Origin of the sequence: Halorubrum salsamenti (assembly GCF_007671685.1) — an archaeon.
GTDB classification, from domain to species: domain Archaea; phylum Halobacteriota; class Halobacteria; order Halobacteriales; family Haloferacaceae; genus Halorubrum; species Halorubrum salsamenti.
Genome location: NZ_VCNL01000004.1, coordinates 329,808 through 386,147 on the forward strand (window position 1 = coordinate 329,808; position 56,340 = coordinate 386,147).

General features: G+C 65.9%; 54 protein-coding genes and 1 other RNA gene (1 of these 55 cut by a window edge). 30 read left to right on the plus strand and 25 right to left on the minus strand.

Annotation, left to right across the window (positions count from 1 at the left end):
• Positions 1–534: 534 nt before the first annotated feature.
• Positions 535–963: a hypothetical protein gene (locus FGL94_RS12990; RefSeq protein ID WP_144925955.1), complete on the minus strand. Its 429-nt coding sequence runs from the start codon at positions 961–963 to the stop codon at positions 535–537.
• A gap of 512 nt (positions 964–1,475) precedes the next feature.
• Between FGL94_RS12990 and FGL94_RS12995 the strand changes: the two genes are divergently transcribed.
• The gene (locus tag FGL94_RS12995; RefSeq protein ID WP_144925958.1) at positions 1,476–2,018 is read left to right on the plus strand and encodes a hypothetical protein; all 543 of its coding nucleotides are present in this window, start codon (positions 1,476–1,478) and stop codon (positions 2,016–2,018) included.
• A 95-nt stretch (positions 2,019–2,113) separates the two neighbouring features.
• Here FGL94_RS12995 and FGL94_RS13000 read toward each other — a convergent pair whose 3' ends face one another.
• Complete coding sequence (locus tag FGL94_RS13000; RefSeq protein ID WP_144925961.1) at positions 2,114–2,476, minus strand: hypothetical protein; 363 nt, start codon at positions 2,474–2,476, stop codon at positions 2,114–2,116.
• A 931-nt stretch (positions 2,477–3,407) separates the two neighbouring features.
• On the opposite strand from FGL94_RS13000, the gene FGL94_RS13005 reads away from it, so the two are divergent.
• A complete protein-coding gene (locus FGL94_RS13005; protein WP_206664922.1) occupies positions 3,408–3,650 on the plus strand; it encodes a hypothetical protein in 243 nt (80 codons plus the stop codon).
• 192 nt (positions 3,651–3,842) lie between these two features.
• On the opposite strand, the gene FGL94_RS13010 is transcribed toward FGL94_RS13005, so the two are convergent.
• Positions 3,843–4,082, minus strand: coding sequence for a hypothetical protein (locus FGL94_RS13010; RefSeq protein WP_144925967.1), 240 nt, complete (start codon positions 4,080–4,082; stop codon positions 3,843–3,845).
• 390 nt (positions 4,083–4,472) lie between these two features.
• Here FGL94_RS13010 and FGL94_RS13015 point away from each other — a divergent pair, with 390 nt between their 5' ends.
• The 3 genes from FGL94_RS13015 to FGL94_RS18380 all read left to right on the plus strand — a co-directional run bounded on the left by FGL94_RS13015 (position 4,473) and on the right by FGL94_RS18380 (position 5,516).
• Positions 4,473–5,096 carry a hypothetical protein gene (locus FGL94_RS13015; RefSeq protein ID WP_144925970.1) on the plus strand — a complete coding sequence of 208 codons (624 nt, stop codon included), beginning with the start codon at positions 4,473–4,475 and terminating at the stop codon, positions 5,094–5,096.
• A 107-nt stretch (positions 5,097–5,203) separates the two neighbouring features.
• Positions 5,204–5,365 carry a hypothetical protein gene (locus FGL94_RS18375; RefSeq protein WP_186313410.1) on the plus strand — a complete coding sequence of 54 codons (162 nt, stop codon included), beginning with the start codon at positions 5,204–5,206 and terminating at the stop codon, positions 5,363–5,365.
• The gene (locus FGL94_RS18380) at positions 5,358–5,516 is read left to right on the plus strand and encodes a hypothetical protein (RefSeq protein WP_186313411.1); all 159 of its coding nucleotides are present in this window, start codon (positions 5,358–5,360) and stop codon (positions 5,514–5,516) included. Before FGL94_RS18375 ends, FGL94_RS18380 begins: the two co-directional genes overlap by 8 nt.
• 1,386 nt (positions 5,517–6,902) lie before the next feature.
• On the opposite strand, the gene FGL94_RS13020 is transcribed toward FGL94_RS18380, so the two are convergent.
• Positions 6,903–7,808 carry a hypothetical protein gene (locus FGL94_RS13020; protein WP_144925973.1) on the minus strand — a complete coding sequence of 302 codons (906 nt, stop codon included), beginning with the start codon at positions 7,806–7,808 and terminating at the stop codon, positions 6,903–6,905.
• Positions 7,809–8,099: 291 nt separating this feature from the next.
• Between FGL94_RS13020 and FGL94_RS13025 the strand changes: the two genes are divergently transcribed.
• Positions 8,100–8,411, plus strand: coding sequence for a hypothetical protein (locus FGL94_RS13025; RefSeq protein WP_241659174.1), 312 nt, complete (start codon positions 8,100–8,102; stop codon positions 8,409–8,411).
• Between the two features lie 73 nt (positions 8,412–8,484).
• The gene (locus FGL94_RS13030) at positions 8,485–9,183 is read left to right on the plus strand and encodes a hypothetical protein (protein ID WP_144925979.1); all 699 of its coding nucleotides are present in this window, start codon (positions 8,485–8,487) and stop codon (positions 9,181–9,183) included.
• A gap of 135 nt (positions 9,184–9,318) precedes the next feature.
• Here FGL94_RS13030 and FGL94_RS13035 read toward each other — a convergent pair whose 3' ends face one another.
• Positions 9,319–10,371, minus strand: coding sequence for a tyrosine-type recombinase/integrase (locus FGL94_RS13035; protein WP_144925982.1), 1,053 nt, complete (start codon positions 10,369–10,371; stop codon positions 9,319–9,321).
• Here FGL94_RS13035 and FGL94_RS13040 point away from each other — a divergent pair.
• From FGL94_RS13040 to FGL94_RS13050, 3 genes are all read left to right on the plus strand, one after another.
• A complete protein-coding gene (locus FGL94_RS13040; RefSeq protein WP_394348597.1) occupies positions 10,370–11,842 on the plus strand; it encodes a Y-family DNA polymerase in 1,473 nt (490 codons plus the stop codon). The genes FGL94_RS13035 and FGL94_RS13040 overlap by 2 nt on opposite strands.
• A gap of 81 nt (positions 11,843–11,923) precedes the next feature.
• Positions 11,924–12,469, plus strand: a complete 546-nt coding sequence (locus tag FGL94_RS13045) for an NUDIX hydrolase (RefSeq protein ID WP_144925985.1) — start codon at positions 11,924–11,926, stop codon at positions 12,467–12,469.
• A gap of 90 nt (positions 12,470–12,559) precedes the next feature.
• Positions 12,560–13,495 carry a CPBP family intramembrane glutamic endopeptidase gene (locus FGL94_RS13050; protein ID WP_144925988.1) on the plus strand — a complete coding sequence of 312 codons (936 nt, stop codon included), beginning with the start codon at positions 12,560–12,562 and terminating at the stop codon, positions 13,493–13,495.
• Positions 13,496–13,699: 204 nt separating this feature from the next.
• On the opposite strand, the gene rnpB is transcribed toward FGL94_RS13050, so the two are convergent.
• Positions 13,700–14,012: RNase P RNA component (gene rnpB, locus FGL94_RS13055), an RNA gene on the minus strand.
• Between the two features lie 163 nt (positions 14,013–14,175).
• Between rnpB and FGL94_RS13060 the strand changes: the two genes are divergently transcribed.
• Positions 14,176–14,778, plus strand: a complete 603-nt coding sequence (locus FGL94_RS13060; RefSeq protein ID WP_144925991.1) for a TIGR00296 family protein — start codon at positions 14,176–14,178, stop codon at positions 14,776–14,778.
• Between the two features lie 31 nt (positions 14,779–14,809).
• Here the strand turns inward: FGL94_RS13060 and FGL94_RS13065 are convergent, their stop codons facing one another.
• Both FGL94_RS13065 and FGL94_RS13070 read right to left on the minus strand, forming a co-directional pair.
• Positions 14,810–15,970, minus strand: coding sequence for a nicotinate phosphoribosyltransferase (locus FGL94_RS13065; protein WP_144925994.1), 1,161 nt, complete (start codon positions 15,968–15,970; stop codon positions 14,810–14,812).
• A 98-nt stretch (positions 15,971–16,068) separates the two neighbouring features.
• Positions 16,069–17,838 (minus strand): Hvo_1808 family surface protein, encoded by a 1,770-nt coding sequence (locus tag FGL94_RS13070; protein WP_144925997.1) that lies wholly within the window; start codon positions 17,836–17,838, stop codon positions 16,069–16,071.
• 109 nt (positions 17,839–17,947) lie between these two features.
• On the opposite strand from FGL94_RS13070, the gene FGL94_RS13075 reads away from it, so the two are divergent.
• The 5 genes from FGL94_RS13075 to FGL94_RS13090 all read left to right on the plus strand — a co-directional run bounded on the left by FGL94_RS13075 (position 17,948) and on the right by FGL94_RS13090 (position 21,185).
• Positions 17,948–18,526, plus strand: a complete 579-nt coding sequence (locus FGL94_RS13075; RefSeq protein ID WP_144926000.1) for a cysteine hydrolase family protein — start codon at positions 17,948–17,950, stop codon at positions 18,524–18,526.
• A gap of 453 nt (positions 18,527–18,979) precedes the next feature.
• The gene (locus tag FGL94_RS13080; RefSeq protein WP_144926003.1) at positions 18,980–19,567 is read left to right on the plus strand and encodes a hypothetical protein; all 588 of its coding nucleotides are present in this window, start codon (positions 18,980–18,982) and stop codon (positions 19,565–19,567) included.
• Positions 19,568–19,625: 58 nt separating this feature from the next.
• Positions 19,626–19,790, plus strand: coding sequence for an HVO_2523 family zinc finger protein (locus tag FGL94_RS18385; RefSeq protein WP_186313412.1), 165 nt, complete (start codon positions 19,626–19,628; stop codon positions 19,788–19,790).
• A 208-nt stretch (positions 19,791–19,998) separates the two neighbouring features.
• Positions 19,999–20,964, plus strand: coding sequence for a phytoene/squalene synthase family protein (locus FGL94_RS13085; RefSeq protein WP_144926006.1), 966 nt, complete (start codon positions 19,999–20,001; stop codon positions 20,962–20,964).
• Between the two features lie 11 nt (positions 20,965–20,975).
• Entirely contained in the window at positions 20,976–21,185 is a 210-nt protein-coding gene (locus FGL94_RS13090) for a hypothetical protein (RefSeq protein ID WP_144926009.1), read from the plus strand.
• A gap of 83 nt (positions 21,186–21,268) precedes the next feature.
• Here the strand turns inward: FGL94_RS13090 and hemL are convergent, their stop codons facing one another.
• From hemL to FGL94_RS13115, 5 genes are all read right to left on the minus strand, one after another.
• Positions 21,269–22,606, minus strand: a complete 1,338-nt coding sequence (gene hemL / locus FGL94_RS13095; protein ID WP_144926012.1) for a glutamate-1-semialdehyde 2,1-aminomutase — start codon at positions 22,604–22,606, stop codon at positions 21,269–21,271.
• Positions 22,607–22,776: 170 nt separating this feature from the next.
• A complete protein-coding gene (locus FGL94_RS13100; RefSeq protein ID WP_144926015.1) occupies positions 22,777–24,456 on the minus strand; it encodes an ammonium transporter in 1,680 nt (559 codons plus the stop codon).
• A gap of 529 nt (positions 24,457–24,985) precedes the next feature.
• Positions 24,986–26,017, minus strand: coding sequence for a DNA repair and recombination protein RadA (gene radA, locus FGL94_RS13105; RefSeq protein WP_144926018.1), 1,032 nt, complete (start codon positions 26,015–26,017; stop codon positions 24,986–24,988).
• Between the two features lie 194 nt (positions 26,018–26,211).
• Positions 26,212–26,712, minus strand: coding sequence for an ACT domain-containing protein (locus FGL94_RS13110; protein WP_144926021.1), 501 nt, complete (start codon positions 26,710–26,712; stop codon positions 26,212–26,214).
• 53 nt (positions 26,713–26,765) lie between these two features.
• Positions 26,766–27,236 (minus strand): histidine kinase, encoded by a 471-nt coding sequence (locus FGL94_RS13115; protein WP_144926024.1) that lies wholly within the window; start codon positions 27,234–27,236, stop codon positions 26,766–26,768.
• Positions 27,237–27,410: 174 nt separating this feature from the next.
• Between FGL94_RS13115 and FGL94_RS13120 the strand changes: the two genes are divergently transcribed.
• Positions 27,411–29,636 carry an ATP-dependent DNA helicase gene (locus FGL94_RS13120; RefSeq protein ID WP_144926027.1) on the plus strand — a complete coding sequence of 742 codons (2,226 nt, stop codon included), beginning with the start codon at positions 27,411–27,413 and terminating at the stop codon, positions 29,634–29,636.
• 45 nt (positions 29,637–29,681) lie between these two features.
• Here FGL94_RS13120 and FGL94_RS13125 read toward each other — a convergent pair whose 3' ends face one another.
• Together FGL94_RS13125 and FGL94_RS13130 are read right to left on the minus strand one after the other, a co-directional pair.
• Positions 29,682–30,041: a DUF7473 family protein gene (locus FGL94_RS13125; RefSeq protein WP_144926030.1), complete on the minus strand. Its 360-nt coding sequence runs from the start codon at positions 30,039–30,041 to the stop codon at positions 29,682–29,684.
• 73 nt (positions 30,042–30,114) lie between these two features.
• Complete coding sequence (locus FGL94_RS13130; RefSeq protein WP_144926033.1) at positions 30,115–30,672, minus strand: TATA-box-binding protein; 558 nt, start codon at positions 30,670–30,672, stop codon at positions 30,115–30,117.
• Positions 30,673–30,759: 87 nt separating this feature from the next.
• Here FGL94_RS13130 and FGL94_RS13135 point away from each other — a divergent pair, with 87 nt between their 5' ends.
• The 3 genes from FGL94_RS13135 (at position 30,760) to rpiA (ending at position 33,898) form a co-directional block, all read left to right on the plus strand.
• Positions 30,760–31,830 carry a THUMP domain-containing protein gene (locus FGL94_RS13135; protein WP_144926036.1) on the plus strand — a complete coding sequence of 357 codons (1,071 nt, stop codon included), beginning with the start codon at positions 30,760–30,762 and terminating at the stop codon, positions 31,828–31,830.
• Positions 31,831–31,997: 167 nt separating this feature from the next.
• Entirely contained in the window at positions 31,998–33,125 is a 1,128-nt protein-coding gene (locus tag FGL94_RS13140; protein ID WP_144926039.1) for an ORC1-type DNA replication protein, read from the plus strand.
• Between the two features lie 38 nt (positions 33,126–33,163).
• On the plus strand, positions 33,164–33,898 hold the full coding sequence (gene rpiA / locus FGL94_RS13145; RefSeq protein WP_144926042.1) for a ribose-5-phosphate isomerase RpiA: 735 nt from the start codon (positions 33,164–33,166) through the stop codon (positions 33,896–33,898).
• A gap of 79 nt (positions 33,899–33,977) precedes the next feature.
• Here the strand turns inward: rpiA and FGL94_RS13150 are convergent, their stop codons facing one another.
• Entirely contained in the window at positions 33,978–34,145 is a 168-nt protein-coding gene (locus tag FGL94_RS13150) for a DUF1931 family protein (RefSeq protein WP_004047560.1), read from the minus strand.
• Between the two features lie 187 nt (positions 34,146–34,332).
• On the opposite strand from FGL94_RS13150, the gene larB reads away from it, so the two are divergent.
• The gene (larB, locus tag FGL94_RS13155) at positions 34,333–35,118 is read left to right on the plus strand and encodes a nickel pincer cofactor biosynthesis protein LarB (RefSeq protein ID WP_144926045.1); all 786 of its coding nucleotides are present in this window, start codon (positions 34,333–34,335) and stop codon (positions 35,116–35,118) included.
• Between the two features lie 68 nt (positions 35,119–35,186).
• Positions 35,187–35,435 carry a GIY-YIG nuclease family protein gene (locus FGL94_RS13160; protein WP_144926048.1) on the plus strand — a complete coding sequence of 83 codons (249 nt, stop codon included), beginning with the start codon at positions 35,187–35,189 and terminating at the stop codon, positions 35,433–35,435.
• A 36-nt stretch (positions 35,436–35,471) separates the two neighbouring features.
• On the opposite strand, the gene hisG is transcribed toward FGL94_RS13160, so the two are convergent.
• A complete protein-coding gene (hisG, locus tag FGL94_RS13165; RefSeq protein ID WP_144926051.1) occupies positions 35,472–36,362 on the minus strand; it encodes an ATP phosphoribosyltransferase in 891 nt (296 codons plus the stop codon).
• A gap of 356 nt (positions 36,363–36,718) precedes the next feature.
• Positions 36,719–37,129 (minus strand): hypothetical protein, encoded by a 411-nt coding sequence (locus FGL94_RS13170; protein WP_144926054.1) that lies wholly within the window; start codon positions 37,127–37,129, stop codon positions 36,719–36,721.
• Positions 37,130–37,250: 121 nt separating this feature from the next.
• On the opposite strand from FGL94_RS13170, the gene uvrB reads away from it, so the two are divergent.
• The 3 genes from uvrB to FGL94_RS13185 all read left to right on the plus strand — a co-directional run bounded on the left by uvrB (position 37,251) and on the right by FGL94_RS13185 (position 40,612).
• Positions 37,251–39,305, plus strand: a complete 2,055-nt coding sequence (uvrB, locus tag FGL94_RS13175; protein ID WP_144926057.1) for an excinuclease ABC subunit UvrB — start codon at positions 37,251–37,253, stop codon at positions 39,303–39,305.
• 107 nt (positions 39,306–39,412) lie between these two features.
• Positions 39,413–39,943, plus strand: coding sequence for a hypothetical protein (locus FGL94_RS13180; RefSeq protein WP_144926060.1), 531 nt, complete (start codon positions 39,413–39,415; stop codon positions 39,941–39,943).
• A gap of 69 nt (positions 39,944–40,012) precedes the next feature.
• Entirely contained in the window at positions 40,013–40,612 is a 600-nt protein-coding gene (locus FGL94_RS13185) for a hypothetical protein (protein WP_144926063.1), read from the plus strand.
• A gap of 41 nt (positions 40,613–40,653) precedes the next feature.
• On the opposite strand, the gene FGL94_RS13190 is transcribed toward FGL94_RS13185, so the two are convergent.
• On the minus strand, positions 40,654–41,883 hold the full coding sequence (locus FGL94_RS13190; RefSeq protein ID WP_144926066.1) for an SPFH domain-containing protein: 1,230 nt from the start codon (positions 41,881–41,883) through the stop codon (positions 40,654–40,656).
• A gap of 144 nt (positions 41,884–42,027) precedes the next feature.
• Here FGL94_RS13190 and FGL94_RS13195 point away from each other — a divergent pair, with 144 nt between their 5' ends.
• Positions 42,028–43,332, plus strand: a complete 1,305-nt coding sequence (locus tag FGL94_RS13195; protein ID WP_144926069.1) for an O-acetylhomoserine aminocarboxypropyltransferase/cysteine synthase family protein — start codon at positions 42,028–42,030, stop codon at positions 43,330–43,332.
• Positions 43,333–43,366: 34 nt separating this feature from the next.
• Here FGL94_RS13195 and FGL94_RS13200 read toward each other — a convergent pair whose 3' ends face one another.
• The gene (locus tag FGL94_RS13200) at positions 43,367–44,197 is read right to left on the minus strand and encodes an ABC transporter permease (RefSeq protein ID WP_144926072.1); all 831 of its coding nucleotides are present in this window, start codon (positions 44,195–44,197) and stop codon (positions 43,367–43,369) included.
• The gene (locus FGL94_RS13205) at positions 44,194–45,234 is read right to left on the minus strand and encodes an ABC transporter ATP-binding protein (protein ID WP_144926075.1); all 1,041 of its coding nucleotides are present in this window, start codon (positions 45,232–45,234) and stop codon (positions 44,194–44,196) included. Before FGL94_RS13205 ends, FGL94_RS13200 begins: the two co-directional genes overlap by 4 nt.
• Positions 45,235–45,478: 244 nt before the next feature.
• On the opposite strand from FGL94_RS13205, the gene FGL94_RS13210 reads away from it, so the two are divergent.
• On the plus strand, positions 45,479–46,894 hold the full coding sequence (locus tag FGL94_RS13210) for a GntP family permease (RefSeq protein ID WP_144926077.1): 1,416 nt from the start codon (positions 45,479–45,481) through the stop codon (positions 46,892–46,894).
• A gap of 54 nt (positions 46,895–46,948) precedes the next feature.
• Here FGL94_RS13210 and ligA read toward each other — a convergent pair whose 3' ends face one another.
• Both ligA and FGL94_RS13220 read right to left on the minus strand, forming a co-directional pair.
• Positions 46,949–49,114: an NAD-dependent DNA ligase LigA gene (gene ligA / locus FGL94_RS13215; RefSeq protein WP_144926080.1), complete on the minus strand. Its 2,166-nt coding sequence runs from the start codon at positions 49,112–49,114 to the stop codon at positions 46,949–46,951.
• A gap of 288 nt (positions 49,115–49,402) precedes the next feature.
• Positions 49,403–50,578, minus strand: coding sequence for a metal-dependent hydrolase family protein (locus FGL94_RS13220; protein WP_186313413.1), 1,176 nt, complete (start codon positions 50,576–50,578; stop codon positions 49,403–49,405).
• Between the two features lie 111 nt (positions 50,579–50,689).
• Between FGL94_RS13220 and FGL94_RS13225 the strand changes: the two genes are divergently transcribed.
• On the plus strand, positions 50,690–52,402 hold the full coding sequence (locus FGL94_RS13225) for an HVO_2922 family protein (RefSeq protein WP_144926083.1): 1,713 nt from the start codon (positions 50,690–50,692) through the stop codon (positions 52,400–52,402).
• 45 nt (positions 52,403–52,447) lie between these two features.
• Here FGL94_RS13225 and FGL94_RS13230 read toward each other — a convergent pair whose 3' ends face one another.
• Positions 52,448–52,720 carry a glutaredoxin family protein gene (locus FGL94_RS13230; RefSeq protein WP_144926086.1) on the minus strand — a complete coding sequence of 91 codons (273 nt, stop codon included), beginning with the start codon at positions 52,718–52,720 and terminating at the stop codon, positions 52,448–52,450.
• 445 nt (positions 52,721–53,165) lie between these two features.
• Entirely contained in the window at positions 53,166–54,080 is a 915-nt protein-coding gene (gene mdh, locus FGL94_RS13235) for a malate dehydrogenase (protein WP_144926088.1), read from the minus strand.
• 130 nt (positions 54,081–54,210) lie between these two features.
• Here mdh and FGL94_RS13240 point away from each other — a divergent pair, with 130 nt between their 5' ends.
• Both FGL94_RS13240 and FGL94_RS13245 read left to right on the plus strand, forming a co-directional pair.
• Positions 54,211–54,804 (plus strand): DUF7474 family protein, encoded by a 594-nt coding sequence (locus FGL94_RS13240; RefSeq protein WP_144926091.1) that lies wholly within the window; start codon positions 54,211–54,213, stop codon positions 54,802–54,804.
• A 143-nt stretch (positions 54,805–54,947) separates the two neighbouring features.
• On the plus strand, positions 54,948–56,340 hold the 5' portion of the coding sequence (locus FGL94_RS13245; RefSeq protein ID WP_144926094.1) for a sensor histidine kinase. It continues 476 nt past the right edge of the window; 1,393 of the gene's 1,869 nt are visible here — the first part of the coding sequence; the start codon lies at positions 54,948–54,950; the stop codon falls past the right edge of the window.

Consider the following 56,340-nt stretch of genomic DNA (forward strand, 5'->3'; position numbering starts at 1 on the left):
AGCAGATTGTAGGGACGAAGTCCCGAAGAAGTGGTGTGTCGGAGACCACCCGACTTGGGACAAGTCGCAACCCCGTGACACAGGGCTTCGTGACAACGCTATACTATCCGTTTTAACGAATAATATCCGTACCTACGGGATCTTCCGTGAGTGTAACTCGGGGGGATCTTGTGGTAATAACTCTCGGGTATGAAATGCTAGCGTGAGGTGGTATCGCGGGTGAGTATACTGTCGCTACATGAGACACACATCAAGAATATTATGAAGATACACGATTTATTTTTCGAAATATAGGTTACGAGAAAGTGAGGGGAGTTACGTCATGCGATTTTGGGTAGGCTGTCGTAGTACCATTGTACGAGATCACTGAGTTTATGCCAAGTTATGAAATTACAACCACAGCAGAGCGGGCATCTGGTGCCCCGCACTACACTCTCACTATCTGCGAGCGATTGAGGAAAGAATAGAGCCGTCTAAGCGACAGTTGTTATGTCCGTTCCGCGGGTAACTGTAACAAATCAGCGTCTGTGAGTATCATCGGCGACCGCTTACAATATCGGATACGTATTGTGAGATTGTACTGTTTGTTAGATCCATCTCTTGAGCTATCTGCTCAATTGACTGATCGTGAATGGCGAACAGATAAGCAGCGATGTATGGTTTCCCGTGAGCACCAATGTTCACAGGCACATATCCTCGGTCTGCTTCATCATCTCGACAACCTGTTTCCGAGGTGATCGCGGCCCATGCTAATGCTCTCCGACGCGTTCGGTCAGCTGGGACCAGTTCCTCATTTGTGAATACATAGTGATTTTTTGGAGTATCAACCCAGTAGCGAACCTTCTGTGGGGCCTCCTCCGAAGATCCAGTCTCATTATCAGGCGCTCTCTGTCCAGGAGCCGATTCTGAGCGGTACACCGAAACATAATCACCATAGTTCGCTATCTGTGTTTCGTCAGTCATAGAGAACTGACCCAGCTTTTGTGGGATACATATACCGCAGGTTGGCTGGCATCTGTGAACGTTATATACACATCACGCCAAGGAAATATACATTTTGTCTAATACATTTTGTATATGTTAGCCGATGGTGACCCAGCAGTCATGCACCTGATATTTAATTTGAAGCCCGAATAGCCGATGTTTTTTCACTTAGAATATCAGAACCCATAATATCCAAACTAATTATTATTGTAATATTCTCTTTGGGGGTGGCACCCCGATGCTTTTTATGTTGGAAGGCATCGGTTAAGTTGCGAACGAGGGGTAGAAGGCTCGTCTCGGCAGTAGAGGCGACTTACACACTCGGTAGAGGTATCTCTCTCGTTCGTTGAATGAGATGGGTGCGGCCTGTGGAAAGCAAGCACCCATCAAGCACCCACGGCCACCGTGGTGAACGCCGCAGGCTCAAGTAGCCGTATATCGGCGATCATCCTGAGTCCTTCGGTGAAACGGTGGGTCCAAGAGAGACATCCATGAGCAACGAGCACACCGATAAGACGACCGAATCGCCGAAGACGGAACCCGCACCAACACCGCTTATCTCGGCGGCAGATGTACCGATCGCCGATCGTCCGACAGTACACATTCCTGAAGAACGAGTGTACCCACTAACGGAACACGCAAGACGGATCGCCGATACGTGGTCGGGAACGACAGATGACCACCTCACAGGTCTGCTTGGGGAGGACGGGGTCGCAAAGCGTCTCGGTATCGGCGATCGGCTTGACGTGGAGGTCTACACTGACGGAGGGGACGGCGGAGTCGACTTACGCTACCGTGGGGCGACGATCGACGTGAAGACCGTGGGGCGTCGTCGATCGGATCCCGATCTCACCGTCGACGGCTACAGTCCGTTGGACGCTGACTACTACGCGCTTGCGTCCCGTGTCGGTGAGACAGACATCCGCCTCATCGGATACGCCCCACGGGATTTTGTCGCCAACGCACCCACGTTTAGATACGAGGATCGGCCATACCATCTCGTGGAACAAGAGTACCTGTTCCCGTTCCTGTGAGAACGTCCGAATGGGAACGACGGGTCGATATTCGCGGACAGGATCTTCCGTCGCCGTCGGCGAAGAAATAGACGGTCCGCGGGGTAGTTTCCCCGTTACGCTAATTCTGCGGTCACGTTGACCGACTCTACCTTGTGGGTATCGGCGTCCCCCTTCACCGTGGCTCGAATACACGCATCACCGTGATCCTCGATATCAAGAGGCTTTGTCACGGTAAAGACGATTTTCCCGTTAACTATCTCGGGGTGGAACGGATCGGGATCGAACAAGAGACTGTGTAAGACCGCCCCCGCGGGACGGATGAGTCCGTGGGTGTTGACTGAAACACGTTCGTCGTCGACGGTGAGACTGCGGACGTTACGGGCAACAGTACGGACGGCGTCGTCGGACGGGATCGGGATCGTCGACAGCTCTGCGTCCGTCGGCATACTCACGTCGTTCCAGTTGCGTTCGTTCATTGACCCACCCCACTTGTGTCCGCCGCGTACGGGGCGACGACGGCGATCTCGTCGGCAAGTGGATTGGTTCCGTCGTCGACGACGGCGTCTCTACATCGCTCTCAGCATGGTTGTCGTCGATCTGTGCGTCGTCTGCTTCGTCGTGAGGCTTAACGCCTCGTGTGTTGTTGATATATGTAGAAACGAGTGCTACCCACTCGTACCACCCCGAATCGGCGGATGACGCAGATACGCTAACTCCCAGAAGCTCTGTTGAAACCCTCCGCAGGTGACACACTGTCTTGGTTGCGATCAATACAGGAGGTAGAAATATCATCCTGGGATTTGATTTGTTGAGGGAATGGCTAAGAACAGAATCAAAGAGAGACTACAGGAAGTACAAGAAGGAGACTACTTGCTGTGGAATGGAAGGACCAGCCCTCAACCCGTTACAAGCGTCAATGATGACACGTTTGTCGTGGAAGGAAGACAGGGAGGGAGGTATCGATTCTATACCTCTGGGGTTCCAAGGTTGACCAATCTAAACAGTAGAAACGACTTTGACGTTGACGAGGTGACCGTCCTCCGATCTCTATCCTCAATCAATAAGTAAGCACTTTTCAGCGATCAGCTGTGTCGGCTGATAATATATCTGAATAGTAGGATTTCAACAGAGCCCTCCCAGAAAGTGGGCACCCAAACAGAGAGGTTCCTAACACTACCCGACTCCCCACGGGGTCAATTAGCGAGAGATCCGCAGTGTGAAAACGGGGTGGAGGTCCTCCCCAATCACGGATTTTTCGTCACCCTTCTAGGCCATTATAGGGACTTCCTGCGGACAAGAATCACTCGGTGCATCCTGCACAGAACGACTCGGTCCGCTGAGATACCACTATCTGATTATCTCTCGTTGAACCCAATAGTTACCACCGATTCAGTAAAGAATGGATATGTGAGTCAACCTACGGATTGGACGGTTTTTCGGGACATGCTAATCGGAACAACAGCAGGTATGATCTCATACGCAGGTATGAGTGGAGGGATCGTCTCTGGATTTGGTACATCATTTTTATACTATATTTTCGTCATAGTGTCCCTCCGTATTTTGCGAAAAATTCTCGATTGGGGTGATAACGAGGAAATCGACGATGAGGAAGAAGAACGGCCACATCAAGAAATAAAATACGCCTCTTAATGAAATATTGATAGTGGCTTCCTTCTAAAATGTCATTTACAACGTTCCGCGGGCGACACTGTCGGTCTCAATGTCCGTCGTCCCCTCGAAGATCGATACACAGTCCACTGTGAAAGACGTACAGACAGGTGAGGAGCCGTCGGACAACGATCCGATAGACGACTATGAGATGGGATACGGAACGGCCCCTGATCACCCTGTCAGTACATCGTCGTCGACAGAGACGATCAATAGGTCACTGAGTACGTAGAACAGGAACAATCCGACGACGAGGGCGTTTATCACTCCCCCTACGAGAAGCAGACCACCGCCGCCTGTTGGGGAGCTTATCATCAGGAGAATCACCCACCACAGCAGCGAGAATACCATTGAGCCAATAGTCCATACGAGACCGTAGCCGAGCCACGGGACGTGCTCCGCTTCTGAATCCATATCTGTCGTTTTCCAATCCGATTTCAAAAATGTATTTGAGTCAATAATATCGACGAGAAGGACGCAGTGGTAATATGTGGTTGTGACTCACTAGCACAGACATGAGAGACAAGCCGAGTCTTGATCTGGACGCAGAGACACGCGCAGAACGGTTGCGAGAAACAGATTATCCAGCCGCGGATCTCTGTGATGTACTCATTCAGTTAGACGAAGCGTCAGAGAGCGACTCAACACACGGTGACGAAGATAACTGACGAGTAGTTCTGATATCGACCTCTCGAAGTGTCAGAACGCCCCTAATCACTTCCTGCTGTACGGACGCTATGCTCAAAGATTGGTCTGAACACTTATCAACACAAAATAAATGACCAATCGTGCTCGAATGGCGATATGGCCGTTGATAGCATTGTAGGTGCAGTGATCTTTGTTATTGAGGAATTGGGAGTATTCGCTATTGGTGCGACAGTGGTTGGTTGGGTCGCGAAAAACGCCATATCACAGTATTTCGATAAAGAGCTGACCAAATACCAATCGGAGATCGATAAGGAATTACAGCGATATCAGACGGAGCTTGAGAAAGATAAACTACAATTCTCTGAGTTACACACTGAAAGGGCGCAAATCACAGCAGAGCTGTACGAGCGATTTGTTATTTTTGAAGAAGACATGAAGAAAGCAACTGATATTGTGGGGATGAAAAGTGATCCACCAAGAGATGAATTAGTTAAGGAAGCGGCTGAATCTGGAACCGAATTCATCAAATTCTATAAGAAAAATAAAATCTACTTCCCGCCAGATGTCTGTAAAACCGTAGAAGAATTACAGGAAGAAATGAGTAGCATATTCGCCGAATTTAGGATATTCAAGCCCTATGAAAGCGGTCGTCATCAACCTAAGGATCTGGACAGATGGACTGAGATATGGGAGAAGGTGTCTAAAGAAGAAGTCCCAGAACTAAAACAAGACCTAGAAAATCAATTCAGAACCCTTCTTGGAGTGGATACAGACAACTGAGTGTCATTCTGTTCCATATCCTTCGCTCGTATCTACCACTTGTCTGTGGCAACATTACCACTGAGTGGGGGCATAACTGATAACTGATTGACGCTCTCGATACGGGTATGGAAGACAAGGCCAGTTACGAATTGACGGACGAACAACGAGCCGCCGCCGAAGGATTGAGTGAGTCAGATAATCCACTCGCACCAATCGCTGAGATGCTTGTTCAACTCGATGACAATGCATCGTCAAGTGAGTCAACCCACGGTGACGACGATGACTGATAAAGTTGTACGGATCGTGTTCAGGGCCGACAGCGATCTCGATGCAAGTGGTATCGAATGGATTGTCAGACGGGAGCTCAGTTCGATTGCCGTGGAGGAAACCCTAGGCGTGTCAGTCGAACCAATTGATGACGAATACTCCAATGACTGACTATGGGTATAACCCCCATCCCGACGATACGCCGATCTTACGACTTCTCCCGAACAAGCACTAGTGGCATACCTCTCAGTAATATAATCTGGTGATAGCCCGACAGATCAAAACATATCAGATCAACGTAAACAATAAGAATACGTATATATCGGCCTATTCGTCTCTCTCCCACCGCCGTCGAGCTTCCCCCTTCGTCGTCACGACTCCGAGATCCTGACAGGCTTCATAAGCGGCTTGCTCGCTATCATCAAAATGCATCTCGCAACCATGTAGTATGTCTAAAAGTACTAATTTTATGCCGTGGTTCCTGATCGACTCTCTCAGTACGAGATATTCCGATGGTACGAAATTCTCCGACGACACAGTTATTCCCACTATCGACATCCCTCCCACGACAATCCTGTAGGGGATCTCCCTACAGCAGTATGCGGTGAAGGAGGGACCGCAGTACCCCCGAAGGAGGGTTACGTTACGAACGTAGTGAGTAACTAACCCGACTGAGTGGGGTACAAGGGACCGACTGAACCCATCTGCTAAACACCACTCTTTCTCCAAATCGGATCTTCTAGTAAGTGCGCCCCTCCTTGTGAACAACCCACACACAGGGCGGATTGTTCTGTGGCTTTCAGGGTGACCCCTCATGTAGTCGCTAGTCCTATTCAGGCAACTGTTACTGCCTTTCCACCAGATCTTAATCGGTTCAAAGTGTTTTCCATCATTCCGAATCAGAAACCCCACAGAATGGCCGTTACACCATTCTGAGTGAGTCTGCGAGATAACTGGCTTAGTCGACCGTCTCACAGATGTTCCCAATTCAGACTGATTTTCCCGTCGTTCCCTTCGGGGTGAGATCGATGTGAGTAGTCAGATATGGAACGTTACTGCCAACTTGAGGATACTCAGAAGGTAGCGGAATGAGATACATCCTCTCAGGGATCGAGTCTATATAAAATGTGTCTCACGGCTATCTTAACGTCCTCGACGACAGCTCGATTGAGACGGCTTCCGTCGTTGTGTTCTTGTGGTCGGCTTGAATCACACATTTCGACTCGAAATACAGGTGTATCACGGGGTGAGAGTAAGCGCCTTCGGCGAATCTGCGTTGAGACAGGCGCGCCCGCTCGCGCTGTTTCCCGGGATCACGGGTTTCCTCTGTCATCCGATGCTGTCGATGACCGAACTATCCCTATCCCGCAGGAGATTCTGATAGGGGGGTCAGACTAGGGGGCATTACCGTACTAGGGGGAAAGTTGAACCAATGGGGCGCGTATGCGTGGCTGATAAATCATATGATTTCTTAGGATTAGGGATTATACTAATAGATTCGATGATTAGGTTAGATCGTGGATAGCTGTTTCACTAGGGAAACCAACAACATCCTCATCACTCACTGAAGTTCTCAAATCGTTCTCTCATCGAGTGTTTCAACACAGTATTAGCAGTTTGACGCGCATACCATGGACTTGGTACTTCGATCTCTTGCTGTTCTAGGAAGCCAGAGACATTCCCTTTGTCAGGGTGTTTTATTCGGTTTACAATCTCTTTCCAGTTCTGTGCCTGTTCGTCATCCATGTCTGTTACTTCAACAATACGTGCTGCTGGCTTGGTTCGTCTTCCAGAGCACAGAACCTTCTCGCAGACAAAGAAAAGATTCGACCAAAGTGTCCATATTGAGGAAGTCAGAGCATCTTCGTACATATGAAGCGCAATCCTGATGTCCATATCCTCGTCAGACCCGATCGGATTTGATCTGAATGAACGGACCATTTCATAGACCTGTTCAAGATCGGCTGATACGTGAGCCGTTTGTGGAATTTCTCCCATCGTTGCTATCGCAAGAGGGGTGCTCCCCCTAGACAAGTCGGTGAATGTATCTATGGCACCATCTCGGAGTTGAGATGCCCCGCCTCTAATTTGTCCAGGACTCTGGGAGAACGAAACAGGCACATCCATACACAGATTTATTGACAATAGTAGGTTGAAGATATCCGCGTGTTCTCTCAGTGGAGGGTCAATATTTTCCAGTAGGCCGTTTGACGAAATCCACCAGTGTCTGTCTGGATGATCGACTTCGTACGGCGTTTTGACCTTTCTACCGTGTTTGATCTCTGTCTTGCCTTGGAGAGCCTCCTCGTATCGCCACATCGGGACCTCATCCTGTTGCTTAAAATCTAATGCAGCGGACTCACAGACGATTTCATCCACGCCTGCAGCTCGGTCGTCAGGAAATGACTCAAGTCCGTTATTCAATTCGGTGATTGCGCGGAGATAAGATGGTATTATGTACATAATGGTTGGCTGATTTCCATTAGTGTAAATTTGAGGGTGGATACGAGAATGAGCCTCAACAACACGTGGATCAAGTATAATCCCAGAATTAGACCGATAACTGATCTCCTCAAAACATGAAGTGTGTGGCCGTTAGGATTGTTCTCACGAGTGTTGTCCGTAGGGTACGCGAGTAGGGGACAATCGCCAGCCTGTGTTTTTGTTAGTACTTCCGAAACACTCTATTTGTAACGTTCAGGACATACTGATGATATGCCTGGGATAGGACACGGGTATGAACGAGGCGTCTCGATGGTCATCGGGGCGCTGATTGTTGCAGTTCTTGTTGGGGAGGTTGTCCCGATGCTGGTCGAGCAAGGCTATCTTCCGTCTGGATTGTTCTCGGGACTCATCGTTCTCTCTATTGTGAGTATCGTGATGACGGTGGATGCGTCGAGGTACTGGTCGTTTGGGTATCTTGCAGGCTTCGTGATCGGGGTGTTTCTTGCGTTGCCGATGTTGTCTCGAACAGAGTTTATTGGCTTGTTGGATTGGCTTTTATATGGTGGGGCAGTGGTCGGGGCGGTCGCTCTACGAATCAAGATTCACAGTTCCTCGTTCTGAACTGCTCTCAAAATAAATATAGAAATTTGTGGGTCCAGCAGTTACATAAAACCAGACTGATTAACTTAATTTGATGGACAAAGACGATATTGAACTCTTTGTCGCTATTCTTGGTACGGTTGGTACGTTCATCCTTGTCTATCTCAACCTCGACATCTCGGACACGTCTAGCCTCACTTCTTGGATTCCCTCTATTTTCAGCGGGTCGATTGGAACTGTCTTCACCATTGTCTTCGTACTCTACATCCTCTGGTACATCCTCAAATTCATCGGAGGTACTGGACTTCTCGAAGATGCAGAGGTGGATGTACATCTACGAGAGTTAGACGCTATCGAAGGTTGTATTCAAAAAAGCGGGGTAGTGTGGAAAGGTACGGCCCATCTCAATAGAGGTGAGGTTGAGAATATCGAAGTACCGTATAAGCCAATCTGTCCGAAGTGCCAGACAGGGTTAGTCGATAGAACACAAGTACCGTCTATGCAGGAGCAACGACAGAATCCAAGTTATGGTTCTGAGGCACAGCCGACAAAGGTCTTCTCGTGTTCTAATGGCAACTGTGAGCATACGGTTGCGAGAGATACTGACCAATATGATGAAGTTAAGTATCTCTTCGAGAGGCACGCCAAGCGAATCACAGAGACCAGAGATGAGGACTATTCACTCAGAACCCTAGTCGAGAATATAGATAACCAAGTGACGCCACAGAGTGTTTGGGAGCAGTACGCTCGAACCGTGGATGACGAGCAAGTCAGTACAAACTGCTTCCACTGACGATGGGTATCCAGTGACCGACGGGTTCAGCGTGATCGTACTTACAAGATTCGTACTCTGTATTCAGCATAATCTCCTAACTATCAGTGGGTGAGGATTTCAACAGAGCCCAAAAATAGGGACTGGACGAGTAGATTATTCCCTGTCAGTTGCTTGTACGTCTGAAAGATACTGGCGTCGCTGTTCCGCACGTTCTTCCTCCGAACGGGCGTCGTAGTGACGATCTAAGGTGGCAACGGAGACGTTCATCCGATCACTTATCGCGCGGTCGGGAACATCTCGTTTCAGCCAGTGGGTAATCGCCCCGCGGCGAATATCATGGGGACGGGTGTTGTGTGGACACTCCACCGAACTATCGTATCCGCCAGTATATTCACACTCCATCGGATCCTTGTCCGCGGGGCATGGCTGGTTGTACTGACAGGGGCAGCTCCACTTGTAGACGTGTTTCGAGAGGTGTCGCTTGTGTATCCGTCCGTTCGTCGTCGCAAGCAGGGGCTCCCGTCCGTACTCGTCAGTAACGGACGGGCGCTTTGCGTCAATGAAGTCCTCAACGACGGCGATCGTCTCCGCGGGGACAGCAACGATTCGTTCCCCTTCTTCCCCGTTCTTGAGTCGCGTTCCCTGATCGGGACGATGACGTAAGGCGAGCGTTTCCTCATCCGTGTCGATGTCCCCAATGTCGAGACTGTGGATCCCTGCAACGCGAGCCCCCGTCTGCCACAGTAACAACATCAAGACGTGATCCAACGAGGCGTAGTGATACTGTTCAAGATACTGGAGTATCGTCGTCGCCTCATCAGGGTCCATGAACGTCTCACGAACGTTTTCCCCTGGTTCGAGCGACGGAACCGTGACCTTCTCGGGTAACGTTTCCTCGACAGCGTCGATCGAGACACAGAAGCGGAGAAATTCACGCAGTTCCGACAACTGCGTCTTGAGTGTGACCGTGTTGATCCTGTCTTGTCGCCAATTCTTGTAACGGAGTAGATCCCGACCACTCAATCGATTCAGGTTGATAATGCGGGCTTCCCCATCGTTGTCTTTGCCCTCGGACCATCGGACGAAGAAACCGAGGCGGTACTTCTTCGCTTCGACAGTGTTTGGTGATAGTTCTCCCTCACAGTCCGCGAGGTAGAGTTCGTACGCATCTCGCGGGCCGATAGGTTCGAGTGTATTCGTGGGCATGGTTGTTCACGAACACCCGATGGGCGACGAAGGGGGAGACAGGGACACGTTGGGTGCGTACGCCGACACGGATGCGCACGAGACGCACGACGCGGAGAGCGACCGCGTCGTGTTCCACGTCGACATGGACTGCTTTTACGCCTCCTGCGAGCGCCTGCGACGCCCCGAGCTGGCGGGCGAGCCGATCGTCGTCGGCATGGGGTACGAGGCCGGGGAGACGATCGGCGCGGTCGCGACCGCGAGCTACGAGGCCCGCGCGTTCGGCGTCGAGAGCGCGATGCCGATCTCGGAGGCCCTCGACCTGCTCCCGCGGCGGGCGAACGCCGACCCCGACGACCCGGACGCGCCCGACCCCGAGGAGGCGGGCCGGTACCTCCCCGTCGACCTCGACTTTTATAAGGAAGTCGCGAGCGACGTGAAGGCCGTCCTCCGCGACTGCGCCGACGTGCTCCGCGAGGTGAGCGTCGACGAGGCGTACCTCGACGTGACCGACCGGACCGCGTGGGACGCCGCGGGCGGAGAGAGCTCCGCGGCCGGCCCCGCGGAGACCCGGACGCTGGCGGAGGGGTACGCCCGGCACGTCAAGGAGCGCATCGAGCGCGAGGCGGGCGTGCCCGCGAGCGTCGGCGTCGCGCCGAACATGTCGACCGCGAAGGTCGCCAGCGACGCCGACAAGCCGGACGGGCTGGTCGTCGTGCCGCCGGGCGAGGTCGAGCCCTTCCTCGCGTCGCTGCCGACCGCAGAGATCCACGGCGTCGGCCCGGTGACGGAGCGGACGCTGGCGGATCTGGGGATCGAGACCGCGGGAGACCTCGCCGCCGCCGACCCCGACCGACTCGGCGAGGAGCTGGGCGACCGCGGCCGGGAGCTGTACCGGCGGGCGCGGGGCGAGGACGACCGGGAGGTGACGCCCACGGGGCTCCCCAAGAGCCTCTCGCGGGAGTCGTCGCTGTCGGCGACGGCCGACGAGGAGCGGAAACGGGAGACGGTGCGCGCGCTGGCCGCCGACGTGGCCCGCCGCGCCCGCGAGCGGGGATGTCTGTACCGCACCATCGGGATAAAGGCGGTCGAACCCCCCTACGAGGTGAACACCCGCGCCCGGAGCCTCCCGGGACCCGTCGACGACCCCGACCTCGTGGAGTCGGTGGCGCTTGACCTCCTCGACGAGTTCGCCGACGACCGGGTCCGCAAGCTGGGGGTGCGCGTCTCGAAGCTCGACTTCGCCGAGAGCGACCAGGCGACGCTCGGCGGCTTCGACGCGGGAGGCGGGGGCGGGGCCGGTGAACGCGACCGTACTCGCGACCACGAGACGGAGCCCCGATCGGCCGCCACCGACGGCGACGGCGGGAAGCTCACCGACTGGGTGGGCGACGAGCCGAGTACCGAGAACGGGAGCGAGACGGGCGAGACCGGAGACCGGCGGACGGGCGAGGCCGGCGACGGGCAGGCGTCGCTCGGCGACTGGTCGTAGCGGGCTCTCGGAGGCCGACCGGCCGTCCGCGCGCCGGGGCCGAGTGCGGGGATTTAGGTGCCCGAGCGTCGACCCCGACGCATGGACGATCTGGCGTGGGAGACGCTCGACACCGACATCGACTACCGCTGTCCCGGCTTCGACGTGCGCCGCGACGAGGTGCGCTTCCCGGACGGCGAGACCGACGGGTACCACTACGTCGACGAGGCGCCGGCGGTCGTGGTGCTCCCCCTCACCCCCGACGGCGACGCGGTCGTCATCGACGAGTGGCGGCAGGCGGTCGGCCGGGTCAACCGCGGGCTCCCCGCGGGGTCGGTGGAGCCGGAGGACGCCGACGACCTCGAACGCGCCGCCGCCCGCGAACTCGCCGAGGAGACCGGGTACGAGGCCGACTCCTTCGAGCGTCTCACCGCGGTCGAGCCGACGAACGGGATCGCGGACTCGGTCCACCACCACTTCCTCGCGACCGGCTGCGAACCCACCGCCGAGCGGGACCTCGACCACAACGAGTCGATCGCGGTCGAGACGGTCCCGTACGACGACCTGCTCGAAGCGGTCGTCGACGAGGGGCTCCGCGACGGGCGAACCGTGACCGCCGTCCTGTGGTACGAACTCCTGCACCGGTGAGCGGGGGGCGAGATCGGCGACGGCCGCCGGGGTCCGGCGGCTTCGGGGATGACGGACAGGCCTTTCAGCGATCGGTTCGTACGGAGGTCAATGAGCGATCCCTCCGAGGTCGACACCGGCTCCGGTGATCGCGGGCGAGAGCGGGACGACCCGGCGGACGCCGCGGCCAGCGACGGCGGCGAGCCCGGCGACGCCCGCGCGATGGTCGACACCGCCGATCCGTCCGGCGAGGAGGACGGAGGCTCCACCCTGCGGACGATCGGCGTCGCTTTCGGTCTGGGCATCGCGGGCATCCTCGGCCTCCTCGCCGTCACCACGGTCGTCGGGGGCGTCGTCTTCGTCGCCGCGACGCTCACCGGCCGGCAGCCGTCGCTTCTCGGCTCGTTCGTCGCGCCGTTCGTCGTCGGCCAGGTCGTCGCGTTCGTCGGCGTCAGCCTCGGATACCTGCGGTGGCGAGGCCTGAACCGCGAGGATGTCGTGGCGTACCTCGGCGTCCGGCGGCCGAGCGTCGTCGAGTCCGTGATCGCCGTGATCGGCCCGGTGCTCGTGCTCGTCACGGCGCTGACCGTCAGCTCGCTCGTGTTGCTGGTCGGGACGGAGCCGGCCCAGAACCAGGGCGCCCAGATGACCCTGGAGAATCCGTCGATCATCCCGGTCATGATCGCGGCCATGCTGCTCGTCGTGGGCCCGTGCGAGGAGCTCCTGTTCCGCGGCGTCATCCAGAGCCGCGCGCGGGAAACCCTCTCCGCGGTCCCCGCCATCCTCCTCGCGGCGGCCGTGTTCGCGCCCGCTCACGTCGTCTCGCTGAGCGGCGGCGTGGGCGCGATGCTGACGACGATCAGCATCCTGTTCGTCCCGAGCCTGATCTTCGGTGCGGTGTACGAGTACACGGAGAACCTCGTCGTCGTCGCCGTGATGCACGGGCTGTACAACAGCCTCCTCCTGACGATCGGCTACATCGTCATCACGTACGGTCCAGAGGTGGAGGGCGCGGGACAGGCGGGCGCGGCGCTTCTCGGGCTGTAGGAGGCTAAGGGTCGGTGTCAAACGCGGAAGCCCGGTCCGCGATCGGCGTCTCCTCTAACCCGTCTTCCGTTGTTTATAAATGAGCGAGCCGCGAGGCTGGGGAGGCGTGAGGCTGCGGTCCCGCGAGCGACCGAAGGGAGCGAGCAGCGGGAGCACGACTTATAAATAATCGACAGAAACACCGCTCGCTAACGAGTAGAGGCGGACTGAGGGGAGTAAGCCCCCTTCGGTTCGTCCCGACATTCGGCTGAGCGTCCGCGCCGTGGCCGGACTACCTTGTGGCGCGGACTTGCACCGGCGAGGATTCGCCGTTCCATCCGTTCCCGCCCGTCGAGTCTCACCGGGTTAACTCCCTTCCCTTACGGGTCGGTTCGCGCGGATCATCGGTCGGGGCGGGGGGTGTCGTTGCTGTTCCAGAGCCAGCCGTCTCCGACTCCGGGCGTGTGCCCGGTCGCCTGTCCGGCCGGTGGGGGGACTTTCCTCATGCCAGAGGCACGGGAGTCGGGCTCCCTCTGTCCGATCGCGTCTAACCGACGGCCGCGAATAAGGGGTTCGGTCGCCGAGGATACGATCGGGTTACCGGCCCGATCGCTCGCCGCGCCGATCCCCCCGGCGAGCGGGTGCGAGCGGCCGGGTTCGCAAGGGAAGCGTTCAAGGCGTCAGCAACGTAAGGGACTATCATGTCCGAGGCTCAGACCGTTCAGCTGTCGTACGACGACGGTGCACGAGCGGTCGAACTCGCGCGGGAAGCGGTCGAGTCGTTCGTCCGACACGGACAGCGAGAACAACCCGGCAGCATGCGCGAGGCGTTCTACGCCCGCACCGGGGCGTTCGTCCGGCTGGAGTCCACGAGGGGACGCGGTCGGCTCCGCGGCTGCGCCGGCGCGTGGGAGACCTCCGATCAGCTCGGTCACGCCATCGTCGAGGCCGCCATCAAGGCCGCCTCCGGCGACTCGTGCGGCTCCGAGGTCGAGCCCAAGGAACTCGACAACATCACCGTCTCCGTGTTCGTCGTCTCGAACACGGTGCTCACCAACGACCCCCTCGCCGACCTGGAGATCGGCACCCACGGCGTCGCCGTCGACGGCGGCAACTCGCACGGCTGGCTCTACCCGACGGTCCCCGTCGAGAACGGGTGGTCAGGTGCCGAGTTCCTCTCGCGCGCCTGCCGGAAGGCCAAGATCGCCCCGAACGCGTGGGAAGACGACGAGACGATGGTGACGCTCATCGAGGGACAGGTGTTCCGAGAGCGCGCCGACGGCGGTGCGGTCGAGGAGCTGTAGTCGCCGGAAGCGACTCGCCCTTTTCCGTTCCCTACTCGCCCGCCCCGTACCCCACCGCATCCGCGTCCGCGAGCGCGCGCTCCGTCGCGGCCGCGAGGTCGAACGCGTCGTCGGCGACCACCTCGCCGTCGCGGATCACCGGCTCCATGAGCGACTCGGCGCCGTCGGGAGCCGAGCGGTCCGCCAGCCCGACGGCGTGAGCGCCGTCCGCGGTGCGATACACGTCCTTCGCGCCGGAGAGCTTGCCGCGCTTGGCGGCCGGCTCGCCCTCGACCTCGACGAGGTCGAGCGCGAAGTCGACCGGGTCGGCGTTCGAGACGTAGCCGCCCACGCCGAAGCCGTCGACGACGTCGCGGAGCCCGCGGAGGTCGTCGGGACCGAGCCCGCCGGAGACGTACACGTCGACGTCCCCGTGCCCGCGAGCGTCCAGCTCCCACTGCACCTCCCGAACGATGTGTCTGAAGTCGCCGCGGCGCGAGCCGGTGGTGTCGAGGCGGACCCCGTCGAGCCGGTCGCCGAGCGCCTCGGCCGCGCGCAACACCTCGTCGACCTCGTCGGAGTAGGTGTCACAGAGGGCGATCCGCGGCACCGACTCGTCGACCGCCTCGTCGAAGGCGCGCCACGCCGCCTCCTGCTCGCCCCGGCCGAAGCAGATCGAGAGCGCGTGCGGCATCGTCCCCGACGCCTCCCGACCGATGAGGTCGCCGGCGGCGACGTGCGAGAAGCCGTCGAGACCGGCCGCGAGCGCCGAGCGCTCGACCACGGCCGTCATCGACGGGTGGACGTGGCGCGCGCCGAAGGAGAGCACAGACGAGTCCGGCGCCGCGACCCGGCAGTCGAGCGCGGCGGTCGCGATCCCGGAGGCGTGCGAGAGGAAGCCGAGGAGGGAGGTCTCCAGCCGCGCGAACGCGAGGTACGGCCCCTCGATCCGCATCACCGGTCCGCCGTCGAACAGGCGCCCCTCCGGGATCGCGTGGACGTCGATGTCGCGGCCCTCCAACAGCGCGACGGCGTCCTTCAGCCCGGCGAACAGCTCGAAGTCGCCGTCGGGGAACTGGTCGGCGGTGACCTCGGCGACGACGCGGGGGTTCCGGCTCGCGTGTTCCAAGGCGGTCTCGGTCCGCTCGAAGTACGCGTCGGTCGCACGGCCCTCACGGATCGCGGCCGCGTCGACGATGTCGAAATCGGTCATACCCGGCGGTTCGGCCGCCGGGGAGGAAAAGCCACCCGGGTCGAGCGGGCGGTCGCCTCCGGGCGAACGGTGGGACCGATCACCGCCGAGCGGGACCGTCAGCGCCGCACGCGGCGCGCGAAGAAGGCCACTGCCGCGAGCAGGCCGGCGAGCGCGACCGGGACGCCGAACCCCGGCACGCCGTCGCCGGTGTCGGCGTCGGGGCCGGCGGAGCCGTCGCCGTCGGTGCCGCTTCCGCCGTCGGTGCCGTCCCCGTCGTCGGTCCCGTCTCCGACCTCGCCGTCCTCGCCGTCACTCCCGTCCGCGTCGTCGCCGTCGTCGGCCGAGGGGCGGGCGAGGCCGGAGTCGGGCCGGAGTTCGAGCACGTCGGCGGGCTCCGGGCCGTGCGCGATCGTCACCGTGGTCCCGTTGCGCTCGACGCCGTATGCCCCGCGGAAGTCGCCGTCCGCGATATCGTACACCTCGCCGTCGGTGTACTCGTCGTCGCCGTGGGCGGTCAGCATCCGCAGATACGTCTCGTGGAAATCCCTCGCGTCCGCGGCCGTCTGCCACTCGGTCACCCAGACGTATCCGTCCTCGCCGTCGGTCGCGTTCGCGTCGTCGCCGGGGGCGTTCATCTCACTCCCGTTCCCGCCGTTTCGATAGGGATACAGCTCGTCGCCCGCCCACCCGTCGGTCGACTCGGAGGCGTAGTTGTAGTTCGGACGTGTCCGGAGCTGCTCGTCGGGCCGGGTGTGGATCCGGACGTTCTCCCGAACCGTCGCGTCCGGGTCCAACACCGCGTGTCGGTACTCGTAGCTCTGGTACCAGAACATGACGAACATCGACGCCTCGCCGGCGGTGTCCGAGCCGTTGACCCCTTGGTCCGGGTACGTCTCCCACCCGCCGGTGGCCGCGTCCTCGAAGTCGACCTCGCTGGTCTCGTAGTCGGGCTCGCGGTGGATCACCTCCGAGGTCGCGTTCGGCGGCTCGTTCATCGTCTCGTTGACGGCGCTCCACCCCTCCTCGTCGACGAGCTCCTCGGCGTAGAGCGCGCCGTCGGAGTACGGCTGCAGCACGGTCTGGAGAATTCCGAAGTTGTAGTCGGGCGTCGTCCCACCGCCGCCACCGCCGGAGTCGGGCGCGGCGAGACAGGTCCAGTTGGCGGCGCAGCGCGCGTCGTACAGCTCCTCGATGTGGACCGCCTCACCCTCGACGATCCCGTCGGTCGCGAGGTCGGCGTCCTGCGTGGCGCCGACGTAACGGGGCCGGGTGAGGTCGTGGTACTGGTCCTGCATCGCGTGTGCCAGCTCGTGGGCCAGCGTGGACGGATCGATCTGCGGGTCCTCGCCCTCCGATACGACGAGGACGATCCGGTCCTCCGCCGGCGAGTAGAACCCGGTGACCGCGCCGCCGTAGACGCTGTCGATCGCGTCTGAGGCGTTCTCGTCCTCGCCGACGACGAACAGCGCCTTCCACACCTGATCGTTCCAGCGCTGGAACGCGGCGTCAGAGCCGCCAGCGCCTCCGCCCTCGGAGTCGTTCATGAACTCGGTGCGGGTGACGGTCTCGACCGGCACGTCCTCGCGGAAGGGGCGCTCGCGGACGTGCTCGACGCGGGCCATCGTCAGGTGGGTCAGCTCCTCCAGCTCCGACTCGGTCAGCCCGTCGGTCTGATTGAAGCCGAGGTCGTCCTCGTAGTGGGTCCCGTTCCAGCAGCCGACGAGGTCGGTCCCGTCACCGACGCCGCACTCGGCGGCGGTCGCGCTGGTCGGGGCGTCTCCCGGGATCGCGGCCGCCGGCCCCGCGGCGGCGACGGTCCCGCCGGCGCCGATCGAGAGGAAGGCTATCGCGGCGGCGATAACGGAGAGGGTGAGAACCCGTCGCATAGGTTCGATTACGGCCGGCCCGATAAGTAGTTTGTCGGTGTGAGCGATGGCGACGCCAGGCCGCGAGAGGCGACGGTGATTTTTGAGCCCGGGCGCCCAATCCCCGAGCATGCCGTACGATCCGACCGAGACCGCGGTGATCGTCGTCGACATGCAGAACGGGTTCTGTCACCCCGACGGGAGCCTCTACGCCGAGCCGAGCGAGGCGGCCGTCGAGCCGGTGACGGCCCTCGTCGACCGCGCCCGCGACGCCGGCGCGAGCGTCGTGTACACCCGGGACGTACACCCGCCCGAGCAGTTCGACGACACCCACTACTACGACGAGTTCGATCGGTGGGGCGAACACGTCGTCGAGGGGTCGTGGGACGCCGAGCTCGTCGGTGACCTCGACGTGCGCGACGAGGACCACGTCGTCGAGAAGCACACGTACGACGCCTTTTATCGGACGGATCTGGAAGGGTACCTCGACGCGCACGGGATCGACGACCTGCTGATCTGTGGAACGCTCGCGAACGTCTGCGTGCTCCACACCGCCGGCAGCGCCGGCCTCCGCGACTACCGTCCCGTCGTCGTCGAGGACGCGCTCGGGTACATCACCGAGGACCACCGCGAGTACGCGGTCGATCACGCCGACTGGCTGTTCGGCGAGACGGCGACGCGCGAGTCGATCGCGTTCGGGGGGGCCTGAGGGCGAAACCCGCGCCGACGGAAGATCCGGGGACGATCGATGGCGGGAGTGAGCGTCGCAGTTCGGTGGCAGCGATTTGTAAACGGTGACGAGCGACAGCGAGGATCGCTTATAAATAAACGAGGCGGTGGCGTCGCCGGCGGCGTTGCCGCCGACCGCAAGCGAGTCCGTCGAGTCCTCGCGGCTGGGGCTGTGGAAGTCGTCATCGAAGCGCCGTCGATCACGTATAAACGCCCGACAGCGACACCACTCGTTCACGTGTGAACAACACCGAAACGATCTACGTCTCCCGCTCCCGCCATCGATCGGGAAGTCCGCTTCAGGAACCAGCCGTTTCAAAGGGGGATAGAGACTGAGCCGGCTCCGAGACGGTCCCGTCAAACGTCCCGATCCCGTTATCAGCCGCGTGAATCGGCGTGTAACCCTTTTTACCGCCGACGGGGACCGTCGCGTATGGAACTCTCTCGACGCGGCATGCTCGGCGGGGTCGGAGCGGCGCTCGCTGTCGGGGGCGTCGGGTTCGCCGGTGCCACCTCGGTGACGGACGGCGACGCGATCGCCGGTGGAACCGGGGGCGACGAAGACGCGCTCGACGGGGACGCGATCGGCGGGGACGCGACCGATGACACGGCCGGGGACGACGAAAACGGAGAGTCCGGATCGGTCGCGGTCGATCCCGAGGCCTCGTTCGAGGCGCGGCTGCTCCGCGACGGCGACGGCGAGCGGCGGCTCTTCGACGCCGGCGACCTGGACCGCGTTCAGGGCGTGATCACCGAGGGCGACGAACACCTCGTGTACGTCTTGCTCGGCGACGCCGGGATCGACGCGTTACGGACGGGGCTGGAGGACGCCGGCGCGACGGACGACCCGGAGGGGTTCGTGGTGTCGATGACGCTCGACGGGACCGAGGTCAGGCGGGTCGAACTGGACGACGCGACGGTCTCCGCGCTGACCGACGAGGAGTGGGGCGGCGTGCTGACGCTCCCGTTCGGCGAGGCGTCGGTCGCGGAGTCGGTGTACGACTCGCTGGCGGACGCCTGACCGACACGCCGCTCCGCCGAGGACAGCGGTTATCCCGGCTGCGCCCGTTCGAGCCAGTATGAGCGACGCCGAGGAGGGAACGGGCGGCGGTGAGGGGGCGGCGACGACCGGCTCCGGCGGGCGGCCCTGTCCCCTCTGTGAGACCCCGATGTACCACCGCCACTGCAAGTACGTCTGCCCGGAGCACGGCGTCGTCTACGACTGCTCGGACACGTTCTACTGACGCCGGTGATCGCGACCCGTGAACCCGACCGCCGACGACCCGTGAACCCGACCGCCGACGACCCGTGAACCCGACCGCCGACGACCCGTGAGCCCACCTACCGGAGACCGAACCGTACTGTGCGAACTGTTATGTTCTTGCAGGCCGACCCGTATGTTATGATCGGCGACCCGCTTTCGATACTCCTTGCCGACTGTCAGAGGTCAGCATGGTAGAGAAAACGCAGGTTGCCCGGGGGAAGCAGATCCAGCGTCGGACCGGGAAGACGTTCCACGTCGCGACCCGGCTGCTTCCGAAGCGGATCCGCCACCCGACGTACGTGCTGTACGGCTTCTTCCGGATCGCCGACGAGGTCGTCGACGCCGAGGACACCGCGCCGCCGGACGAACAGCGGGCGGAACTCGATCGGCTCCGCCGGGCCGCGTTGGGCGAGAGAGAGACCGACGACCCGGTGTTGGAGGCGTTCGCCGCGGTGTGCGACGAGCACGACATCCCGGACGAGGACGTGCACGCGTTCGTCGACGCGATGGCGAGCGACATCGACACGGACCGGTACGAGACCTACGACGAGCTGGAGTCGTACATGGACGGCTCCGCGGCCGCCGTCGGCCGGATGATGACGGCGATCATGGAGCTCGACGAGGAGGCCGAGGCGAAGGCGCTCCCTCACGCGACGAAGCTCGGCGAGGCGTTCCAGATGACGAACTTCATCCGGGACGTGCGCGAGGACGTGGTCGAGCGCGATCGGGTGTACCTCCCGCTGGAGACCCTCCGGCGGCACGGCGTGAGCGAGGAGCAGATCCTGAACCTGGAGTTCGACGACAACGTGGCGGCCGCGATCCGTGAGGAGCTCGTCCGGACCGAGCGGCTCTACGAGGAGGGCGTCGCCGGGATCAAGTACCTCCCGGAGGACTGCCAGCTCGCGGTGTTGCTCGCGGCGGTGCTGTACGCGGATCACCACCGATTGGTCCGGAATCTGCGGTACGACACGGTGTCGACCACGCCGGAGCTGTCGTTCGTCCGCAAGATCTCGCTGCTCGTCCGGACCCGCTGGAAGTGGCAGTGGAACAAGGACCCCGAGGCGGTGTTCTACGAGGTGTGCGGCGGCTTCGGTTCCGCCCACGAACACCGCGAACGCGGGCCGCACGGGCCGGGAATCGCACAGTCCGACTGACCGGAGGCGTCGTGAACAGGTCTCGGTTCGTCGGCCTCGCGCTCGCCGCGTTCGGGCTGGTGTTCCTGTCGTTCGTCGTCCGCGGCACGACTCGGCTGATCGCGCCCTACGAGGTCGCCGTCGCGCTGTCGGCGCCGATCCTCTTCGCCGCCGCCGCGCTGTTGGTCGGACTGGTCGCGCTCGCGACGCTGGACGTGACCGGAATCCGTCGGTTGGAGTAATCCGCCCCTGTCGAAAGTTGTCTGTTTGACGACTGTGACCCGCTCGCCGTCACTACCGCCGATTCGCGTCCCCGCGTTATCGGTCAGATCGCTTCCCGGTACGCCGCCAGCGTCTCCTCGACGTCCGCCTCCGTGTGCGCGTAGGAGGTGAACTGGCACTCGAACTGGTTGGCGGTGAGGAACACCCCCCGGTCTTTCATCTCTTGCCAGAACACGCGCTCCCACCGGTCGGTGGCGGCGCGGGCGACGTCGGCGCCGTTCTTCGGACAGCCGTCGTAGCGGTCGCAGTCGGGGTCCTGCCGACAGCCGCCGGGACAGCAGGCGTCGGGGTCGTCAGGCGCGTCCCGCGTGAAGATCGTCTTGAACATCGAGTCGGTGCCGACGACGGTGTACTCGGGCGCGCGCTCCGCGCAGATCTCGGCGATCCCCTCGCGGAGCTTCCGCCCGAGGCGGTTTACGTGCTCGTACACGTCGTTCTCGGCGGCGTACTCCAGCCCGGCCTTCCCGGCCGCCATCGTCACCGGGTGGCCGGAGAACGTGCCGGACTGGAACACGTCGCCCGCGGGCGTGAACTCCTCGATGATCTCCGCTTGTCCCCCGATGGCGCCGACCGGGAAGCCGCCGCCGACGATCTTGCCGAACGTCGTCACGTCCGGCGTGACGCCGAACTTCGACTGCGCGCAGCCGAGCCCGCCCACGCGGAACCCCGTGATCACCTCGTCGAAGATCAGCAGCGACCCGTGGTCGTCACACAGGTCTCGGAGCGTCTCGTGGTAGCCGTCGATCGGCGTCACGATGCCCGTATTCGCGAGGATCGGCTCGACGAGGACCGCCGCGATGTCGTCTCCGTGCTCGGCGAACACCTCTTTGGCGGCCTGCGGGTCGTTGAACGGGATCGGGAGGGTGTGCCGCGCGAACTCCTCCGGGATCCCCTTCGTCGAGGGGTGCGGGTCGTCGGCCGACCCCTCCACGAGCGTCGACTCCTGTGCCCCGTGGTAGCCGCCCTGCATGACGACGATCTTGTCGCGGCCGGTGTGACCGCGGGCGAGCCGCACCGCCGAGACGGTCGCCTCCGTCCCGGAGTTGACGAACCGGATCGACTCCACGCTCGGGACGTGTCGCGCCACGAACTCCGCGTGCTCGACCTCGACCTCGGTGGGCGCGCCGTACATCGGGCCCGCCGACGCGTGCGACTGGATCGCCGCCTCGACCGGCTCCGGGAGGTCGTGGCCGTACAGGAGCGGCCCGTACCCCATCACCCAGTCGACGTAGCGGTTGCCGTCGGCGTCGATCACGTGACCGCCGTCGCCGCGCTCGATGAAGAACGGATGCGGCATCGTCGCCCGGACGGAGGAGTTGACGCCGCCGGGCATGACCGACAGCGCGCGGTCGTACAGCCCGCGAGAGCGCTCGTGGTTCATGGCCCGTCGTTCGGTCGGCAGCGTGAAAGTTGTTGCCGAACCGGGCGACGAGGAGCGTGGCGTCGCAGAAAAAGCGCCGGTCGAAAGCCGCCCTCCGCGTCGGCCGTTTCTTCGGCGTCGGTTCGCTGTTAGTTCGTCGCCGGTTCGTCGGCGACGTCGTCGACCGGACTCTACACCGCCTCCGGGCCGGTCGTACCGGTGCGGACCTGCAGCGCGTCCTCGACGGGCATGATGAACACCTTGCCGTCGCCGGGCTCGCCGGTCTTGGCGGCGTCGGCGATCGCGTCCGCGACCTCGTCGGCCGGGATGTCGGCGACGACCACGTCGATCTTCACCTTCTGGTGGAGGTCGACCGTGAACTCCTCGCCGCGCCACTGGCCCGTCTTGGCGGGCTGGCTGCCGCGGCCGGAGACGTTCGTCACGGTGAGCGAGGGCGCGTTGATCTCCGCGAGCGCCTGCTTGATGGCCCCGAGCTTGTCCGGACGGACGACCGCCGTGACCATCTTGATCTCCGAGCCCGCCTCCTCGCCGCCGTCGGCGCGCGGGGACTCGTCAGTGGTGTCGACGACGGAGGGGCCGCCGTCGGTCGCGACGTTCGCCTTGCCGAACTCGGGGTACGTCTCGACGCCGTGCTCGCTGACGTCGAGCCCGTCGCGCTCGTGGTCGGGGGTGACGCGGGCCTGACCGACCGCTTTGAACGCGCCGAACACCACGCCGGTGGCGACGACCGTCCACGCGGTGATGACGGCGACGCCGATAACCTGCGAGACGAGCAGGTCCATCGAGAAGCCGTCGACGTGGATGAACGGCAGCGCGAGGACGCCGATGACGCCCGCGGAGCCGTGAACCGGGAAGACCGCGCACACGTCGTCGATCTTCATCTTGTCCGAGACGAACTCGAACACGAGCGGGAGCTGGAGGCCGCAGATCAGCGCGACCGCGATGGCGCCCCACCAGGTGATCGCGTTGGCGGTGCCGGTGACGGCGACGAGCCCCGCCAGCACGCCGTTGGCGACGTACAGGGTGTCGACCTTCTTCGTGAGGTACATCGAGCCGAGCGCCGCGCCGACAGCCCCGGCGCCCATCCCGAGCGTCGTCGTCAGGGAGACGCGGCCGACCGCGGCGTAGCCGCCGAGCGCGAGTTCGCCGGACTCCGTGACCGAGAAGACGGTCGCGGTCGTCCCGACGTTGAATCCGTACCAGCCGAACGCCAGAACGAGGGTGCCGAGCACCGCGAACGTCATCGAGTGACCGGGGATGACGTTCGTAGAGCCGTCCTCGGCGTAGCGGTCCATGCGCGGTCCGAGCACGTACGCCGCGGTGAGGCCGGCGATACCGCCGACGCCGTGGACGATCATCCCGCCCGCGAAGTCGGTGAAGCCGAGGCCGCTTCCGCCGAGGAAGCCGCCGCCCCAGGTGATGCCCGCGACGACCGGGTAGATGACCGCCGAGATGGCGACCGTGTACGCGACGTACGCGCGGAGCTTCGCGCGGCCGGCGACCGCGCCGGAGACGATCGTCGCCGCCGTCATCGCGAAGACGGCGCCGAACAGCCAGCTGTTGACCCAGCCGCCGTCGCTGAGGGCCGACGCCGGGGAGAAGCCGGCGCCGCCGGCGACGCCTTCGATCCCGAAGCCGATCAGGAAGTACACCAGGACGCCGACGCCCCACGTGAGGAGGTTCTTCGTGAGCTGGTTCGCGACGTTCTTCGCGCGTACCTGCCCCGCTTCGAGCATCGCGAAGCCGGCGTGCATGAAGAAGATCAGGAAACAGACCACGGCGACCCACATCAGGTTCACGCCCTCCGCGAGGACGCTCGGATCGATGCTCGCGAGGACGCCGGTCGTCACGCTCCGACCACCTCAACTGAACATACGTTCTTCGAATCGCGCGCTTCGTTCGTGTTCATGTTCTGAATCACGTTTCGACAGCGGGGAACAAGAATATATAAACGTTCGAGTTGAGTTTCACAAAAATTTTATTTGATAATACCGTGGACGTCAGATATAAAGACAGATACATGGTGTATAAGGACGTATTCTCGGGGAACTTTTCGCAATCCTTGCGATAGAATCGGACAGGTGTTTTATAAATATTCTGATAGAATGTCCCGGATCGACCGGTTTCGAGCCTCGCGGCGCCGGGCGCGGCCGCCGTTGGCGATTTTTGCCGCACCGGTTTTCGACCGATACCGGTTTTTCGGGGTCAAAAGACCGATTTCGGAGGTCTCGGGGGCTCCGCGAGAAATGTTACGTTCGTCAACCGAATCTGCGGTTCGGGTTCGGATCCGCATTCTGGATCGGTCGGTCGCATTCGGATTCGGAGTCGGATCGCGTTCGAATCGAAAAACGACGTCGTCAGCCGACGAATTCGGGCGGACTACTCCGGCTTCAGCCCCTCGCCCTGCACGCGCATCACGGCCTCACCGTCTGCGAGGTTCGGCGCGTCGACGAGTCGGACGATCCGCTTGTCGCCCTTCGACTTCCGGAGGTAGATCCGGAACGTGGACGCGTGTCCGAGGATGTTTCCGCCGATCGCCTGCGTCGGGTCGCCGAAGTAGGAGTCCGGGTTGGAAGCGACCTGGTTCGTGACGAGGATGGCGGTGTTGAACAGGTCGCCGATCCGCATCAGGTCGTGGAGGTGTTTGTTGAGCTTCTGCTGCCGCTCGGCGAGTTCGCCCCGACCGACGTACTCCGCGCGGAAGTGGGCCGTCAGCGAGTCGACGCAGACGATCCGGATGGGCCACTCGCCCTCCTCGTGCTCACCGGCGAGCTCCTTGGCCTTCTCGGCCAGCAGGATCTGGTGGTTGGAGTTGAACGCCTTGGCGACGTGGATCTGGTCTAAGAAGGCCTCGATCAGCTCCTCCATCGCCTCCTCGTCGTTCGGGGTGCCCTCGATCTCGCGGCGCTCCATCTCGTCGGCGAGGATCTCGTCGTCGAGCCCGCGGACCATGTCGTCGATCCGCTCCGGGCGGAACGTGTCCTCGGTGTCGACGAAGATGCAGCCGCCGTCGAGCCCGCCGTTCTCCGGCAAGAGCTGGACGTTGACCGCCATCTGGTGGGTCACCTGCGACTTGCCGGACCCGAACTCGCCGTACACCTCGGTGATCGACTGCGTCTCGATGCCGCCGCCGAGCAGGTCGTCGACCTCGTCGATCTGCCACGAGAGCTTGCCGATCTCCTCGCGGCGTTCGAGCACGGCCGCCCCCGTCTCGAAGCCGCCGACGTCGGCGGCGTCGCGGGCGGCGTTGATGATGTCGCTGGCGGACGACTCGCCGATGTCGGCGGTGTTGGACATCTCGCCGGGGCTCGCGACGGCGATCGACTGGTAGCTCTCGAACCCGTTCTCGACGAGCTTGTCTGCGGTGGCGGGGCCGACTCCGGGGAGGTCCTCGAGTTCGTCTTCTGGCATGTACGCGTCCCTTGTTCGCCATCCCGTATAAAGACTCGTTTACACCCGAGTGAAAGTGAAAAGCGAGCGGGGACCGCGCTCCGGACTGGCTCGGTACCGTATAAATGGCCTCGTGCGGACGCGGCGACGTGCCGACCCAGTGGAACTGGTCGGTTCGACCGATCCGTCAGCGGCGACTCCTCGGCGCAACCGTCTCAGAACCCGACGCGGCGGACGTACGCCAGTTCGCGGATCTCGACGAGGAGGTCGCCGGAGAGGTCGGCGTCGGTGATCACGTACAGCTTCGGGTCGTCGGTGAACTCCGGGTCCTCGCTCAGCACCTGCCGGATCGAGATGTCGTGGTCGGCGAGAATGCCGGTCACCTCGGCGACGATCCCGGCCTCGTCGGCGGCCGCGACCTCGATCGTGAGCACCGTCAGATCCAGGACGGGAGCCAGGTCCATCAGGCTCGGTACGGACGAGATGTTCGTGAAGATGCGCTTCAGTTCGGGATCGGCGAGGATCGCGTCGGTCGTCGAATCCACGACGCGGCGGTCGACGTCGAGTTCGCGCGCGATCCCGGTGTAGGGGATCTCGATCCCGCCGGAGACGACCCGCCCCTCCTCGTTGACGGAGAAGCCGCGCTCTAAGAACAGCCGGATCACCGCCTGCTGGCTGGGTGACCCCTCGAACTTCTCGAGGATCTCGTCGAACATGCGTTGCTACGGTGCTCGTCGCCGAGGGCTTAAAAGCGGGGTACTGCGGAGCCTCAGTTCGCGACCGCCGAGTAGACGCCGCCGAGGACCGCACCGTACACGACGTGGCCGACGAGGCTCTCGACGCCGACGTTCGGCAGCGGCGGCGCGCCCGGGAATCCGACGGCGCCCAGCCAGATCGGCATCACGATCACCGCGAGCGCGACCCACACGAGGAGGCCGTAGCCCGCACCGACGCCGAGGCTCGTTCCGACCGACTCGCCGAGGTCCGGCTCCAGGCCCGCGATCGCGGCGAATCCGAGGCCGATGATCGCGCCGTGGGACACGTGGATCACCCAGCCGACGGCGCCGGCGGGGCCCTCGACGCCGTACATCGCCGGGATCCCCATCTCGAGGACGCCGGGGGTCATCATCGACATCATCGCGCCGAAGACGAGACCGCCGGCGAGCCCGCCGGCCACGCCGGCCTTCCAGTCGCCGTATGCCGTCGATACGTCCGTCGCTGTCGCGGTTTCGGTTGCCATAGCGGCTCATAACTCGGCTAAGAACCGGTAATAACCGCCGGTAACGTGTGTGTGAGATGCACATCCTCCAAATGTTTATGTTCTCTGAAACGACGACACCGGGGTACTTCCTCGGTCGATCACTTCCGCTCCGGCACCCGGCCCCTTTTAGCCGATGGCGACGAACCTCGTCCCGTGTCAGAGTCGCCGCATCTGCGGTTCTTCCCGTACGAGGAGCCGTACCCGAACCAGCGCGAGGCGATGGACAGGGTCGCAAACGCGCTGGACCGGGGGCAGGACGTGCTGTTCGAGGGCGCGCCCGGAACGGGGAAGACCCTCTCCGCGCTCGTGCCCGCGCTCGAACACGCTCGCGAGCACGACCGCACGGTCGTCATCACGACCAACGTCCACCAGCAGATGCGACAGTTCGTCGAGGACGCCCGCGCGATCACCAGCGAGGAGCCCATCCGCGCGGTCGTGTTCAAGGGGAAGTCGTCGATGTGTCACATCGACGTCGACTACCAGGAGTGTCAGACCCTCCGGGACACCACCCGCGAGATGGTGGAGACCGAGAGCGAGGTCCGCGAGCTGGAGGCCCGTCAGCGCGAGCTGCTGGCCGAGAGCCGCGAGGGCGACGCGGGGGCCGCCGAGGCCCGCGAGTCGGTCATGGACGAGCTCGACGAGCTGGAAGACGAGATCGACGAGTACGAGACCGCGAACGTCTGTGCCCACTACCGGAACAACCTCGTCGAGGACACCGACGAGTTCTTCGGGTGGCTGTTCGAGGACGTTCGAACCCCGGAGGACGTGTACGCGTACGCGGACGAGCGCGAGCTGTGCGGCTACGAGCTGTTGAAGGAGGGGATGGAGGGGGTCGATCTGGTGGTGTGTAACTACCACCACCTGCTCGACCCCAACATCCGCGAGCAGTTCTTCCGGTGGATCGACCGCGACCCCTCCGAGATAATCACCGTCTTCGACGAGGCTCACAACGTCGAGGACGCCGCCCGCGACCACGCCACCCGCACGCTCACCGAGAACACGCTCGACGCCGCCCTCGACGAGCTGGCGGACAACGACGACTCCCGCGCCGAGGCGGCCGAGAACGTCGTTCGCGCGTTCCGCGACGCCCTCGTGGAGACCCGCGACGACGCGCTCGGCGTCGGCCAGCGCGGGTCGGTCGGCGAGAGCTGGGAGGACCTGTCGATCGCCAACGACGGCCGCCGCGACGACCTCACGCTCGCGTTCCTCCGCAACTACGAGGGGAAGGGGATCGACACGGAGACGGAGCTCGCGGTCCAGCTCGGGCAGGCGCTCGACGAGGAGTACGAGCGCCGCTACCGCGACGGCGAGACCACGACCCGCACGGAGTGTCAGACCCTGCAGGTCGCCCGGTTCGTCGCGACGTGGATGGAGGAGGGGACCGAACTGGGCCAGTACCCGGTCGTCTCCGTGCGCCGCGACGGCGCCACCGACGAGGTGTACGGCCGCGCGGAGCTGTACACCTGCATCCCCCGCCGCGTCACCGAGGAGCTGTTCGACGAGGTCGCCGCCTCGGTGCTGATGAGCGCGACGCTCCGCCCCTTCGACGTCACCGAAGACGTGCTCGGCTTAGAGGACGTGGCGTCGCTGGCGTACGAGATGGGGTATCCCGAGGCGAACCGCCGGACGTTCGCGGTCGACACGCCGCCGCTGTTCGCCTCCGAGCGCAACGACCCGGAGACGCAGGAGACGGTGGCGTCGCTGCTGCGCGACGCGATCCGCTTCACCCCGGGGAACACGCTGGCCTTCTTCCCCTCGTACGCCGAGGCGGAGCGCTACTACGAGCGGCTCGGCGGGACAGCGGGCGGCACCGGCGGAAGCGACACCGACGTCGGGGGCGGGCTCGCGGGCGCCGGCCTCGGCTCCCGCTACCTCGACGGCCCCGGAGAGAACGAGGAGGACCTCCGCCGGCGGTTCGTCGAGAGCGACGACGCGACCCTCTTCACCTCGCTGTGGGGAACGCTCGCCGAGGGCGTGAGTTTCGACGGCGACGACGCCCGGACGGTGGTGGTCGTCGGCGTGCCGTACCCGCACCTCTCGGACCGGATGGAGGCGGTCCAAGACGCCTACAACCGGGCGTTCGCCGACCGCGATCGCGCCCGCGATCCCGGCTGGGCGTACGCGGTCGAGATCCCGACGATCCGCAAGACGCGACAGGCGCTCGGTCGGGTCGTCCGCGGTCCCGACGACTTCGGCGTTCGGATCCTCGCTGACCGCCGGTACACGTCGGCGGACATGGGGAAGTACTCGGTCCGCGGCGCGTTCCCGCCGGAGGAGCGCGAGGAGCTGCTCGATCTCGACCCGGAGAAGCTGAAGTTCGCGATGCTGAACTTCTACGGCGACCACGACGCGTACGGTGGGGCGCCGCCGGAGCCGTGAAACGGCGGCGAGCGGTGAGCGTCGCCGGAGCCGCGAGTTTTCGTCTCACCCCGGTCGCGCTGCGAGCAACACCGCGATCCCGAGCAGCACGATCCCGAGCAGGGTCGTGATCACCGCGTGGATCACGGTCATTCCGACCACGAGCCGTCGCGGCTGGTCGTAGCTCCACGCGAACATGCCGGCGTCGACGAGGAGCGCGGCCGCGACGATCAGCGCCTCGGGGAGGGCGAAGGCGCCGCCGACGACGCCGATCACCGCGGGGAGCGGGCCGACGTAGAGGGCGCGGCGCGGGTCCACGTCGCCGAGGACGTTCCGGGCGGCGAGGTGGGCGGTCACGGAGAGGAACAGCGCGAACAGGACGGTCGTCCCCAGCACCGACGCCGGCGTCACCGTCTGAAGGAGCATGGGAGACCTACGAGGCGGCGGGTAAAAGTGGTCGCGGAATCGGCACGAGAGAGGTAGGCGGCGCGTCGACCGCTTACGCCAACAGCCCGAGCCCGTCGAGTTCCTCGACGATCACGTCGACGGCGGCCGCGGCGTCGTCGGGACTCGTTCCGCCGGTAATGACGAGCTTTCCGCTGCCGAACAGCAGCGCCACCACGTCGGGCTGGTCGATCCGGTAGACGAGCCCGGGGAACTGCTCCGGCTCGTACTCGATGTGTTCGAGCCCGAGCCCGATCGCGATCGCGTTGAGGTTGAGGCTCTCGCCGAGGTCGGCGGAGGTGACGATGTTCTGGACCGTGACCTCGGGGTCCTCGATCGGGATCTGTAACTTTCGGAGCTCGTCGAACACCAGGTCGAGGCTCTCGTGGACGGCGTCGATGGAGTTGGCGCCCGTACAGACGATCTTCCCGGACCGGAAGATCAGCGCGGCCGACTTCGGGTCCGTGGTGCGGTAGACGAGCCCGGGGAACTGCTCCGGGTCGTAGTCGGCGCCCTCGAGGTCCATCGCGACGCTCTGGAGATCGAGCTCCTGCCCGATCCCCGTGGAGGCAACGACGTTCTCTATCGTGATCGTCTCCTTCGGATCGGCCATTTCTACCTCGATACACACTTGAAGCACGTAAAAAGGTGGCTGGTCGGAACCGCTATCCTCTTGCGACCGGCGGCCCGACTCCGCGGCGTGTACTGGCTCGAACTCGCCGGCGAGGAGGACGCGTTCGCCGCCCGCGAGGCCGCCGTCGCGGCGACGGGCGTGGAGCTGCTCGCGCCGGGGGTGGCGCGCGCCGGGAGCGTCGGTGACGGGACCGGCGGCAGTAGGAGCGAGAGCGGCGCGGACCCTCCGGTCCGCCGGCTCGCCTACACCCGCGCCGCCCACGAGGCGATCGCTCGGACCGACGCCGACCTCGACGCCGCCGCGGCCGCGCTCGACGCGGCGCCGCTCGACCGGACGGGATCCGTCGCGGTCCGCGCCCGCAACGTCCGGAACACGACCGAGGTCTCGACGAGCGCGGCCGAACGCGAGCTGGGCGGCGTCCTCGTCGACCGCGGGTTCGAGGTCGACCTCGACGGTCCCGACCACGTCCTGCGCGCCCTGTTCGCGGCCGGCGAGCGCGACGACCACGAGGCGGTCCCGGGCGCGGACGGCGGCGACGCCGCGGTCTGCGCGCTCGGGTGGGTCGCCGTCGAGGCCGCCCGCGACTTCGCGCCGAAGCCGACCGACCGGCCCTTCTTCCAGCCGGGGAGCATGGCGCCGGCCGACGCCCGCGCGTACGCGAACCTCGCCGGCGCCGCGCCCGGGCGGACGCTCCTCGACCCGATGTGCGGCACCGGCGGGCTCCCCCTCGAAGCCGGGATCGTCGGAAGCGACGTGCTCGCGTGCGACGCCCAAGCGAAGATGGTCCGCGGGACCCGCGAGAACCTCCGGGAGTACGTGGGATCGGCCTCCGACGCCCCCGACTGGCACGTCGCCCGCGGCGACGCCACGGCCCTCCCCCTGCGCGACGACGCGGTCGACGGGGTCGCGTTCGACGCCCCGTACGGCCGCCAGTCGAAGATCGCTCGCCACGAGCTCGCGGACCTCGTCGGGGGCGCGCTCGCGGAGGCGGCCCGGGTCGCTCCCCGAGCCGTGGTGGTCGCCGACCGCGACTGGCGGGGGGAGGCGCGCGGGGCCGGCTGGGCGGTCGACGCCGCCTTCGAGCGCCGGGTCCACCGGTCCCTCACGCGGCACGTACTCGTCCTCGATCGGGAGTGACGGGCGGATGACGGACGCGAGAGCGGCGCGAGAGCGACTCGGCTTCACCGTCCCGAGAGTGAACGAACGGTCGGCGATACACGGCGGGTGAGCGTCGCAGGCGACAAGTTTCAGTTTCACCGTCCCCGCGGGCAACGGTTAAGTGGGCGGCCTGTCGTGATATTCACATGACCGGGGACGCCGGCGGCGACATGCTCTCGTGGGACGAGTCGGTGTTCCGCGACGAGTCGGTGTTCGAGATCGACCACGTCCCCGAGACGTTCCGCCACCGCGAGAGCCAACTCGAGAGCCTGAAGTACGCGCTCCGCCCCGCCGTCCGCGGTTCCCGCCCGCTCAACACGATGGTGCGCGGCCCGCCCGGCACCGGGAAGACCACCGCGGTCCAGAAGCTGTTCGGCGAGCTCGGCGCCCGGACCGACGTGCGAACGGTCCGGGTGAACTGTCAGGTGGACTCGACGCGGTACGCCGTGTTCTCGCGGCTGTTCGAGGGTATATTCGACTACGAGCCGCCCTCCTCCGGAATCTCGTTCAAGAAGCTGTTCGGGCAGATCACCGACCAACTCGTCGAGGAGGACGACGTGCTCGTGGTCGCCTTAGACGACGTGAACTACCTCTTCTACGAGAACGAGGCGTCCGACACCCTCTACTCGCTGCTGCGCGCCCACGAGGCGCACTCGGGCGCGAAGATCGGCGTCATCGTCGTCTCCTCCGATCTGGGCCTCGACGTGATCGACGACCTCGACACCCGGGTCCAGTCGGTGTTTCGCCCCGAGGAGGTGTACTTCCCCGTCTACGACGCCGCCGAGATCTACGACATCCTGTTGGAGCGCGCGAAGCGCGGGTTCCACGACGGCGTCATCGGCGACGCCGAGTTGGAGCGCGTCGCCGACCTCACCGCCGAGAGCGGCGACCTCCGGGTCGGGATCGACCTCCTCCGCCGGGCCGGGCTCAACGCGGAGATGCGCGCCTCGAAGACGATCGCCGAGGAGGACGTGGAGTCGGCCTACGACAAGTCCAAACACGTCCACCTCTCGCGCTCGCTCCGCGGGCTCTCGGACTCCGAGCGCGCGCTGGTCCGCGTGCTCGCCGAGAACGACGGCGAGCGCGCGGGGACCGTGTACGAGGCGTTCCACGACGAGACGGACCTCGGCTACACCCGCTACTCGGAGATCATCAACAAGCTCGACCAGCTCGGCGTGATCGACGCGGAGTACGCCGAGGTGGAGGGGCGCGGGCGCTCTCGGGAGCTCTCGCTGGCCTACGAGGCCGAGGCGGTGCTGGACAGGCTGGAGTAGCCCGACGCCTTTTCAACCGCTCCCGCACAGTCGGAGGTATGAAGACGAGCGGCGGCAGCGACGCGGCGAAGCGACGCGCCGGCGAGTCGGCGGCCGAGGCGGTCGACGACGGCGACGTGGTCGGCCTCGGCACCGGGTCGACGGCGGCCCACGCGATCCGGCGTCTCGGCGAGCGAGTCGATTCCGGCCTCGACGTCCGGGGCGTGGCGACCTCCTTCGCGAGCCGGGAGCTCGCGGCCGACTGCGGGGTCCCACTGCTCGACCTCGACGAGGCGGTGGGGACCGACGCGCCCGGCATCGACGTCGCGATCGACGGGGCCGATCAGGTCGCGGTCGGCGGGGAGGGCGACGAAACGGCGACCGGCGTCGGCCCACTTATAAAGGGCGGCGGCGCCGCCCACGCCCGCGAGAAGCTGGTCGACGCCGCCGCCGACCGGTTCCTCGTCGTGGCCGACCCCTCGAAGGAGGCGCCGGTCCTCGATCGGTCCGTCCCGGTGGAGGTGCTCCCGGCCGGCCGAACCGCGGTCGCCGAGGCGGTGCGAGCGGCCGGCGGCGAGCCGGTCCTGCGGCGCGCGGAGCGGAAGGACGGGCCGGTCGTCACGGACAATGGAAATCTCGTGCTCGACTGCGCGTTCGGCGAGATCGACGACCCGGACGCGCTGGCGACGACGCTGGCGACGACGCCCGGGGTCGTCGAACACGGGCTGTTCGTGGGGCTCACAGACGAGGTCCACGTCGGGGCGGAGGCGGGCGTGCGGGTCGCGAGGCGGTGAGGAAAGTCAGCGAGTCGACCGACGCGTCGCTCACCGATCGGCGGTCACGCAAAAAATGAAGAACGGAAAGCGCGTCCGTCTAGAGGTCGCGAGGCTGGACCGTCTTCCGGTCGTTGGCCTCGGCGCGGCGCGCGGCGTCTTCGAGCAGCTCGTCCACTTCGTCGTCCAGCGCGTCGTAGAAGTCCGAAGCGACGTTCTTGTCGTCCAGGGCTTCCTTGACGGCCGCTTTGACAATAAGGTCTGCCATGCGCTCGACGCTATCCGTCGACAGTTAATAAGAGTTCCTGAATTCGACCGCGAGGGAGGCCGTGCGGGCTGTTCGCGGCGGTGTACCGGAACGCTTACTTATAAACTTTGTGAGAGCGAGAGGCGATCGTCGGCCGAGATCGGCTCGGATCGATAGGTACGACTCCGTTCGGTCCCGACGAGCGATCATGCGCGACACGCTTGAGGCGCTCGACGCCGGGGAGATCGGCGTCGCGGAGGCGGAATCACGGCTCGCGGGCTACGCGACGACGGCGGCGGGGCGGTTCGACGCCGCCCGCGAGGGACGGCGCGGGATCCCCGAGGCGATCCTCGCGGAGGGGAAGACGCCCGCGGAGGTCGCGGCGCTGACGACGACCGCGGTGGAGACGACGGGCCGCGCGCTCGTCACGCGGGCGGACGCGGACGACGCCGCCGCGATCCGGACAGCGGTAGCGGATCTCGACCTCGACACGCCGGACCCCCTCGATGCGACCGTCGACCACGACGAACGGACCGACACCGTCGTCGTCCACGGCGCCGGCTTCGAACGGCCGGCCCTCGACGCGACCGTCGCGGTCGTCGCGGCCGGCACCGCGGACGCGGCGGTCGCCGGGGAGGCGGCGCTGGTCGCCCGCGAGGTCGGCGCGACGATCGACCGGATCGACGACGTGGGGGTCGCGAACCTCGACCGGATTTTGGACCAGCGCGACCGGATCCGCGAGGCGGACGTGGTCGTGGTCGCCGCCGGCCGCGAGGGGGCGCTTCCGACGGTCGTCGCGGGGCTCGTCGCCGCGCCGGTGATCGCGCTCCCGGTCTCGACCGGCTACGGCGTCGGCGGCGAGGGGATCGCGGCGCTGGAGGGCGCGCTCCAGTCCTGTTCGGTGCTCACGACGGTGAACGTCGACGCCGGCTTCGTCGCCGGCGCGCAGGCGGGCCTGATCGCCCGTGCGATCGACTCGGCGTCCGACTCGTAGTTCGGGGCGTGGTCCACCGTCAATGCGGGGATCGCGGTGGTTTTGAGGCCGGGAGACAACCCGCTCTCGTGTCAGATCATCACGTGTACGTCATCGAGTGCGCCGACGGCACGCTCTACACCGGCTACACCACCGACGTGGAGCGGCGCGTCGCCGAGCACGACGCCGGCGAGGGCGCCAAGTACACCCGCGGCCGGACTCCCGTGACGCTGCGCCACGTCGAGTCGTTCGACTCGAAGTCGGCCGCGATGTCGCGCGAACACGCCATCAAGTCCCTGTCGCGCGCGGAGAAGGAGCGGCTGATCGGCGACCGGTAGCGGGCAGACGCGGAGACGACGCGTCTCCGCTCGGCCTCACTCGACGAGCCGCTCGATCTCCGTGACGAGGATGCCGGTCGCGCCAACCGACTTCAGCTCCGAGATCGTCGCAAACACGTCGCGCTCCTCGACGACGGCGTGGACCGCGACCATGCCGTTGCCGTCCTCGTCGGCCTCGACGTCCATCACCGTCGGCCCGCCGAGTCCGGGGATCACGTCCTTCACCTCGTCGAGCCGCTCTTTGGGGGCGTTCATCATCAGGTACCGGCGGCCGTCGGCCGCGAGCACGGACTCGAAGGCGGTCAGCACCTGCTCGACCTTCGCGTCGTCGACGACATCGGGGCGAGCGAACAGCCGCACCGAGGAGTCGAGCACGTCGTCGATCACGGCGAGCCGGTTCACCTTCAGCGTCGTCCCCGTGGAGGTGATGTCGACGATGGCGTCGGCCATGTCGACGTGGGGGGTCAGTTCGGTCGCGCCCGTCACGGTGACCACGTCGGCGTCGACCCCCACGCGGTCGAGGTAGTCGCGGGTGACCGCCGGGAACTCGGTGGCGATCGTCCCGCCGGCGAGGTCCCCGACGCTCCCGATGTCGCCGTCCTCCGGCGCCGCGAGGACGAGCTTACAGGAGCCGTACCCCAGATCGAGTAAGTCGACGAGGTCGTCCTCCCCCGCCGCGCTCGCGGAGTCGGCGACGCCGCCGGACTCCGCGGCCTGATCGAGGCCCGTGATCCCCACGTCGGCCGCGCCGTCGCGGACGTACTCGGGGATGTCGGCCGCGCGCGCGTACAACACCGTCACGTCGGGGTCGACGGTGTCGGCGTACAGCTGGCGGTCGGCGGTCTCCTCGACGTGGAGCCCCGCGCGCTCTAAGAGCGAGAGCGTCGGATCGTGCAGGCGGCCCTTGTTGGGGACGGCGATGCGCATACCGAGAGCGTCGCGGGGCGACGGGGAAACGTTTTCGTCCGGGGAGCAGTTCTGAGGGTCGACGCGAGATCGCTTATAAACACCGTCAGTGCGGTGGCGCGCGCCTGTGAGCGCCCGAAGGGCGCGAACAGCGCGTGCGAGGGAGTCGGCCGACCAGAGGGAGGCCGACGAGGCTGGGGAGGAGTGAGGTGCGGTGCCGTGCGGGGCGGGGAGGGACTCAAAGGGGCAGCCGTGAGGCGGGCGCAGGCGACGCAAGGACCGCAGGGCGGGAGCGAGTGAAACGAGCGACCAACCGAGGACCGCAGCGAGCGTGCGCCCGCCTCACGGCCGGGGCTTTGGCGGTGTTCGCCGCCGATCTACAGTCGATTATTTATAAACGAGCCGCCGGTTGTGTCGAACCTTCTTCCGACCACCCAGTACGCGACGGGGAGACAGCCGGCGAACGCGACCGGCCAGACGGTCAACTGCGAGATCGGATCGGGCGGCGAGACGAGGCTCCCGACGGCCAGCCCGCCGAGACCGGCGACGACGACGACAGCGGCGGCTCGTTCCCACCGGGACGGCGGGTACCGGCGGGAGCGCCCGCGGCGCCACCACAGCAGGTAGTAGGCCAGTACGATCCCCGAGACCGGGGCGAGTACGCCCCAGAGTCCCGGATGGTCGCTTCCGCGGGCGTGCGCGTCGAAGTTGACCCACGCGCCGATCGCGACCCAGACGAACAGCACGAGGGCCGCGCCGAACGCGGCGACGGGCGTGAGGAGGGACACGAGTCGGTGTTCGCGCCGACCGCTAATCGGTCTTCCCTTTGAACGTCCACGCGCGATCGATCTCCGTCGCCGACCCCCTAGCCGCGCCGCTCAAGTGTCTCGCCGTCCAACGACGCGTATCGTGAGCGACGCCGACTCCCCCCTCTCCGAGGACCGTCCGACCGTCGACCGCCCGCTCCGCGTCGACGCCCCGTTCGAGCCCGCGGGCGACCAGCCGGAGGCGATCGAGAAGCTGGTCGAGGGGTTCGAGTCGGGCGCCGACAAGCAGACCCTCCTCGGCGTGACGGGGTCCGGGAAGACGAACACCGTCTCGTGGGTCGCCGAGGAACTCGATCAGCCGACGCTCGTCTTGGCCCACAACAAGACGCTCGCGGCCCAGCTCTACGAGGAGTTCCGCGAGCTGTTCCCGGACAACGCGGTCGAGTACTTCGTCTCCTACTACGACTACTACCAGCCGGAGGCGTACGTCGAGCAGACGGACACGTTCATCGACAAGGAGATGTCGATCAACGAGGAGATCGACCGACTGCGCCACTCCGCGACGCGCTCGCTGCTCACCCGCGACGACGTGATCGTGGTCGCGAGCGTCTCGGCCATCTACGGGCTCGGCGACCCGGGGAACTACCGCGACATGGCGCTCCGCTTGGAGGTCGGTGAGGAGGTCGGCCGTGAGCAGTTACTCGCCGACCTCGTCGACCTGAACTACGAGCGCAACGACGTGGACTTCACGCAGGGCACCTTCCGCGTGCGGGGCGACACCGTCGAGATCTACCCGATGTACGGGCGGTACGCGGTCCGAGTGGAGCTGTGGGGCGAAGAGATCGACCGGATGCTCAAGGTCGACCCGATGAAAGGCGAGGTCGTCTCGGAGGAGCCCGCCGCCATGCTCCACCCGGCCGAGCACTACTCGATCCCGGACGACCAGCTGGAACAGGCGATCGCGGAGATAGAGGACCTGCTGGAGAAGCGGGTGAGCTACTTCGAGCGACAGGGCGACCTCGTGGCGGCCCAGCGCATCGAGGAGCGCACCACCTTCGACCTGGAGATGCTCCGGGAGGCGGGCTACTGCTCGGGGATAGAGAACTACTCGGTCCACATGGACGACCGCGAGTCCGGCGACGCGCCCTACACCCTGCTGGACTACTTCCCCGACGACTTCCTCACCGTCGTCGACGAGTCCCACCAGACGATCCCCCAGATAAAGGGCCAGTACGAGGGCGACAAGTCGCGGAAGGACTCGCTCGTCGAGAACGGGTTCCGGCTCCCGACCGCCTACGACAACCGCCCGCTGACGTTCGAGGAGTTCGAGGAGAAGACCGATCGGACCCTCTACGTCTCGGCGACGCCGAGCGACTACGAGCGCGAGACCTCCGACCGGATCGTCGAACAGATCGTCCGCCCGACCCACCTCGTCGATCCGAAGGTGGAGGTGACGGAGGCGATCGGGCAGGTCGAGGACCTCTTAGAGCGGGTCGACGAGCGGATCGAGCGCGACGAGCGCGTCCTCGTGACCACGCTCACCAAGCGAATGGCCGAGGACCTCACGGAGTACTTCGAGGAGGCCGGGGTCGACGTGGCGTACATGCACGACGAGACGGACACCCTCGAACGCCACGAGATCATCCGCGACCTTCGCCTGGGCAACATCGACGTGCTCGTCGGCATCAACCTGCTCCGCGAGGGGCTCGACATCCCGGAGGTCTCGCTCGTCGCGATCCTCGACGCCGACCAGGAGGGGTTCCTCCGCTCCACGACGACGCTCGTCCAGACGATGGGGCGGGCCGCCCGCAACGTCAACGGCGAGGTCGTCCTCTACGCCGACCGGGTGACCGACTCGATGGAGGAAGCCATCGAGGAGACCCAGCGCCGCCGCGAGATCCAGCTGGAGTACAACGCCGAGCACGGCTACGAGGCGACCACCATCGACAAGCCGGTCGGGGAGACGAACCTCCCGGGGTCGAAGACGGACACCTCGAACGTCAGCGTCGGCGACGTGGAAAGCGAAGACGAGGCGAAAGCGCAGATCGAAGCGCTCGAAGACCGGATGGACGAGGCCGCGAGCAACCTGGAGTTCGAGCTGGCGGCCGACATCCGCGACCGGATCGCCGAGCTCCGCCGCGCGTTCGAGCTCGACGGCGGCGACGACGGCGTGCCGGCGCCGATGATCGACGAGTAGTCGACCGTGACGACCGGGGCCGCGGCCATCCCCACGGCGACTCCGATTCTCGCGCGCCGAAACCTGCGACGCCGGGATTTTTAACTGCGACCGTCGGAACGCGTCACGTGAAGCGCCGCGCGGTGGCCGCTGGCCTCCTCGCCGTCGCCAGCGCTGGCTGTACCGATCGCCTCCACGACCTGGCGGCGTCGACGCCGCAAGACCTCGGAGTCCGGAGCCGCTACGTCGACGGCGACCCGCTCGTCGAGGGGCAGAGCGTGCGCTCGCTCCCCGAAGAGCTCCTGACTCACGCCGCCTCCTTCCGGTCGAAACCGGAGGCGAAGGCGGCGGTCCTGCCGGACCAGCCGGAGACGATGACGTTCGTCGAGGCCACCTCGTTCGCCGACGACGGCGGCGAGTCGGTGCTCGTCGCCGCCCAGCGGCTCACCGCGCCCGAGGTCGAACTGCGGCTTGGCTCGATCAGCCGTACCGGGGACCACTCGCTCCGCGTCGCCGTCGATCAGGCCGGCGTCCGCGGCGAGGTCGAGACCGACGATCCGGTCGTCAAGACCCTCCTGTTGCGGCTCACCGACGAGCGGGGGCCACCGGAGCGCGTGATCGTCTCGATCGGCGGCCAGCGCGCCGGCGTCACGATCTGAGCGATCGGAACCGGTCCACCGCGCCCGCGTCCCGCGATCGTTTAGTGCCTCGGCGGTCTTCGACCGGGTATGGTATCCCTCCGTCGTCGCCTCGTCGGCTTCGCGCTGCTCGCCGTCGCCGTCGCCGCGTTCGCGTTCGCGGCCGACATCGCGCCAGCGGTCGTCCCCGAGTCGGCGGCCGCGTCGGCCGACGCGTCGGTCATCGCTACCACGCCGTTCTCCCTGATCGCTGCGCCGGCCCTCCTCGCGGTCGGGTCGGTACTCCTCGTCGCCGGTGGAACCGCGCTCGCGGGCGCCGACCTCTCCGCGCGGGCGACCCTCCTCGCGCCCGCCGTCGGGGCGACCGTCGGGTTCGCGGTCGCGTCCGGACTCCTCGCCGCGCCCGCGGCGGTCCTGCCCGCGTTCGCCGAGACGGGAGCGCTGACGACCGCGCTCGCCGGGGCGCCGGGCACGATCGCGGCCGGCGCCGTCGTCGGGGCCGCGATCGCGCCCGTGGTCCGCGCCGCGACCACGGAGGACACGGTCACGCTGCTCGTCGGTGCGGCGCTGCTACTCGTGTCAATCGCGGCCGCGTCGGGCGACCCGCTCGCACTCACGACCGGGGGCGTCGCCGGCGTCGCCGCCGTGGGGGTCCTCTGGGCGGTCGATCCGGCGACGTGGCGGCCTTAAGTCGGGTCGGTCCCCTTATCGAGGGAAGCAAGGGTCAGCGCTCAGTCGCTCGGCCGCTCGCTTTCCGCCTCCAGTTCGATGTCGCGGTCGGCCTCGCGGGTCTCCCCCTCCTGACGGGCGAGGTCGACGTCGCGGGCCGCGTCCGCGTCGCGCGTCTCGTCGGTCCGCAGGTCGCTGTCGGCCACCGTGTCGAGCTGTTCGAGCGCGCTCTCGATGTCCTCGAGACCGAGCATCTTCTCCGTCTCCTCGTCGAACTCCTTGCTCTCTAACCCCTCCATCTGTTGGACGTCGGAGCCGGACAGCGCCTTGCCGTAGCGGCCGACGAGGCTGGTGAGCTCCTGCGGGAGCACGAACGTGGTGGACTCGCCTTTGCCGATCTCTTCGAGGGTCTCCATCCCCCGCTCGATGATGGCGCGCTCGCCCATCGACTCGGCCGAGCGGGCGCGGAGGACCGTCGAGATCGCGTCCCCCTGCGCTTCGAGGATCTGGGACTGCTTTTCCCCCTGCGCGCGGATGATGTTCGACTGTTTGTCACCCTCCGCCTGCTCGATCGCGGAGCGGCGTTCCCCCTGCGCTTCGAGGATCATCGCGCGGCGGCGGCGCTCGGCGCCGGTCTGCTGCTCCATCGCGCGCTGGACCTCTTGGGAGGGGCTCACCTCGCGGACCTCGACCGCTTCGACGCGGATCCCCCACTCGTCGGTCGGCTCGTCCAGCTCCTCGTTGATGCGGTCGTTGATCTGGTCGCGCCGGGACAGCGTGTCGTCGAGTTCCATGTCGCCGAGGACGGCGCGGAGCGTGGTCTGCGCGAGGTTCGAGACGGCGTTCTTGTAGTCGTCGACCTCTAAGAACGCCTTCTTGGCGTCCATCACCTTGATGTAGACGACCGCGTCCGCGGTGACCGGCGAGTTGTCCCGCGTGATCGCCGACTGGCTCGGCACGTCGATCGTCTGGGTCCGCATGTCGAACGCGTACGTGCGGGAGACGAACGGCGGGATGAGGTGGACGCCGGGTTCGAGCAGCTTCCGGAACTCGCCGAACACGGTGAGCGCCTCCTTGTCGTAGGCGTCGACGATCTCGACCGCGCTGACGACCGTGACCGCCGCCACCAACACCGCGAGCGCCGCGACGCCGAAGACGAGGCTCTGGCTGAGGAGGGCGAAGCCGACGAGGAGCGCGCCCGCGAGCGCGGTGTACTGCCAGACGGAGTCCGGGATGCCGCCCATCGCGTCCTCCAGCTCGAAGGTATCGCCGCGCGGACCTTGGGTTCCCATAGCCGATCTTACGGGCCAACGCTGTTAACGGTTGTCACGAGGGTCCCGCACGCGTCGGAAAATCACCGAGCGTCGCCTCCGAGATACCGGAAACGTCCGCGACGTCCGGGCGGCTTTAAGCGGTCGGCGAGCGCACGCAGAGGTATGCCAGCCGACGAGGACGACGTCGACCACGAGTTCCGCACGCGAAGCGTCCACGCGGGGTCGGACCCGGATCCGGCGACCGGAGCCCGCGCCACGCCCATCTACCAGACGACCTCCTACGAGTTCGAGGACGCCGACCACGCCGCCCGGCTGTTCGGGTTGGAGGAGGCGGGCAACGTCTACTCGCGGATCATGAACCCGACGAACGCCGCCCTCGAAGAGCGGATCGCCTCGCTCGAAAACGGCGTGGGCGCGGTCGCCACCTCCTCGGGGATGGCGGCGTTCGATCTCGCGACGTTCATGCTCGCGTCCGCGGGCGACAACGTCGTCTCCTCGTCCGCTCTGTACGGCGGCACCTACACCTACCTCACGCACTCGGTCGAGCGCCGCGGGATCTCGACGCGGTTCGTCGACCCGCTCGATTACGAGGGGTACGCCGACGCGATCGATGAAGACACCGCGTACGTCCACCTCGAAACCATCGGGAACCCGGCCTTGGTCACGCCCGACATCGAGCGGATCGCCGACATCGCCCACGAGCACGGCGTCCCGCTGTTCGTCGACAACACGTTCGCGACCCCCTATCTGTGCCGCCCGCTCGACCACGGGGCGGACCTCGTCTGGGAGTCGACGACGAAGTGGCTCACCGGCAACGGCACCACCGTCGGCGGCGTCCTCGTCGACGGCGGCTCGTTCCCGTGGAGCGACCACGCCGAGAAGTACCCCGAGATCGCACAGGACAACCCCGCGTACCACGGGATCAACTTCGTCGAAGCGTTCGGCGACGCGGCGTTCACGTTCGCGGCGACTACCCGCGGACTGCGCGACCTGGGCGACCAGCAGTCGCCGTTCGACGCGTGGAACACCCTCCAGCAGACGGAGTCGCTCCCGCTGCGGATGGACCGCCACTGCGAGAACGCCGGGATCGTCGCGGAGTACCTCGACGAGCACGACGACGTGGCGTGGGTGAACTACCCGGGTCTGGAGAGCCACGAGACCCACGAGGAGGCCAGCGAGTACCTGGAGGGCGGCTACGGCGGCATGATCACCTTCGGGCTGGAGGGCGGCTACGAGGCCGCGAAGGGAACCGTCGAGAACGCGGATCTCGCCTCCCTGCTCGCGAACGTCGGCGACGCGAAGACGCTCGTCATCCACCCGGCGTCGACGACCCACCAGCAGTTGACCGAGGCGGAACAGGAGTCCGCCGGCGTCACCGGCGACATGGTGCGGCTCTCGGTCGGTATCGAGGACCCCGCCGACATCGTCGCCGACCTCGAAGCGGCGATCGAACGCGCGTCGGCGTAGGCCGGATTCCGACTCTTCGGAGTCGCCGTCGAGCCTACAGGTCGTCGGCGTCGAACTTCCAGAGCCCGGCCAGCGGCGGCGCAATCGTCCAGAACACGAGCATCGACACCGCCGAGATCTGCTGGTTGACGGCTTCGCCCGAGAACAGCTGATCGCCGAGGAACGCGTTGGACAGCAGCTCGACCCCGGTTATCGGGTTCGCGACCTGGAGGAACACGCTGATCTGCTGTCGGGAGACCGGCAGGGGGTCGATCAGCCCCGCGTCGGCCGCGGCGCCGAGGAACTGGCCGGTGACCGCACCCCACAGCATCACGAACAGGACGTAGATCGCGACGCCCCCGATCAGCGCCTGTCGCTGCGTCGTCGCCGCCGCCGAGCAGCCGACCGCGATCGCGACGAAGACGACGCCGAGGACCGCGGCGAAGACCGTGTACCCGAGGTACGAGCCGACGTTGAACGCCTGGATGTATCCGAGCTGAGAGAGCGCGAGCAACACGAGCGCCGGGAGGAGGAAACCGGAGAACACCGCGAGCGACAGCGCGGCGCCCCGCCCGACCACCTTCCCGAAGACCACGTCCGCCCGCGAATGCGGTAGCGACAGGAGCAGTTTCAGCGATCCGGACTCGCGCTCGCCGCTGACGGCGTTGTACCCGACGACGACGCCCACGAGCGGAACGAGCGTCGTCACCAGGAAGGGACCGACGGCGGCGCTCAACAGGAACTCCGTCGCGAACTGCTGACCCGGCGGCGCGAAGACGTACGCGAAGACGGCGACGAGCAGCGAGAACAGCGCCACGAGGACCAACATCCCGCGGGACCGCACCGTGTCCTGGAAGTCCTTCTCTGCGATAGCGGGGAGGCTCATCGGCTCACCTCCTCGTCGTCAACTGCGTCGGCGGTGTCGGCAGTGTCGGCGGTGTCGGCGGTGTCGGTTCCCTCGGCGGCGTTCCCGCCGTCTACGTCCTCACCGCCCTCACCCGGCGCGTCGCCCTCGGTATACGCCAAGAAGAGGTCTTCGAGCGACGCCTCGCGGGTGTGGAAGTCGTCGACGGTGATCCCGCCGTCCTCCAAGGCGCCGATAACCCGCGTCTTCGCGCCGTCGGCGCAGCTCACGACGAGCGTGTCGCCGTCGCGATCGACGCGACTCACGCCGTCGAGGTCGCGGACCGCCTCGACGGCCGAGTCGCTCGCGCCGTCCGCGTCGCCGCCGGCGATCGCGATCTCCAGCGTCTCCTCGCCGCCGACGGCCTCGCGGAGCCCCTCCACGGAGTCCTCGGCGACGAGCTCCCCCTCGCGGAGGATGCCGACGCGGTCGCAGACGGCCTCGACCTGTTCGAGGATGTGCGAGGAGAAGAAGACCGTGGCGCCGCGGTCGGCCTCGGTCCGGACGATCTCGCGCATCTCCTTCGCCCCCGCCGGGTCCAGCCCGGAAGAGGGCTCGTCGAGGATGAGCAAATCGGGGTCGTCCGCGAGCGCCATCGCGAGCGCGAGCCGCTGGCGCATCCCCTTCGAGTAGCCACCGGCCTTGCGGTCGGCGTCGTTGAGGAGGCCCACGCGATCGAGGAGGGCGTCCGGGTCGTCGTCCGCCTCCTTCGATCGGACCGCGAACTCGACGTGTTGCCGCCCCGAGAGCCGGTCGTACACCGCGAAGCCGTCGGGGAGCACACCGGTCCGCTTGCGGATCGCGACGCCGTCGGCCGTGGCGTCCCGGCCGAGCACGCGCACCGTCCCCTCGGTGGGCCGGACCAAGTCGAGCACCATGTCGATGGTCGTCGACTTGCCGGCGCCGTTCGGACCGAGGAAGCCGTACACCTCCCCCTCTTCGACGGCGAGATCGAGGCCGCGAACGGCCGTGACATCGGCGAACTCCTTCGTCACGCCCCGCAGTTCGATGGCGGTCATACCGCCCCGTTTCCGCGTCCCCGGATAAAGGGTTGCGGGTCGCGACGCGCCACTGTAGGGGTTCGAAACTGATTGTTCAGTAGAAATAAAAAATATATGTTAAATAAATTATCATTATTCAGATCCCAGTATCTGCGAATCGATAGAATCCATACGTGTTTCGAAATGTGAACGATCGATAGACACAGAAACTATTTCCCGCCATCGAAGATTTTAATTGTTTATCCTTAGCATATCGAGCGGGATGCTCCCGATACCGCTCCAAGAAACTGTTCAATTCACGCATAGTCCACTACTAACATTTATAATTGGTCTGATAATTGTCATCGCGCTGCTCGTGTGGTTGGACCTCCCGGCGTTCATCGGGCTGATCATCTCGGCGTTCCTGGTCGGCGTGGTAAACACGATCTTCGTCGCTGACTTCACCGCCGCCGACGCCGGCAGTCAGGTCGCGACGGCGTTCGGCAACGGGATGGCGGGGATCGGGATACCGATCCTCATGGCCGCGGTCATCGGGAAGGGTATGCTGGAGAGCGGCGCGGCCCAACGGGTCGTCCGCGGGTTCCAGAACGTGCTCGGCGAGAGCAACTCCGACGTAGCCCTGCTCGGAAGCAGTTCGGTACTCGCGATTCCGGTGTTCTTCGACAGCGTGTTCTACCTGATGGCGCCGCTCGCGCGCTCGATGCGGGCGCGTGTCGGTCGTGACTACACGCTGTTCATCGTCGTCGTCGGCGCGGGAGCCGCGACGACGCACGTGTTCGTTCCGCCCACGCCCGGCCCGCTCGCGGTCGCCGACCAGGTCGGGAGCAACCTGGGGACGACGATCGTTGTCGGATTAGTGACCGCCATCCCGGCGGCAGTCATGTCCGGGCTCGTCTACGGTCGCTGGATCAACAGCCGGCTCGACATCCCGCTGCGGGACACGATGGCGACGTCGACGGAGGAACTGCAGGAGGTCGCCGACCGGCCGACCAGCGAACTCCCGGGAGTGCTCGAGTCGCTGGCGCCGATCCTGCTGGCGGTCCTGCTGATCGCGTCCGCGACGTTCGTCAACACGTTCCAGGAAGTCGTTCCGGCCCTGGCCTCGCTGCAGCCGGTCACCGCCTTCCTCGGGAACAAGAACGTCGCGCTGACCATCGCTGCGCTCGCCGCCGCGTACACGTTCTACCGTTACGATACGATGGGCCGGAGCGAGTGGAGCGACGAGCTCACCGAGGCCCTGAAAAGCGGCGGGAACATCGCCGCGATCACGGCGGCCGGCGGAGCGTTCGGCGCGCTGCTCGCCGCCTCCGGAATCGGTGACTACCTGGCCAACGCGCTTCAGGAAGTGGGGATCGGGCTGCTCATCACGGCCTGGCTCATCGCCGCGATCGTCCGCATCGCTCAGGGGTCGGCCACGGCCGCGATGCTGACCGCAGCCGGGATTATGGCGCCGCTCACCGGACAGTTGACCGTCCACCCGGCCTACCTCGTGATGGTCATCGGCGCCGGCGGGAACATCTTCTCGTGGTTCAACGACTCCGGCTTCTGGCTCGTCAGCGAGATCGGGGGGCTCACCAAGCGGGAAACGCTGCAGACCTGGACCGCCCTCACGACGATCATCTCGATAACGGGGCTCGTGACCGTGCTGATCGTCTCCACGATCTTCCCGCTCGTCTGAACCCGGTCAGGCGGGTTTCTTTTTTTAATACCCCCGTCAGCGACCGCTCCGTCGCTACTCGTCGTCCTCGGGCGGCCACGCGACCCCGCGCTCAGCGAGGAGGTCGGCGAACCCGTCCTCGTCGACGACGGGCACGCCCTCGGCGTCAGCGTCGGCGCGCTTCGACCGCCCGGGGTTCTCGCCGGCGACGAGGTAGTCGGTGTTGCCCGAGACGCTCGACGTGGCGTCGGCGCCGTGAGCCTCCACGTGCGACTGCGCCTCGCTCCGGGTCGTCGACAGCGACCCGGTGAACACGAACGTCAGCCCGTCGAGCGCGTCGCCCGTCTCGACCGCGACGGGCTCGGGGTCGACCCCGCGCTCGCGGAGCCCCTCGATCGCGGCCCGGTTCTCCTCGTTGTCGAGGAACGTCCGGATCGATTCGGCCACCTCCGGACCCACGTCGTCGACGGCGCGGAGCTCCGCCTCGTCGGCGTCGAGGACGGAATCGAGGTCGCCGAAGTGCGCCGCCAGCGCCCGGGCCGTCGTCGCGCCCACGTCGGGGATCCCGAGTCCGGCGAGGAAGTCGTCGAGCGGCGGGTCGCGGGTCGCGTCCAGCTCCGCGATCAGGTTCTCGGCGCTGGTCTCGCCCCATCCCTCCAACGCGGCGAGGTCGTCGACGGTGAGGTCGTACAGGTCCGGCAGCGACTCGACCAGATCCGCCTCCCGGAGCTGCTCGACGCGCTCGGGACCCAACCCCTCGACGTCGAGCGCGTCCCGGCGCGCCCAGTGTTCGATCGCCCGTTCCAGCTGCGCCGGACAGCCCAGACCACCCGTACAGAACGCGAGCGGCCCGTCGCGTTCGACCGGGGCGTCACATATCGGACACGTCTCGGGGAAGGCGTACGTCCCCTCGGAGCGCTTCTCGACCACCTCGGGGACGTAGGGGATCACGTCGCCCGCGCGGTAGATCCGCACGCGGTCGCCGACGTTCACGCCGAGCGCCTCGATCTCGGCGGGGTTGTGCAGGGTCGCGCGCGAGACGGTGACGCCGCCCACGTCGACCGGCTCCAGCTCGGCGACGGGGGTGAGCCGACCCGTACGGCCCACCTGCACCGTGACGCCTTCCACGGTCGTCGTCGCGGTGCGGGGCGGGAACTTGTACGCGAACGCCCACCGCGGCGCCCGCGACGTCGACCCGAGCGCCTCGCGGTGCGCGCGGTCGTCGACGGATATCACGACCCCGTCGATCGCGAAATTCAGGTCCTCGCGGTCGGCCATGAGCCGGTCGCGGTAGTCGAGCGCGCCCTCGATGTCGTCGACGCGCTCGACCCGATCGGTGCGCCGGAGCCCGAACTCGTCGAACGCGTCGAACTCCGCCCAGTGGGTGTCTGGACGCTCGGGGGTGTCATCGTCGGCTTCGGCATCTCCGTCGCCGGTCTCCCACCCCAACACGTCGAAGAAGAAGATCTCGAGGGGGCGCTCCGCGACGACCGACGGATCGAGCTGACGGAGGGTACCGGCGGCGGCGTTGCGGGGGTTCGCGAACGGCTCCTCGCCGCGCTCCATCAGCTCCTCGTTGTACGCCGCGAACGCGTCGCGGGGCATGTAGGCCTCGCCGCGGACCGCGAGCCGGCTCGGCGGGTCGCCGCGGAGCTTCCCGGGGACGGACCGGATCGTCCGGACCTGCTCGGTCACGTCGTCGCCCTCGGTCCCGTCGCCGCGGGTGGCGGCGCGGACGTACTCGCCGTCCTCGTAGACCACCTCGACCGAGAGCCCGTCGAACTTCGGCTCGCAGACGTACGCGACCGCGTCCGGGTCGAGCCCCTCGGCGTCGAGCCCCCGCCGGACGCGCCCGTCGAACTCGCGGACCGCCTCCGCCTCGGTCGCGTTGTCGATGGAGCGCATCGGCGCGACGTGTTCGACCGTCTCCAGCCCGTCGAGCGGCTCGCCGCCGACGCGGCGAGTGGGGGAGTTCCCGGTCGGGATATCGAACGCGTCTTCGAGCTCCCGCAGCCGGGCGAACAGCCGGTCGTACGTCTCGTCGGCGATCAGGGGGTCGGCCTCCACGTAGTACCGGTGGTCGTGCTCGCGAATCGCCGCCCGGAGCAGCGACGCCTGCTCGGCGGCCTCCGCTTCGGAGAGCGACGCGACCGGCTCGAAGTCGGTCGGCGGCGACTCCACGTAGGGGTTCTCGTCCGGGTCCGCGTACCGGGGCGACGACCCGGAGTGCGCGCTCGTCATCGACCGATCCTTGCGTCGGCTCGGGTTAAAAGCGACCGTTCGTATTCGGGTCCCTGTCCGTTGCGCTCCGATTAAACCCGACTGTTACGGTGGATGACACGGCTGGCGCGTGCCGGCGAGCGCCCGACAGGGCGCGAGTCGCACGCGCGAGGGAGTCGCGCCACGACTAGTCGTTTATAAGCGAGCGGCTGAGCTTTCGAAGCGTTCACCGCAGAATCGGCGTTCAGTTATAAGTACCCGACTGCGACGCCACTCGGCCCTTTATAAACCCGAACGGACCGTATTCGCCTATTCCACCCGCTCGCCCGCGGCGAACACCGCCTCGGGGTCCTGCCACGCGGTCACGTCCTCTGTGGGGTCGGCGTCGAGGACGACGAGGTCGGCCCGGTACCCCTCCTCGATTCGGCCCACGTCGTCAAGTCCGAGCAGGTCGGCGGCGTTGACGGTGGCCGCCTCCAGCGCGCCCTCGGGCGAGAGCCCGTAGTCGACCATGTACTCGAGCTCCCGCGGGATGTCCCCGAAGAAGTTGAAGGGGGTGCCGGCGTCGGTGCCCATCGCGATCGACACGCCGGCCTCCAGCGCGTGGTCCCACGCGTCGTCGAAGCGGTCGGCGGCGTCCTCGCCCTTCGCGACGGCGTCCTCGGGGATCCCGGCCTCGACGCCGTGATCGACGATGCCGCGGAGCGCGCTCGCGGTCGGGACCCAGTAGGTCCCGCGCTCGGCCATCAGCTCGGCGGCCTCGCGGTCCATGAAGGTGCCGTGTTCGACGCTCGAAACCCCGGCCTCGACCGCGTTCTTGATCCCCTCCTCGCCGTGGGCGTGGGCGGCGGTGGGCGTGTCGGTCGGCGCGGCGGCGTCGGTGAAGGCGGCGAGCTCCGCGGGCGTCAGCTCCGGGGCGCCGGTCACCGCGCCCTCGGTGAGGACGCCGCCGGTCGCCATGCACTTGAGCACGTCCGCGCCCGCCTTCAGCTGCTCGCGGGCCGCCTTCCGGACCTCGGCCGGGCCGTCGGCCTCGCGGCCGAACCAGTTGCCGTGGCCGCCGGTCATGATCACGTTGCGGCCGCACGCGAGGACGCGCGGGCCGTCGATGTCGCCGGCGGCGACCGCCTCGCCCGCGTCGAGCGCGAGCGTCCCGCGGCTCCCCAGATCGCGGACCGTCGTGACGCCCGCTTCGAGGGCGTCTCGGAGGTTCCCGGCCGCCCGGTAGCTCGCGGTGTAGTCGCTGTCGGAGACCGCGGTGGCCACGTCGGGCCGCCCGTCCATCATGACGTGGACGTGCGCGTCGATCAGGCCGGGCGCGACGACCGACCCGCTCGCGTCGGTCTCGGCGTCGACCGCGGCCTCGCCCCCGACCGCCTCGACCGCGTCCGGCCCGACCGCGACGATCTCGCCGTCCGCGACCGCGACGTCGGCCTCGCGGGTCCCGCCGGCGTCGGCCACTCGTCCGCCTCGAAGCACGTGCATGCCCTCACGAGGGAGCGTTCGTCCCGTAAACGCTCGGGTCTAGGAAGTCGACGCGGGGTGGTTCGTGTCACGGACCCACACACATATCCGGGTGGGTTGTGATACATACACATGGAAAATGCTGATCACGACCCGTCCGGCGGGCTGTACGAGCGACGCATCGGGACCCCGACGACCGACGACGAGGTGAACGGGTTCTGGCTGTTCGGGTTCGGCGTGCTACTCGGGCTGGCCGGCGTCGTCCTGTTCTCCCTCACGGAGTCGGCGACGACGACGCGCGGGATCGCCTACGCGCTCGCGGCGTTAGCCCCGCCGTTCGTCATGCTCGGCGCGGTGATCCGCTTCCCGCTACGGCGGGCGGGAACGTTCATCGGATACCTCGGGACGACGGTCAGCGTCCTCGGCGTGGTCTGGTTCGTGAACATCTTCCCCGACGGCTGGTTCACCGCCTCCGGCGACCCGGCCGTGATCGCCGTGTACGGAGTCGGGCTCGTACTCATCGGGCTCGCTGGGACGGTCGTCCCGCTCCTGTCCGACCCGGTCCGCGAGGATTACGAGCGGATGCAGAGCGAAGCGGCGGCCGCGACCACCGAGCGCGACGAGACCAGCGCGGAACTGGAAGCGACTCGGGAGGAGCTGGAGACGGCCCGCGAGAATCTGGCGTCGACCCGCGAGGGTCTGGAGTCGACCCGTGAAGATCTGAAGGCGACCCGAGAGGAGCTCGCGACCGCCGATTCGGAGCTCGAAGCGGCCCGCGCGGAGACCGCGGCGCTGCGCGAGAGCAAGGCGCGATTCGAGCTGTTCGAGGACGCGGGTGGCAAGCCGCGCTGGCGGCTCCGCCACCGCAACGGCAACGTCATCGCGACCGCCGGACAGGGGTACAGCAGCCGCGGTAAGGCCCAGCAGGGGCTCCACAGCGTCAGGCGGAACGCGCTCGGTGCCGGGATCCTCCGGATCGAGACCCCGGTCGCGGAGGCCGAGGCGATCGCCGACGACGACGGCCCGGAACCCGCAGACGCCGCGGACCCGGACGTGGCCGTGCCGAGCGAGGACGAGGAGATCGCGAGCAGGGGGACCTTCGAGCTGTTCGAGGACGCGGGCGGCGAGTGGCGCTGGCGGCTCCGCCACGACAACGGGAACGTCATCTCGGACTCCGGCGAGGGGTACGCCTCCAAGTCGAACGCGAAGCGCGCGCTCGGACGGGTCCGCGAGCACGCCGCCGCCGCGGACTACCTCCAGGTCGACCCGACCGCCTTCGAGATGTTTCGGGACGCGGCCGGCGAGTGGCGCTGGCGGCTCATCCACGAGAACGGAAACGTACTCGCCGACTCCGGCGAGGGGTACTCCTCCCGGTCGAAGGCCCGTCAGGGGCTCGACAGCGTGCGGTCGAACGCCGCCGAGGCGGGTCTCGAAGCGGTCGGCGACGACGGCGTGAGCGGCGACGCAGACGGGAGCCCCAACGCGACCTTCGAACTCTACGAGGACGCGGCCGAGGAGTACCGCTGGCGGCTCCGCCACCGCAACGGCAACATCATCGCGGACTCCGGCGAGGGGTACGCCTCCGAGCCGAACGCGCGGGACGCGATCGGACGCGTCCGCGAGTACGCACCCGACGCCGACGTGTTAGAGGTCGGCAACGCCGCCTTCGAGATTTACGAGGACGCCGGCGGCGAGTGGCGCTGGCGGCTCCGCCACCGCAACGGCAACATCGTCGCCGACTCCGGACAGGGATACGCCTCCCGGTCGAACGCGGTCGAGGGGGTCACGTCGGTGAAGCGGAACGCCCCCGGCGCGGCGGCGGAGACGGTCGAGGCGGGAGAGTAAGCCGGCGGAATCGGCGGTCGGTGTTTTTGCTTTTTAAGTAGTCGATCAGGACTCCGCCAAGAGCTTCAGGCGGAGCTCCCGCTCGTCGACCTCGTACTTGAACGCGGGGTGGCCATTGACGAGCACGTAGGGGACGCGCTCGCCGTACTCCTCGGCCAGTTCGGGGTCCTCGTCGACGTCGACCATGTCGAGGTCGATCGCCACGTCGAGGCCCTCGGCGACCTCCTCGATGGTCTCGCGGGCGACCTCGCACAGCGAACAGTCCTCGCGGGTGTACACCGTGACGGGGACGGTCTCCGAGGCGTCCGTCTCGCTCATACGTCGGCGTTCGGTCGGTGGCGACGAGTCGCTTTCGATCGGTCGGGTCTGTGGTTGATGCTGGTGGTGCAGTGAAGGCCTCCAAAGCCCCAGTCGATCGCTTATAAATGGTTGCTGACGGAGCGGCTGTGAACACTTCCAAAGGGGCAGCCCGCACGGCACCGCAACCGCGCCTCACGCCTCCCCAGCCTCGTCGGCCACCCTCCGCGTTGCTTCGGGTGGCCGACTCCAGCGAGGGACCGAAGGTCCCTCTGGCAGCCGGCGGCTTCGCCGCCGGCGACCTCGCACGCGCTACTCGCGCCCTCTGGGCGCTCGGAGGCGCGCGCCACCGCGTCGTTCTTTATAAGCGATCACGTATCACTATCGCAGACTCCGGCTACCGTCGCAAGAAAATCGGGGATTGAGTTCGCGTCGCGGTCGACGACCGGAGAGCGCGGTTCGCCTTTTAAGCGATCGTCTCGTACTGCTCGGAGAGCTTCTCGGCGGCCTCGTCGAGCAGCTCCGACTCGTACTCGTCGAGGTCCCACTCGACGACCTCCTCGACGCCGTTCGAGCCGAGCTTCGCGGGGACGCCGAGCGCGGTGTCCTCGTAGCCGAACTCGCCGTCGAGCACGACCGAGCAGGGGAGCACCTCGCCGGTGTCGTTCAGGACCGCCTCGACGGTGTGCGCGACGCCGGTCGCGGGCCCCCACTGCGTGGCGCCCTTCCGGCTGATCACGTCCATCGCGGACTCCTGGAGGTCCGCGAGGATCTGCTCCTTCTCGTCGGCGTCGAAGCTCGGGTCGCGGCCGTTCACGCGCACCTTCGAGAAGACGGGGGCCTGCGCGTCGCCGTGCTCGCCGAGGATCGTCGCCTCGACGTTCTTCACGGGCGCGTCGAAGCGCTGCGAGAGGACGTAGCGGAAGCGCGCCGAGTCGAGCCGCCCGCCGAAGCCGACCACCTTGTGGCGGTCGCGGTCGCCCGCCTCGTACAGGTGACGGTTCAGCAGGTCCACCGGGTTCGAGGTGGTGACGGTGACGAAGTCGTCGTTGTGCTCGGCCAGCGACGAGCCGATGTCCTCCATGATCGGCGCGTTGTCGCCCGCCAGGTCGATCCGGGTCTGGCCCTCCTTACGCGGGATACCGGCCGTGATCACGACCACGTCCGAGCCGGCGGTGTCCTCGTACTCGCCCTGCCGGACGGTCGTGTTCGAGTCGTAGGCGACGCCGTGGTTCGCGTCGGCCGCCTGCCCGATCGTCGTCTCGCGCTGGTCCGGGATGTCGACGAAGACGAGTTCGTCGACCACGTCCCGCAGCGCGAGGTTGTACCCGGCCGCGGCCCCGACGGTCCCCGCCGCACCGATGACGCTCACTTTTGTCATGCCGTGTGAAGTCGCGGTCGGGCGGCGAGTAAACGTTTCGGAACCTCACAAACGTCCGTGCCAATTTCGTTGTCGATCTCGCCGAGCCGTCGCGAAAACACTAACTCTGGCGGCCGCACACACCCACTCAGTGCCGACGTTCCGCTACCCGTGTCCCGGCTGCCGGACGACCAACAGCCTCCACGACGCCGACTGCGACTTCGAGGGCGTGAGCTGGCCGACCATCGAGAAGGCGTACACGGACCTCCTCACCGTCCTCACCGCCGAGCCGGACGGGATGGCCGAGTCCACGCTCCGCGAGGCGGTCCACGGAGAGTGGGGCGGCCTCCACAAGGCCGCGCTCGGCGCCTTGGAACGCGAGCAGCGCGTCGTCGAGGACGGCGACCGGCTCCGACTGCTCACGGCGGCGGAGTTCAAGGAGCGCGTCTCCGAGCCCACCCGCGATCCGATGCGGACCGTCTACGAACACGGCTCAGTCCCCGGCTGTCACGATAACGCCGTCTTCGCGATGGTGGCGTGGTACGAGATGGTGGGGCTCTCGTGGCCCGAGACCCGTGAAAACGTGATCGAGTGGCTCCGCGAGTCCGGCGCGTGGGACCGCGGCGGCTTCGAGGAGTCGACGCCCGAGGAGCTCGTCGACGCCAAGCGCCACGTGTACGACGAGGGGTACGGCTGGAAGGAGAAGGGACAGGCCGCGAAACGCGTCATCGAGCGGCATATATAATCGGAGCCGCCGCCGTCGCGTCGCCGTTCCTGATCGGCGCCCTGATTCTCGTTCCCGTGGCGGTCGCGTTCGGGCGGTCGGCGGACTGAGCGAGCCGCAGTCGCACGGTACCTTTACGATCCGCGTCTCCCTCGTAACGACAGATGCTCTTCGACCTCGTCCCCGCGTGGCCCGCCCTCGGCTCTCTCGCCGGCGGGGCGGGGGCGATCTGGCTCGCGTGGGCGATCCGCGAGCGGCTCGGTCGCCCCGGCGTCGACTGGTTCCTCGGCGTGTTCGCCGCGCAGGCGACGTGGTGTCTCTCCTACGGGATCGGGCTGCTCGTCGGCGATCCCACGCTCCGGTACCTGTTGGAGGCGGCGACGTGGCTGGGGATCGTCTGGACCGGGGTGGCGTTTCTCGGCTTCGCGCTGGAGTACACGGGCCGGAGCGACGTGGTCCGGAGCCGGCTGTTCGCGTCGGTCGTCGGCTTCGGGCTCCTCTCGACGGCCCTGCTGGTCACGAACCCGGTCCACGGCGCGTTCTGGTCCGGGTTGGAGAGCGATCCCGCCTTCGGCGTCGAGACCGTCTCGTACGCGTTCGGTCCGTGGGCGTACCTGACCGTCGCCGTGGAGAGCGTGCTCGTCGCCAGCGCCGTCTTCCTCCTGGTCGACACCCTGCTCAGTTACGGCCCGCTCTACCGCCGAGAGAGCGCCGCCGTCGCGCTGAGTCCGCTTCCGCCGGGGTTCGCGATCGTCGCGTGGGCGCTCGCGCTCGGCCCCGTCCCGCAGCTCCAGCTCGCGCCGATCATGTTCGTCCCGCACGTCCTCCTCGACGCCTACGCGTTCGACCGCGCGGAGATGTTCGACCGCAATCCGACGACCAGCCGCGCGGCCGAGCGCACCGCGATCGACGACCTGACGGACCCCATCGTCGCGCTCGGCCTCGACCGCCGGGTCGTCCGGCTCAACCCCGCCGCCGAGACGGTCCTGGGCGTCGACGCCGAGACCGCTCGCGACCGCCCGCTCGCCGAGTTTCTCGACCTGCCGGCTCGCGTCGGGAGTGACTTCGGGGGCGACCCCGACAGGGACGTCGCCGACGAAATCGACCCCGACGGCGACACCGAGGCTCCTTCCGCCGCCGACGGTGCCGAACCCGACGGCGGGGCCTCCCGCGAGGCGGTCGAGATCGACTCCGCGGCCGGAACCGGCCGGCGCACCTACGCGGTGTCGACCTCGCGGCTGACCGATCCCAACGGCACTCACGTCGGATACACGGTCGTCCTCTCGGACATCACTGAGCGCGAACGCCGCCGACAGCAGCTGGAGGTGCTCAACCGAATCCTGCGCCACAACCTCCGCAACGACGCCGGGGTCGTTCGCGGGTACGGCGAGATCCTCCGCGACCGCCTCGAGGACGCCGAACTGGTCCGGATGGCCGACGCGATCGAGCGCCGCGCGGGCGCGCTGGCCGCGCTCGGCGAGAAGGCCGGCACCGTCGAACGGCTCGTCTCCGACGGGGACGCGAGCGTCGTCGCCGTCGACGAGGTCGTCGCGTCCG

Excerpts from the sequence above, each read along its gene's own strand:
- FGL94_RS12990 (WP_144925955.1), bottom strand. The coding sequence starts at position 963 with ATGACTGACGAAACACAGATAGCGAACTATGGTGATTATGTTTCGGTG.
- FGL94_RS12995 (WP_144925958.1), top strand. The coding sequence starts at position 1,476 with ATGAGCAACGAGCACACCGATAAGACGACCGAATCGCCGAAGACGGAA.
- FGL94_RS13000 (WP_144925961.1), bottom strand. The coding sequence starts at position 2,476 with ATGAACGAACGCAACTGGAACGACGTGAGTATGCCGACGGACGCAGAG.
- FGL94_RS13010 (WP_144925967.1), bottom strand. The coding sequence starts at position 4,082 with ATGGATTCAGAAGCGGAGCACGTCCCGTGGCTCGGCTACGGTCTCGTA.
- FGL94_RS13015 (WP_144925970.1), top strand. The coding sequence starts at position 4,473 with ATGGCCGTTGATAGCATTGTAGGTGCAGTGATCTTTGTTATTGAGGAA.
- FGL94_RS18375 (WP_186313410.1), top strand. The coding sequence starts at position 5,204 with ATGGAAGACAAGGCCAGTTACGAATTGACGGACGAACAACGAGCCGCC.
- FGL94_RS18380 (WP_186313411.1), top strand. The coding sequence starts at position 5,358 with ATGACTGATAAAGTTGTACGGATCGTGTTCAGGGCCGACAGCGATCTC.
- FGL94_RS13020 (WP_144925973.1), bottom strand. The coding sequence starts at position 7,808 with ATGTACATAATACCATCTTATCTCCGCGCAATCACCGAATTGAATAAC.
- FGL94_RS13025 (WP_241659174.1), top strand. The coding sequence starts at position 8,100 with ATGGTCATCGGGGCGCTGATTGTTGCAGTTCTTGTTGGGGAGGTTGTC.
- FGL94_RS13030 (WP_144925979.1), top strand. The coding sequence starts at position 8,485 with ATGGACAAAGACGATATTGAACTCTTTGTCGCTATTCTTGGTACGGTT.
- FGL94_RS13040 (WP_394348597.1), top strand. The coding sequence starts at position 10,370 with ATGGTTGTTCACGAACACCCGATGGGCGACGAAGGGGGAGACAGGGAC.
- FGL94_RS13035 (WP_144925982.1), bottom strand. The coding sequence starts at position 10,371 with ATGCCCACGAATACACTCGAACCTATCGGCCCGCGAGATGCGTACGAA.
- FGL94_RS13045 (WP_144925985.1), top strand. The coding sequence starts at position 11,924 with ATGGACGATCTGGCGTGGGAGACGCTCGACACCGACATCGACTACCGC.
- FGL94_RS13050 (WP_144925988.1), top strand. The coding sequence starts at position 12,560 with ATGAGCGATCCCTCCGAGGTCGACACCGGCTCCGGTGATCGCGGGCGA.
- FGL94_RS13060 (WP_144925991.1), top strand. The coding sequence starts at position 14,176 with ATGTCCGAGGCTCAGACCGTTCAGCTGTCGTACGACGACGGTGCACGA.
- FGL94_RS13065 (WP_144925994.1), bottom strand. The coding sequence starts at position 15,970 with ATGACCGATTTCGACATCGTCGACGCGGCCGCGATCCGTGAGGGCCGT.
- FGL94_RS13070 (WP_144925997.1), bottom strand. The coding sequence starts at position 17,838 with ATGCGACGGGTTCTCACCCTCTCCGTTATCGCCGCCGCGATAGCCTTC.
- FGL94_RS13075 (WP_144926000.1), top strand. The coding sequence starts at position 17,948 with ATGCCGTACGATCCGACCGAGACCGCGGTGATCGTCGTCGACATGCAG.
- FGL94_RS13080 (WP_144926003.1), top strand. The coding sequence starts at position 18,980 with ATGGAACTCTCTCGACGCGGCATGCTCGGCGGGGTCGGAGCGGCGCTC.
- FGL94_RS18385 (WP_186313412.1), top strand. The coding sequence starts at position 19,626 with ATGAGCGACGCCGAGGAGGGAACGGGCGGCGGTGAGGGGGCGGCGACG.
- FGL94_RS13085 (WP_144926006.1), top strand. The coding sequence starts at position 19,999 with ATGGTAGAGAAAACGCAGGTTGCCCGGGGGAAGCAGATCCAGCGTCGG.
- hemL (WP_144926012.1), bottom strand. The coding sequence starts at position 22,606 with ATGAACCACGAGCGCTCTCGCGGGCTGTACGACCGCGCGCTGTCGGTC.
- radA (WP_144926018.1), bottom strand. The coding sequence starts at position 26,017 with ATGCCAGAAGACGAACTCGAGGACCTCCCCGGAGTCGGCCCCGCCACC.
- FGL94_RS13110 (WP_144926021.1), bottom strand. The coding sequence starts at position 26,712 with ATGTTCGACGAGATCCTCGAGAAGTTCGAGGGGTCACCCAGCCAGCAG.
- FGL94_RS13115 (WP_144926024.1), bottom strand. The coding sequence starts at position 27,236 with ATGGCAACCGAAACCGCGACAGCGACGGACGTATCGACGGCATACGGC.
- FGL94_RS13125 (WP_144926030.1), bottom strand. The coding sequence starts at position 30,041 with ATGCTCCTTCAGACGGTGACGCCGGCGTCGGTGCTGGGGACGACCGTC.
- FGL94_RS13130 (WP_144926033.1), bottom strand. The coding sequence starts at position 30,672 with ATGGCCGATCCGAAGGAGACGATCACGATAGAGAACGTCGTTGCCTCC.
- FGL94_RS13140 (WP_144926039.1), top strand. The coding sequence starts at position 31,998 with ATGACCGGGGACGCCGGCGGCGACATGCTCTCGTGGGACGAGTCGGTG.
- rpiA (WP_144926042.1), top strand. The coding sequence starts at position 33,164 with ATGAAGACGAGCGGCGGCAGCGACGCGGCGAAGCGACGCGCCGGCGAG.
- FGL94_RS13150 (WP_004047560.1), bottom strand. The coding sequence starts at position 34,145 with ATGGCAGACCTTATTGTCAAAGCGGCCGTCAAGGAAGCCCTGGACGAC.
- larB (WP_144926045.1), top strand. The coding sequence starts at position 34,333 with ATGCGCGACACGCTTGAGGCGCTCGACGCCGGGGAGATCGGCGTCGCG.
- hisG (WP_144926051.1), bottom strand. The coding sequence starts at position 36,362 with ATGCGCATCGCCGTCCCCAACAAGGGCCGCCTGCACGATCCGACGCTC.
- FGL94_RS13185 (WP_144926063.1), top strand. The coding sequence starts at position 40,013 with ATGGTATCCCTCCGTCGTCGCCTCGTCGGCTTCGCGCTGCTCGCCGTC.
- FGL94_RS13190 (WP_144926066.1), bottom strand. The coding sequence starts at position 41,883 with ATGGGAACCCAAGGTCCGCGCGGCGATACCTTCGAGCTGGAGGACGCG.
- FGL94_RS13195 (WP_144926069.1), top strand. The coding sequence starts at position 42,028 with ATGCCAGCCGACGAGGACGACGTCGACCACGAGTTCCGCACGCGAAGC.
- FGL94_RS13200 (WP_144926072.1), bottom strand. The coding sequence starts at position 44,197 with ATGAGCCTCCCCGCTATCGCAGAGAAGGACTTCCAGGACACGGTGCGG.
- FGL94_RS13205 (WP_144926075.1), bottom strand. The coding sequence starts at position 45,234 with ATGACCGCCATCGAACTGCGGGGCGTGACGAAGGAGTTCGCCGATGTC.
- FGL94_RS13210 (WP_144926077.1), top strand. The coding sequence starts at position 45,479 with ATGCTCCCGATACCGCTCCAAGAAACTGTTCAATTCACGCATAGTCCA.
- ligA (WP_144926080.1), bottom strand. The coding sequence starts at position 49,114 with ATGACGAGCGCGCACTCCGGGTCGTCGCCCCGGTACGCGGACCCGGAC.
- FGL94_RS13220 (WP_186313413.1), bottom strand. The coding sequence starts at position 50,578 with ATGCACGTGCTTCGAGGCGGACGAGTGGCCGACGCCGGCGGGACCCGC.
- FGL94_RS13225 (WP_144926083.1), top strand. The coding sequence starts at position 50,690 with ATGGAAAATGCTGATCACGACCCGTCCGGCGGGCTGTACGAGCGACGC.
- FGL94_RS13230 (WP_144926086.1), bottom strand. The coding sequence starts at position 52,720 with ATGAGCGAGACGGACGCCTCGGAGACCGTCCCCGTCACGGTGTACACC.
- mdh (WP_144926088.1), bottom strand. The coding sequence starts at position 54,080 with ATGACAAAAGTGAGCGTCATCGGTGCGGCGGGGACCGTCGGGGCCGCG.